55 protein-coding genes, 1 tRNA gene and 1 pseudogene (2 of these 57 running past the window's edge) are annotated in these 57,671 nt (G+C 32.3%); 14 read left to right on the forward strand and 43 right to left on the reverse strand.

Annotated elements, in window-relative coordinates:
• The 7 genes from J3R86_RS10960 to J3R86_RS10990 all read right to left on the reverse strand — a co-directional run.
• Positions 1-738 carry the 5' portion of an MBL fold metallo-hydrolase gene (locus J3R86_RS10960; RefSeq protein WP_207517317.1) on the reverse strand. It extends 48 nt beyond the left edge of the window, so only the first 738 of its 786 coding nucleotides appear in the window; the start codon lies at positions 736-738; its stop codon lies off the left edge, out of view.
• Positions 739-871: 133 nt separating this feature from the next.
• A complete protein-coding gene (locus J3R86_RS10965; RefSeq protein ID WP_207517319.1) occupies positions 872-1,690 on the reverse strand; it encodes an SDR family oxidoreductase in 819 nt (272 codons plus the stop codon).
• Between the two features lie 270 nt (positions 1,691-1,960).
• The gene (locus J3R86_RS10970; protein WP_002463308.1) at positions 1,961-2,386 is read right to left on the reverse strand and encodes a carboxymuconolactone decarboxylase family protein; all 426 of its coding nucleotides are present in this window, start codon (positions 2,384-2,386) and stop codon (positions 1,961-1,963) included.
• Positions 2,387-2,663: 277 nt separating this feature from the next.
• A complete protein-coding gene (locus J3R86_RS10975) occupies positions 2,664-3,350 on the reverse strand; it encodes a type 1 glutamine amidotransferase domain-containing protein (protein WP_207517320.1) in 687 nt (228 codons plus the stop codon).
• A gap of 24 nt (positions 3,351-3,374) precedes the next feature.
• Positions 3,375-4,292, reverse strand: a complete 918-nt coding sequence (locus tag J3R86_RS10980) for an NAD-dependent epimerase/dehydratase family protein (protein ID WP_207517321.1) — start codon at positions 4,290-4,292, stop codon at positions 3,375-3,377.
• 194 nt (positions 4,293-4,486) lie between these two features.
• Positions 4,487-5,437: an alpha/beta hydrolase gene (locus J3R86_RS10985; RefSeq protein ID WP_207517322.1), complete on the reverse strand. Its 951-nt coding sequence runs from the start codon at positions 5,435-5,437 to the stop codon at positions 4,487-4,489.
• 145 nt (positions 5,438-5,582) lie between these two features.
• Entirely contained in the window at positions 5,583-6,278 is a 696-nt protein-coding gene (locus tag J3R86_RS10990; RefSeq protein ID WP_207517323.1) for an SDR family oxidoreductase, read from the reverse strand.
• Between the two features lie 364 nt (positions 6,279-6,642).
• Between J3R86_RS10990 and J3R86_RS10995 the strand changes: the two genes are divergently transcribed.
• Positions 6,643-6,924, forward strand: coding sequence for a single-stranded DNA-binding protein (locus J3R86_RS10995; protein WP_002463316.1), 282 nt, complete (start codon positions 6,643-6,645; stop codon positions 6,922-6,924).
• Between the two features lie 225 nt (positions 6,925-7,149).
• On the opposite strand, the gene J3R86_RS11000 is transcribed toward J3R86_RS10995, so the two are convergent.
• The 14 genes and pseudogenes from J3R86_RS11000 to J3R86_RS11065 all read right to left on the reverse strand — a co-directional run bounded on the left by J3R86_RS11000 (position 7,150) and on the right by J3R86_RS11065 (position 23,775).
• Positions 7,150-7,341: a hypothetical protein gene (locus J3R86_RS11000; RefSeq protein WP_207517324.1), complete on the reverse strand. Its 192-nt coding sequence runs from the start codon at positions 7,339-7,341 to the stop codon at positions 7,150-7,152.
• A 675-nt stretch (positions 7,342-8,016) separates the two neighbouring features.
• Complete coding sequence (locus J3R86_RS11005; RefSeq protein WP_207517327.1) at positions 8,017-8,343, reverse strand: hypothetical protein; 327 nt, start codon at positions 8,341-8,343, stop codon at positions 8,017-8,019.
• A gap of 341 nt (positions 8,344-8,684) precedes the next feature.
• Positions 8,685-9,530 carry a M23 family metallopeptidase gene (locus J3R86_RS11010; RefSeq protein WP_207517328.1) on the reverse strand — a complete coding sequence of 282 codons (846 nt, stop codon included), beginning with the start codon at positions 9,528-9,530 and terminating at the stop codon, positions 8,685-8,687.
• A 22-nt stretch (positions 9,531-9,552) separates the two neighbouring features.
• Positions 9,553-12,417: a DEAD/DEAH box helicase gene (locus tag J3R86_RS11015; protein WP_207518554.1), complete on the reverse strand. Its 2,865-nt coding sequence runs from the start codon at positions 12,415-12,417 to the stop codon at positions 9,553-9,555.
• A gap of 4 nt (positions 12,418-12,421) precedes the next feature.
• Complete coding sequence (locus J3R86_RS11020) at positions 12,422-12,814, reverse strand: (deoxy)nucleoside triphosphate pyrophosphohydrolase (protein ID WP_002463326.1); 393 nt, start codon at positions 12,812-12,814, stop codon at positions 12,422-12,424.
• Positions 12,815-13,014: 200 nt separating this feature from the next.
• Positions 13,015-13,881, reverse strand: coding sequence for a UTP--glucose-1-phosphate uridylyltransferase GalU (gene galU / locus J3R86_RS11025; protein ID WP_207517330.1), 867 nt, complete (start codon positions 13,879-13,881; stop codon positions 13,015-13,017).
• Positions 13,882-14,077: 196 nt separating this feature from the next.
• Entirely contained in the window at positions 14,078-15,436 is a 1,359-nt protein-coding gene (locus J3R86_RS11030) for a gluconate:H+ symporter (protein WP_207517332.1), read from the reverse strand.
• A gap of 230 nt (positions 15,437-15,666) precedes the next feature.
• Positions 15,667-17,205, reverse strand: coding sequence for a gluconokinase (gene gntK, locus J3R86_RS11035; protein ID WP_207517333.1), 1,539 nt, complete (start codon positions 17,203-17,205; stop codon positions 15,667-15,669).
• A 19-nt stretch (positions 17,206-17,224) separates the two neighbouring features.
• The gene (locus tag J3R86_RS11040; RefSeq protein ID WP_207517334.1) at positions 17,225-17,905 is read right to left on the reverse strand and encodes a GntR family transcriptional regulator; all 681 of its coding nucleotides are present in this window, start codon (positions 17,903-17,905) and stop codon (positions 17,225-17,227) included.
• Positions 17,906-18,324: 419 nt separating this feature from the next.
• Positions 18,325-19,073: pseudogene (locus tag J3R86_RS11045) on the reverse strand (MerR family transcriptional regulator).
• A gap of 83 nt (positions 19,074-19,156) precedes the next feature.
• On the reverse strand, positions 19,157-19,849 hold the full coding sequence (locus tag J3R86_RS11050) for a GTP pyrophosphokinase (RefSeq protein WP_207517335.1): 693 nt from the start codon (positions 19,847-19,849) through the stop codon (positions 19,157-19,159).
• Between the two features lie 210 nt (positions 19,850-20,059).
• Positions 20,060-20,296 (reverse strand): DUF2188 domain-containing protein, encoded by a 237-nt coding sequence (locus J3R86_RS11055; RefSeq protein ID WP_207517336.1) that lies wholly within the window; start codon positions 20,294-20,296, stop codon positions 20,060-20,062.
• Between the two features lie 81 nt (positions 20,297-20,377).
• Positions 20,378-22,198, reverse strand: coding sequence for an FUSC family protein (locus J3R86_RS11060; protein ID WP_207518555.1), 1,821 nt, complete (start codon positions 22,196-22,198; stop codon positions 20,378-20,380).
• Positions 22,199-22,497: 299 nt separating this feature from the next.
• On the reverse strand, positions 22,498-23,775 hold the full coding sequence (locus J3R86_RS11065) for a pyruvate MFS transporter (RefSeq protein ID WP_207517337.1): 1,278 nt from the start codon (positions 23,773-23,775) through the stop codon (positions 22,498-22,500).
• A 514-nt stretch (positions 23,776-24,289) separates the two neighbouring features.
• Here J3R86_RS11065 and J3R86_RS11070 point away from each other — a divergent pair.
• The 4 genes from J3R86_RS11070 (at position 24,290) to istB (ending at position 29,348) form a co-directional block, all read left to right on the forward strand.
• On the forward strand, positions 24,290-24,901 hold the full coding sequence (locus tag J3R86_RS11070; RefSeq protein ID WP_207517338.1) for an undecaprenyl phosphate transporter UptA: 612 nt from the start codon (positions 24,290-24,292) through the stop codon (positions 24,899-24,901).
• 285 nt (positions 24,902-25,186) lie between these two features.
• Positions 25,187-27,151 carry a fructose-1,6-bisphosphatase gene (locus J3R86_RS11075; RefSeq protein WP_207517339.1) on the forward strand — a complete coding sequence of 655 codons (1,965 nt, stop codon included), beginning with the start codon at positions 25,187-25,189 and terminating at the stop codon, positions 27,149-27,151.
• A gap of 153 nt (positions 27,152-27,304) precedes the next feature.
• On the forward strand, positions 27,305-28,591 hold the full coding sequence (istA, locus tag J3R86_RS11080) for an IS21 family transposase (RefSeq protein ID WP_207516747.1): 1,287 nt from the start codon (positions 27,305-27,307) through the stop codon (positions 28,589-28,591).
• Positions 28,584-29,348: an IS21-like element helper ATPase IstB gene (gene istB / locus J3R86_RS11085; RefSeq protein WP_207516745.1), complete on the forward strand. Its 765-nt coding sequence runs from the start codon at positions 28,584-28,586 to the stop codon at positions 29,346-29,348. Before istA ends, istB begins: the two co-directional genes overlap by 8 nt.
• Positions 29,349-29,454: 106 nt before the next feature.
• Here the strand turns inward: istB and ltrA are convergent, their stop codons facing one another.
• Entirely contained in the window at positions 29,455-30,741 is a 1,287-nt protein-coding gene (ltrA, locus tag J3R86_RS11090) for a group II intron reverse transcriptase/maturase (RefSeq protein ID WP_207518488.1), read from the reverse strand.
• 752 nt (positions 30,742-31,493) lie between these two features.
• Here ltrA and J3R86_RS11095 point away from each other — a divergent pair.
• Together J3R86_RS11095 and J3R86_RS11100 are read left to right on the forward strand one after the other, a co-directional pair.
• Positions 31,494-33,227 carry an IS1182 family transposase gene (locus J3R86_RS11095; RefSeq protein WP_242685728.1) on the forward strand — a complete coding sequence of 578 codons (1,734 nt, stop codon included), beginning with the start codon at positions 31,494-31,496 and terminating at the stop codon, positions 33,225-33,227.
• A 336-nt stretch (positions 33,228-33,563) separates the two neighbouring features.
• Complete coding sequence (locus J3R86_RS11100; protein WP_207517340.1) at positions 33,564-34,658, forward strand: YkvI family membrane protein; 1,095 nt, start codon at positions 33,564-33,566, stop codon at positions 34,656-34,658.
• An 18-nt stretch (positions 34,659-34,676) separates the two neighbouring features.
• Here J3R86_RS11100 and mhqD read toward each other — a convergent pair whose 3' ends face one another.
• The 4 genes from mhqD to J3R86_RS11120 all read right to left on the reverse strand — a co-directional run bounded on the left by mhqD (position 34,677) and on the right by J3R86_RS11120 (position 37,896).
• Entirely contained in the window at positions 34,677-35,270 is a 594-nt protein-coding gene (gene mhqD / locus J3R86_RS11105; RefSeq protein WP_207517341.1) for a methylhydroquinone degradation carboxylesterase MhqD, read from the reverse strand.
• Between the two features lie 37 nt (positions 35,271-35,307).
• Positions 35,308-36,276 carry a ring-cleaving dioxygenase MhqE gene (gene mhqE, locus J3R86_RS11110; RefSeq protein ID WP_207517342.1) on the reverse strand — a complete coding sequence of 323 codons (969 nt, stop codon included), beginning with the start codon at positions 36,274-36,276 and terminating at the stop codon, positions 35,308-35,310.
• 72 nt (positions 36,277-36,348) lie between these two features.
• Positions 36,349-36,783, reverse strand: coding sequence for a MarR family transcriptional regulator MhqR (mhqR, locus tag J3R86_RS11115; protein ID WP_207517343.1), 435 nt, complete (start codon positions 36,781-36,783; stop codon positions 36,349-36,351).
• A gap of 189 nt (positions 36,784-36,972) precedes the next feature.
• A complete protein-coding gene (locus tag J3R86_RS11120; RefSeq protein WP_207517349.1) occupies positions 36,973-37,896 on the reverse strand; it encodes a metal ABC transporter solute-binding protein, Zn/Mn family in 924 nt (307 codons plus the stop codon).
• Positions 37,897-38,091: 195 nt separating this feature from the next.
• Between J3R86_RS11120 and J3R86_RS11125 the strand changes: the two genes are divergently transcribed.
• Together J3R86_RS11125 and J3R86_RS11130 are read left to right on the forward strand one after the other, a co-directional pair.
• Positions 38,092-38,373, forward strand: coding sequence for a GNAT family N-acetyltransferase (locus J3R86_RS11125; RefSeq protein WP_002463360.1), 282 nt, complete (start codon positions 38,092-38,094; stop codon positions 38,371-38,373).
• A gap of 254 nt (positions 38,374-38,627) precedes the next feature.
• The gene (locus tag J3R86_RS11130; protein ID WP_207517350.1) at positions 38,628-39,437 is read left to right on the forward strand and encodes a VOC family protein; all 810 of its coding nucleotides are present in this window, start codon (positions 38,628-38,630) and stop codon (positions 39,435-39,437) included.
• A 66-nt stretch (positions 39,438-39,503) separates the two neighbouring features.
• On the opposite strand, the gene J3R86_RS11135 is transcribed toward J3R86_RS11130, so the two are convergent.
• The 3 genes from J3R86_RS11135 to J3R86_RS11145 all read right to left on the reverse strand — a co-directional run bounded on the left by J3R86_RS11135 (position 39,504) and on the right by J3R86_RS11145 (position 40,922).
• Positions 39,504-40,166, reverse strand: a complete 663-nt coding sequence (locus J3R86_RS11135; protein WP_207517352.1) for an NAD(P)H-dependent oxidoreductase — start codon at positions 40,164-40,166, stop codon at positions 39,504-39,506.
• 175 nt (positions 40,167-40,341) lie between these two features.
• Positions 40,342-40,677, reverse strand: coding sequence for a type II toxin-antitoxin system PemK/MazF family toxin (locus tag J3R86_RS11140; RefSeq protein ID WP_207517353.1), 336 nt, complete (start codon positions 40,675-40,677; stop codon positions 40,342-40,344).
• Entirely contained in the window at positions 40,674-40,922 is a 249-nt protein-coding gene (locus J3R86_RS11145; RefSeq protein WP_207518556.1) for an AbrB/MazE/SpoVT family DNA-binding domain-containing protein, read from the reverse strand. The genes J3R86_RS11140 and J3R86_RS11145 overlap by 4 nt, the downstream gene beginning before the upstream one ends.
• 734 nt (positions 40,923-41,656) lie before the next feature.
• Here J3R86_RS11145 and J3R86_RS11150 point away from each other — a divergent pair.
• On the forward strand, positions 41,657-42,649 hold the full coding sequence (locus tag J3R86_RS11150) for a D-lactate dehydrogenase (protein WP_207517354.1): 993 nt from the start codon (positions 41,657-41,659) through the stop codon (positions 42,647-42,649).
• A 535-nt stretch (positions 42,650-43,184) separates the two neighbouring features.
• Here J3R86_RS11150 and J3R86_RS11155 read toward each other — a convergent pair.
• Positions 43,185-43,274, reverse strand: a tRNA-Arg gene (locus J3R86_RS11155).
• A 225-nt stretch (positions 43,275-43,499) separates the two neighbouring features.
• Here J3R86_RS11155 and J3R86_RS11160 point away from each other — a divergent pair.
• The gene (locus J3R86_RS11160) at positions 43,500-44,744 is read left to right on the forward strand and encodes an aminoacyltransferase (RefSeq protein WP_207517355.1); all 1,245 of its coding nucleotides are present in this window, start codon (positions 43,500-43,502) and stop codon (positions 44,742-44,744) included.
• A 145-nt stretch (positions 44,745-44,889) separates the two neighbouring features.
• Here J3R86_RS11160 and J3R86_RS11165 read toward each other — a convergent pair whose 3' ends face one another.
• Complete coding sequence (locus J3R86_RS11165; RefSeq protein WP_207517356.1) at positions 44,890-45,690, reverse strand: Cof-type HAD-IIB family hydrolase; 801 nt, start codon at positions 45,688-45,690, stop codon at positions 44,890-44,892.
• 378 nt (positions 45,691-46,068) lie between these two features.
• Positions 46,069-46,677, reverse strand: a complete 609-nt coding sequence (gene srtA, locus J3R86_RS11170) for a sortase (RefSeq protein WP_207517357.1) — start codon at positions 46,675-46,677, stop codon at positions 46,069-46,071.
• A gap of 205 nt (positions 46,678-46,882) precedes the next feature.
• Here srtA and J3R86_RS11175 point away from each other — a divergent pair, with 205 nt between their 5' ends.
• On the forward strand, positions 46,883-47,374 hold the full coding sequence (locus tag J3R86_RS11175; protein ID WP_207517358.1) for a GNAT family N-acetyltransferase: 492 nt from the start codon (positions 46,883-46,885) through the stop codon (positions 47,372-47,374).
• A 63-nt stretch (positions 47,375-47,437) separates the two neighbouring features.
• Here J3R86_RS11175 and J3R86_RS11180 read toward each other — a convergent pair whose 3' ends face one another.
• The 4 genes from J3R86_RS11180 to J3R86_RS11195 form a co-directional block, all read right to left on the reverse strand.
• On the reverse strand, positions 47,438-47,608 hold the full coding sequence (locus J3R86_RS11180; RefSeq protein ID WP_002463428.1) for a hypothetical protein: 171 nt from the start codon (positions 47,606-47,608) through the stop codon (positions 47,438-47,440).
• A 295-nt stretch (positions 47,609-47,903) separates the two neighbouring features.
• Positions 47,904-48,803: an L-serine ammonia-lyase, iron-sulfur-dependent, subunit alpha gene (gene sdaAA / locus J3R86_RS11185; protein ID WP_207517359.1), complete on the reverse strand. Its 900-nt coding sequence runs from the start codon at positions 48,801-48,803 to the stop codon at positions 47,904-47,906.
• Between the two features lie 13 nt (positions 48,804-48,816).
• A complete protein-coding gene (gene sdaAB, locus J3R86_RS11190; RefSeq protein ID WP_207517360.1) occupies positions 48,817-49,497 on the reverse strand; it encodes an L-serine ammonia-lyase, iron-sulfur-dependent subunit beta in 681 nt (226 codons plus the stop codon).
• A 2-nt stretch (positions 49,498-49,499) separates the two neighbouring features.
• Entirely contained in the window at positions 49,500-50,543 is a 1,044-nt protein-coding gene (locus J3R86_RS11195; RefSeq protein ID WP_207517361.1) for a PTS sugar transporter subunit IIC, read from the reverse strand.
• A 522-nt stretch (positions 50,544-51,065) separates the two neighbouring features.
• Between J3R86_RS11195 and J3R86_RS11200 the strand changes: the two genes are divergently transcribed.
• Positions 51,066-51,269 carry a hypothetical protein gene (locus J3R86_RS11200; RefSeq protein WP_207517362.1) on the forward strand — a complete coding sequence of 68 codons (204 nt, stop codon included), beginning with the start codon at positions 51,066-51,068 and terminating at the stop codon, positions 51,267-51,269.
• A gap of 253 nt (positions 51,270-51,522) precedes the next feature.
• Positions 51,523-52,446, forward strand: coding sequence for an EamA family transporter (locus tag J3R86_RS11205; protein WP_207517363.1), 924 nt, complete (start codon positions 51,523-51,525; stop codon positions 52,444-52,446).
• A 234-nt stretch (positions 52,447-52,680) separates the two neighbouring features.
• Here the strand turns inward: J3R86_RS11205 and J3R86_RS11210 are convergent, their stop codons facing one another.
• The 7 genes from J3R86_RS11210 to ptsG all read right to left on the reverse strand — a co-directional run.
• On the reverse strand, positions 52,681-53,652 hold the full coding sequence (locus tag J3R86_RS11210; protein WP_207517364.1) for an alpha/beta hydrolase fold domain-containing protein: 972 nt from the start codon (positions 53,650-53,652) through the stop codon (positions 52,681-52,683).
• Positions 53,653-53,811: 159 nt separating this feature from the next.
• A complete protein-coding gene (locus tag J3R86_RS11215) occupies positions 53,812-54,144 on the reverse strand; it encodes a thioredoxin family protein (protein WP_002461878.1) in 333 nt (110 codons plus the stop codon).
• Between the two features lie 30 nt (positions 54,145-54,174).
• Positions 54,175-54,579, reverse strand: coding sequence for an acyl-CoA thioesterase (locus J3R86_RS11220; RefSeq protein WP_207517365.1), 405 nt, complete (start codon positions 54,577-54,579; stop codon positions 54,175-54,177).
• Between the two features lie 93 nt (positions 54,580-54,672).
• Positions 54,673-55,431: a CPBP family intramembrane glutamic endopeptidase gene (locus tag J3R86_RS11225; protein ID WP_207517366.1), complete on the reverse strand. Its 759-nt coding sequence runs from the start codon at positions 55,429-55,431 to the stop codon at positions 54,673-54,675.
• A gap of 4 nt (positions 55,432-55,435) precedes the next feature.
• Positions 55,436-55,984 carry a DUF2812 domain-containing protein gene (locus J3R86_RS11230; protein WP_207517367.1) on the reverse strand — a complete coding sequence of 183 codons (549 nt, stop codon included), beginning with the start codon at positions 55,982-55,984 and terminating at the stop codon, positions 55,436-55,438.
• The gene (locus tag J3R86_RS11235) at positions 55,984-56,301 is read right to left on the reverse strand and encodes a PadR family transcriptional regulator (protein ID WP_207517368.1); all 318 of its coding nucleotides are present in this window, start codon (positions 56,299-56,301) and stop codon (positions 55,984-55,986) included. The genes J3R86_RS11230 and J3R86_RS11235 overlap by 1 nt, the downstream gene beginning before the upstream one ends.
• 177 nt (positions 56,302-56,478) lie before the next feature.
• Positions 56,479-57,671, reverse strand: the 3' portion of a protein-coding gene (ptsG, locus tag J3R86_RS11240) for a glucose-specific PTS transporter subunit IIBC (RefSeq protein ID WP_207517369.1). The gene runs 874 nt beyond the window's last position; 1,193 of the gene's 2,067 nt are visible here — the last part of the coding sequence; the start codon falls outside the window, past its right edge; its stop codon occupies positions 56,479-56,481.

Below are 57,671 nucleotides of genomic sequence, written 5' to 3' on the forward strand. Positions count from 1 at the left end.
TTCAGGAGCCACGACTCTATTAGATAAATCGTGATCATCCAAAAAAGCACGTAAATCCTTACGAGATAGCGCCCAATGATTGACTGCTTCCATATGCACAACAGCAATCTGAGCTAATGGCAATGTTTGTGCCACTTTTAGAATATCTTGTTCATCCATCACCAGTGGTCCACCTTCATAAAACTGATTAGCACCACCATTTAACACAACGACATCTGGTGTATATGTTTTAAGTGCTTGTTCCACACCATCAAACCATACCGTATCTGCTGCTATATATAACGTAGGTTCATCTTCATGTTTCAATACAACGCCATGGACATCACCAGTCATTTTCAACAAATCACCATGACCATGTTGCGCTTCTGTCTTATACATTTCAACATCACCTAAGTGTGTTACTTCATTAAAGACGGACACATTAGTGAAACCATATTCTTCGACTTCTTTAGCATCATGTTCGTTTTGTGTATAAATTTTAATATCTTTTGGTAATACTTCCGTTGCTTTATTATCAAAATGATCAACATGTAAATGCGTCAGTAACACAACATCTGTTTGTTCTAGTATATCTTCGATTGACATGGGTAATGCTACTAATGGATTAAACTCATCTTGTCGTGGTGAATTGGGAAATGGTGCGAGTGTCCCTTTATCACTCAACATCGGATCTACTAAAATATGTTGTCCTGCGTACTCAATGATAGCTGTTGAATTTCTTAAATGTCTAATATTCATGACAATACCCCCGTAAATTAGACTATCATTTATCATAGACTAATTGTTATTTATGCATAATACATATATAGTATACCTTTTTACTACTTATAAAAAACGCAATCTGTTTGAAAACATTATTTATTCAATCAATCTACTCAATCGTCTTCTTCCAACTATCATCACTTAACATTTCACCTGGCCATGTATAAGCCATGACACCACCATCAATTCTAATCGTTTCACCTGTGATAAATGAACTATCATCTGACGCTAAAAATGTAACGAGTTTGGCTACTTCTTCCGGTCTACCTAAACGACCAAGTGGTGTCATCCATTTTTGATTTTCTCTAAATATTCGACCTGCTTCGTCCTCAGCGGTACCTGTCAATTCATCTACTAATGGTGTTTCAATTGTTCCAGGTGCAATCGCATTCGCACGTATTCCATCTCTACCATATTCAATGGCAATAGATTTTGTGAAGTTAATGACTGCTCCTTTAGCTGCATTATAACCAGAGCGATTTAAATCTGCTGCTTGTCCTGAAAATGAAGCAGTATTAACAATAGCACCACCTTGTGTCATCATTAATGGCAATAATAATTTTGTCATTAAAAATGTTCCACGCATATCTACATTCATGATTTTGTCATATACATCAATGGGATATTCATGAATTCTACCTGCAGCATTATCAACACCTGCATTATTAAATAACACATCGATGTGACCATAACGACGCTCAACTTCATTAGCAAAGCTTTCAACTTGTTGATCATCTGAAACATCCACATTATACGCTGTTGCTTGTCCACCTTGTTCTCTAATGTCTGCAACTGTTTGTGATAATTGATCTGAAATATCTACAGCTAATACATGCGCACCATCAAGCGCTAACTGCATAGCAGATGCTCGTCCAATGCCAGTACTTGCACCAGTTACAATTGCAATCTTATTTTCTAAACGTTTCACACAACAACACTCCAATTTATTACTTATTTTAATACTTACTTGTCATGTTCCACTGTATTGATGTTCTTAAACGTCCTTGCTTAAAGTAACCCAATAATCCAAGCGACATATGGCTCACTTAAGCATCAATAATTTAAAAGGCACGACCCCATTGTCAATTTATGACAGTGAGTCGTGCCTTATTCAACTTCTCTATTTTATCTACTAATAGTAGTTAGGGAGCGAGCGGAACGGAAATTTATTTCGTAGCTCCAAAGTCATAGTCACATCTTAATAGAATTGTTCACCAATAATATTAAGTCTATTCCAACTACTGATTTGATTAATAATAAATACGAGTTCAATGATCTCTTTTTCACTATAAAATTCTTTTAATGATTCAAGAATATCAAACTTTTTAAATTCTTTTACAGTATTTAGCTTTTCAGCAAATTCTAAAGTGATACGTTCTTTATCTGTAAATAAATCTAAATGATTATAACTACGTACTTCATCTATTTTCATTTGAGTCACGCCAAGTTCTTTTAACTCTTTTTTATGCAAATTAATGCAATAGTTACAGCCATTAATTTTTGAAATTAGCAATTTAATTAATGCTGCTAATTCATCACTAACTGTACATTGGTGAATATGTTCTTCACCTTGGTTCATGATTGACATGATTTCTGTATTACCTTCTGTATAATGATATGTCATTTTAATCACTCCTTGTTTCTTTCTACAAGCCTAAAACATCGTAATAGTTACTATAAATCTATGAACGTGTTTATTAATTAATAAAACTGTAAAAACTTTTTTAAAAAGTAATTATTACGATGACTAACTCTACCCCTTTTTCTATCATTTTAGTCACTTTTTTATAAAATTTATTTAAAAAACGAACTTGGCATGTAAGCGGTATACAACTTATATTATAAGGGATTATCGACGATGAAGATAACTGACTACTATAGCTGGCTTGTATGTCAGTGATTTATTTGTTTAATAATTGTTCTACTGCTTCAGCTACTTGTTTAGGTGATTGTGGATTTTGTCCGGTAACTAGTCTGTTATCTACTTTGACGTATGGTCTAAATGGCACCAGTGCCTTACTATAACGTGCATGATGGTTTTTTAATTCGCTTTCCAATTTAAACGGCACAATATTGTTACGATTGGCTAATACTTCTTCAGTATTTGAAAATCCAGTTACATGTTTACCATCAATAAAATATTTACCACTATCCATTGTGACATTTAATAATGCTGATACCCCGTGACAAACAGCTGATACAATGCCACCGTGTTTATAAATGGTTTTAATTGCATGTTGAATCGCGATATTTTCTGGGAAATCAAACATCACACCGTGACCACCAGTAAAGTATATAACATCATATTGTTCAGGCACTGCTTCACTTAATGGTCTAGAATGAGCTAGCATCTTCATAAACTGCTCATCTTGATAATATTGTTTAGTCACTTTATCTAACATCAAGCGACCTAAGCTTACTGGATCAATAGGTGTATGACCACCTTGAATACTAAAGACATCAATATGATGATCACTATTGTTAAAATGATCATAAAAATGTACTAATTCACCTAACCATAAACCTGTTGGCTTAGTTGTACCTTCAAAATGGTCATAACTTGTATTAACAATCATTATTTTTGCCATTGTCATTGCTCCTTGTAATCAATTTTAATCATTCAACACTTTACTTATACCCTCTTCAAACGTTGTCACTTTAAAATCAGGGAATCTTTGTTTAAATTTATTAGATTTAAATATATTGTCATATCGATATCTTGGTAATAATTCCATCAGTTCTTTAACTGGGTGACTAAATCGGCTAGCTATTTTAAAGACCCACATAGGTAGCACCGTATAGTTAATTGTTTTTCCTAAACTATTTTCCGCTATCGTAATGATTGTTTCATACGTCACACTTCTATCTGTAGGTAAATGCCACGTCTGACCATAGGCGTCTGGGGTATTCGCTAATAAGACAATTGCTCTACTAGCATCTGGTGTCCATATCAATGTACGTAAGACCTTATCACTGACAGGAATGAAAGCACGTTTGCCTGCTTTAATACGATTAAAAACTAATGAATTCGTAAAACTTTGTGTCTTATCTGGACCGTAAAATTCAGGTGCACGAGCAATTAATGCTTCTATTTTGTGTTTTGCCATTGCTTCTTTAACCATGTCTGCCATTTGCGCCCGTACAACAGACTTACGTCCAACTGGATGGAATCGGCTATGTTCTACCTGAGCGTCAGCATTTTTATCATACATATATGTATTATCAAAAAATGCTAATTTACTATTCGTAGCTTCACAAGCCTTAATCACATTGTCTAACATGATTGGAAAGCGTGCCTCCCACATGGCTGAATCAGCTGGCATACCTACTGCAAAATAAACGATGTCACTACCAGTGATTGCTCGTAGTGTATCATCGTAGCTCATCAAATCAGCAGCTACTAATTCATCTGTATCATGAATTTTCTTCGGCTTTCTACCAACTAAACGAATATCCTTTGTATAATGACGATAAATCTCATCAGCAATTTCATGACCTATTTGTCCATTACTTCCTAATACAGTTTGCATTATATGTTCCTCCTTATATTGATATATGACTTCAAAGCGAACTTATGATTAAAAGATAATGATTTATAAAACAAATCGCTCAGTCAACCATAATTATTAATTGAAATATTATTGATAGTGTACTTAAAATGACAATCTATTGTTGGTAAAAAGTGAACCAACACGCTGATGTTGATTCATTTTTAGTACCATTTTCAGTTTCTTTTTTTATTAATCCAATCTACAGATACATCCATGGCTGCTCTCGTAGCATTCGTTTGATCTAAAGCATTGACCATAACAAAATCATGAATAGTACCTTGGAAACGTACTTGAGTAACATCCACACCAGCTTGTCTTAGTTTGTTAGCATACGCTTCACCTTCGTCACGAAGTACATCAGCTTGTGCATTCAAAATCATTGCACTTGGTAGGTCTTTTAAGTCATCAATTGATGCACGCAATGGTGATGCTGTAATTTCAGCTCTTTCATTGTCATCTGTTGTATATTGATCCCAGAACCATTGCATACCTTCTTTAGTTAAATAGTAATTTTCTTCAAAATCATTGTAAGATTCTGTATCAAAGTTAGCATCTGTCACAGGATAGTATAACAACTGTTGATTAATCTTTAATCCGTTGCGTTGTTTTGACATGATTGTCATAACAGTAGACATATTACCACCTACAGAATCACCAGCAACTGTCAGTTGATTAAGATTAAAATTCTTTTCTTCAGCAACACTTGGCAATTGTTGTAGTACACTATAATTCTGTTCAATAGCTGTAGGATATTTTGCCTCTGGAGATAAGGTGTATTCTGTAAATACTACTATCGAATTTGTTCTTATAGCTAATTCCCTTACTAATTTATCATGTGTTTTCAAACTGCCAAATACCCAGCCAGCACCATGAATATAATAAATTACAGGTAGTTTATCTTGATTACCTTTTGGACGGATAAAATGTACAGTAACATCTCCCCATTCTCCAGTAGAGAAATTCTCACTTTCTATATCAACATCATATTTATCAACATCTGAAGATTGGACTTCTTCAAGTAATTGGCGACCGTCCTTAGGTTCTAGCTCATATATTCTTGGATGAGGCTTGTTCGCTTCACTAAACTCTTGTGCTTCTTGTTCTAATACAACTTTATTATGCATAAAATGACCCCTTAATATTTTGTTTGTGAAAATCGATGATTTAAAATCCATTTAATAATTGAAAATGATGATGCATAATTTGTTTGTTGTGGCATGTTTGAGTATGCATTCTTGTGACCACCATTAATTTTGACATAGAACTACCTTACACTGGTCTTACTGTTATTTCATTAACATTAACATGTTTAGGTTGAGTTAAGGCATAAAGTACTGCTTCTGCAATATCTTGTGGTTCTAATTTCTTACGATCTGTTGGGTTGTATGCAGCAGTGATTGCTGTATCAACCATACCTGGTGAAATACTTGTTGCTTTAACGCCTGTTTTGGCTAATTCTTTTTCTAAGCCTTGCGTAATCGTATGAATAGCTGCTTTTGTCGCACTGTAAATCGCACTTGATTTCGTCACTTCAAACCCTGAAATAGAGGCAATATTAATAATATGACCACTAGATTGTTCAAGCATATGAGGTAACGCCGCTTGAGTCGCATATAGCGTTCCTTTAATGTTAACGTCAATCATACTGTCCCACTGTTCAACTTGATAGTCTGTAATTTTAGAAGATAGCATTTGCCCTGCACTATTAACAACAATATCCAAGCCACCAAACGTCTCTTTAGCAATTTGAATTAATTCATCTACACTATCTTTATTCGTAACATCTGTCGGTACAATTTTCACTTTATCTTGTGATAATTGATGAGCAACACTTTGTAATTTATCCTCATTACGTCCTGCAATAACTACTTTAACGCCTTCTTCATGAAGCATTGTCGCAATTGCTTCTCCGATACCACTACCTGCGCCTGTAATGACTGCTACTTTATCTGTTAACATCGCCATATTTATCTTCTCCTTTATTTAAAAAGTATAAAAGTTTCTATACTTTAACTTGAACAATTAAGTTCTTTATTATGTGTTAGAGTAACATAATTATTTTGTTGGTTATACTAAACAGACTTTGACAAGAGAGGAATCTAGCATTGTCAGATAGAAACTAGCTATTATAATGATGCTGTAAAAATGAAAAATGGTGTGATTTTAATATATGTAAGCCATTATTTCCTGTCATTTACTTTAGATAAATTAATTTTATTTTTAAAAATATTTAAAAAGTGTAACTTCATCATTGTAAAAAATGAAAGTTAGTTATAAAGTTAAATATACGTATCCTATTTGGGCATATGATAAAAGGAGGGTATCAACATTGACTTATCACGATCGCGTTTTAGCTCTAAGAGCTGAAAGTAAACGTACAGCATTTGAATTTCGTTTCGAAGATTTGTTCACTAACGAAGAATGGTTAAATATGTCAATTGCTGACAGACAAAAAGCTGAAAAAGCATTCCGTCACGAAGTTGCTAAAATGGACGATGTAAGAATGCCATTTTCTAGCGCACATGATGCACAAGTTAAATTATATAATGTCGTTTACGCATATAATGGTATTAAACGTAACTTTAAACAAGTTGAAAATGAAGGCTTCTAAGTCATATTCAATAAATATAACTTAAGTCATCATATGCATGGACATACTAAAACCCACATCCTATACCAGATGTGGGCTTTATTTCGTTCCAGATTTGTGGGGAGTTAGGGTTTACTTAATTAAAGGGGTCTGCCCTCAATTGCTCACCAACGAGGGCAAGTTACATCACAATAACTTTACTTCTACAATTTGTCGTGATTAGGGGTCAAATCAATGACAAATTTCCTAGCTCGCAACTAGGGACTTACGTTCCATTGCATAATGATATAAACGCTCTGCATCTATATACGGCATAGAATCAATAGTTAGATATCCTGCTTTGATATCTCCAATTAACCCTTGACTTATACCAGTGTGAACGTAAATATCATAGCAACTTACATCTGAGAAAATTAAATCTTCAATTTCTTTTCTCATATCAATCACTCCAATATTTATATAATGTCTTTATATAAACTCTCTCATCTCTCTACATTTCTTATATTACATGATTTATAAAATAAATAAAGGTTTTTGTGATGTTTTTCACAAATTTATCACTATTTTTGAAATTTATAACATTAATGAATTATGTGTAAGTTTAATTCGAATCGTAATATGGTAAAATGATACTGTTCTTTAGACATTAAAAGCGTCCTATATGACACAAAGTGCTTCACACACTAAGTACATATAGGACGCTATTTATATTAATCAATACTACGGTTCTCTCCCAATTTGGACTGATATATAATTATTTTTTTATCCTCGCTTTCCTAGGGTGCTGTCTCAGCCTGTAGTCTTCGACTAGCACTGCTCCCTCAGGAGTCTCGGCTTCAAAATAATTTATATTTTAAATTATTCACTTTTTATTTATCAGTCCTGAAAAATAGATAATCAATACTACTTGAATGCCAGTTATGCACACGTTCATTCAATCAAGTGAGTGGGACAGACATAAATTTTATATAAAATTTATGTTGTAATCCCAGCTCGGCAAGACTGACTAGGTTTGTACAACGTTGATTTATCAACTTTTTGAAAATCAGACAGTTAGTGCCAAATGCTTAGTTTTAAATGTAAAATACTTTTTATATCAGCCTTGTTAAACTATTATTGTTTTTCGAACTCAGTATTGGCTTTCTCAACTTTGTCACCAATTTTCACTTTATTAATAATTAACTTTTTACCATCAAGTTTGTACTTCATTTTCACTTCTTCGTCACTCGATTCTTCATCTTTAAAAGTCATGATATTCTTATTTTTATCGACAGTACCCTTGATAGTGCCATTCATATAGTTATTTGTCATCTTTACCTTATCATCTTTTACAATTATTGTTGAATCACCTTCCTTGTCTTTATACGTACCTTCTAGTTTATTGCCACACGCAGCTAATACAAAAAGCAAACATAAACTTAACGCTAATAATTTCTTCATATTATTACTCCCCTAACATTTATAAATTAATTTTTAGTTAGACTGAGGTTATTAAGTAGGTAGTGTTAAGAATTAATGATTAATATTAAGAAACGATACACACTACATCTTTAAACAACAAAAGCCCACTATTAATTTCATTATAAATAAACAAGAGGTCATAAAATGTCCTCGAGGGAAATAATGTTAATTTTAAAGATTGATCAACAATCTAAGTATTATAGTTAACAAAAAAACATCTCAGACATGATATCAATTTCACGACCGAGATGTTGATTGTTTAGAAATAATTACGAACTATCTATACTATTATTGCTATGTTCAAAATTTGAATATACTTTTTATCTTTCTATATTTTGTCCTTGTATAGGATTTTCTAGATTAACAAACTTAATTTTTAATGATGCACAATCATTAAAAATGGTTGATGCATCCATGACTTGAAAATGAATATGAGGTTCTGAAGAGTTACCAGAATTGCCACATTTTCCAAGAATAGTTGATTCATTTATTTTTTCACCTGGTGAAACTAAAATTGACTGCTGTTTGAAGTGAGCAATTAAACTATACTCATTTTCATCATGTCTAATTATTACGTAATTCCCAAAAGGATGATCAGTATCAGTTTCACCTATTTTATTATCTTTCATAGTATTTCTTGTATCAACAACTATTCCTTTTTGAGGAGCTAATATATTTTCTCCATAAGCATAATAATCTTCGTTAGTTTCACCTTTGTTAAAGTAACTCTTATCTTTTTTTGTAATGACTAGATCAAAGGCATATCGTTGGCTTAATACATCATTATGATAATTCAATAATTTATTATTTCCACCCCATACGATCGTCCATATTTTGTCTATAGGCATATAATAACTTAACTTAGTAGACTTATCTCTATTTTGGGGCGTAAACTGACCTAAGTATAATCCTACTATTTTATTATCTTTATTAATTGTTAATGATATTCCTTGTGAATCATTATTACTTTTAAAGACAAAATATTTTATATCATTATTTACAAAAGAAGAAAATAATTTATGTTCTTTAGATTTATAACTGTATATCACTTTTTTAAGTTCTTTCCTACTTATAGCTTCACGAAATTCTTTCGAAAAATTTTTATATAAATATTTATACTTGTTTTCTTCAATACACTGAACAAATATATTTTCAATATTTGTCAATATTATCTTCCCCAATGCATGATTAATTTGTAATATATCTATAAATGTCATCTCTGACTGCTATTTCCATTGCTAAATTCATAGTAACTACATTACTTCCATTTGGCATAACATCTTGTTTTTCCGAACCTTTAATATATTCCGCTTTACCTAAATAATAAAAGTATTTACCGTCATCATCTTTCTTTTGAACAAACACATGCATTTCAATATCATTTTCTTTATGTGTCAAAATATTTTTCACTTCAGAAGAGGCTAACGTTCTATTTGATTTTGTATACCATTTCAACTCATCTTGACTCAAGAATTCATCTTCATATTTTGTGCTATCACTAATATCTTCATGCTTATCATAAGTTATAAAGATTGGCAATTGATTCCCTTTTATCATATAACCCATGATTACTGACGAACCATCTTTTTCCCAATTAAACAACTTACTAAAATCTTCTCGCGAATACTTATTATATAAAATCATACTATTTTTACCATGCTGATATTTATCATTATTGTAAAATGCTAATTGTATTAAATCATCAATAAGTATTTTAAATTCTCTTTTTCTCATAGATTGTTTGAATGAATCTTTCAAAGCTACTTCACTACTTGAAACTTGAATTAATGGTTCACCATATCTTTTATCGATTGCTGAATCGTAAAAACTATAGTCTAAAATCCTCAACGATGTTCGTATATCTTCAATTGTTATATCATCATTTTCCCGTAGCATTTTTTTATCTAATTCATCAATATTCATTGTTTCATTAGTCAATATTTCTTTGAGTACTAAAATATCTACTCTTTTTAAACCTGGCGAAATTTGCCTTGAAAAGAATGTTAAATTTTTAAACTCATTTTCATTAAATACTACATCACTCTTTTTTTGCTTAAGCAAAAACTCATAATAATTTTTATACTTTGAAAATATTACACTTGGATCTATCGAGTTTTGCCTTACAAAATCCATTAACAATGGCATACGTCCTAGTCTTCTTTCTACTTCTTCATATGCTTGTAAAATTAATTTAGGTTGATTTAATCTCACTGCTTCAAGAGATTCATAGATTTGTTTTTTAGCAACCTCTTCAAAATTAATAGTAGATACGCCATTTAATGTATTATTATTGGTTAAGAATTTTTTATATTTATCTTTATTTTGTGATTGATCACCTGACAAAGCAATTGGAATTAAGTAATTAGTTTTATAATTCCCTATAAAATCAATCACAGTTACGTATTCTTTATTAGGACTTTTTCTTAGTCCTCTACCTAATTGTTGGACAAAGATGATACTTGATTCAGTTGGTCTTAGCATTACTACTTGATTTACTTCTGGAATATCTATTCCTTCATTAAATAAATCTACAGTAATAATATAACTAATATCACCTTTTTTCAGTTTCTCTATAACTTGTTGTCGATAATTTATACCATCATCACCAGTTAAAGCTATCGACAGTACTTTTTTCTCACATAACTTTTCTGCTAATTCATATGCTTCTTTTTTACTACTTACAAATATTAATCCGTGAAGTTTCTCCCCTGAATAACCATAATAATTTGTCTTTTCTAAAATATAATTAACTCTTTCGTATGACGTTAAATATTTTAATTGTGATACATCTTCTTGTTCTACACCTTTATGTATATAGTCTGTTACACCGAAATAATGAAAAGGACATAATATATCACTTTCTAGTGCTTCTTGTAATCTTATTTCATATGCAATATTATAATCAAATTGAGCAAATACATTAAGATCATCAGTTCGCTCTGGAGTAGCTGTCATACCTAGCATAAACTTTGGTTCAAAGTAATTGAAAACACGTTGATATGAAGCAGCAGCTGACCGATGTGCTTCATCAAAAACAATATAATCGAAAGTATCTTTAGGAAATTGTTCATAGTTATTATCTCTAGAAAGTGTTTGTATAGTAGCGAAAAGATATTTAGCTTCTACATCTTTGTGTTTCCCAGTTAACAAACCAAAAGCATTTTCATTTTCAAATGGAAACACTTTTTTAAATTCTTCTTTTGCTCTATTTAATATTCCTTCATTATGCACTATAAACAGGAATTTTTTAGGGTTAAATTGTCTAACATCAAGTGCACATAGAATTGTTTTTCCAGTTCCTGTTGCAGATATAATCAAACTTTTCCGTTCATTCTTTGCTCTAATTTCTTGTAACGATTTCAAAGCGTGTCTTTGCATAAGATTTGGTTCAATTTCTACTGTATTATTAACTTTTCTTGTTAAGGCTATTCTATCGTCTTCTAGTTCTGTTAATTTTTTTATTGATTTAAACTCAAATGTCTCTTTGTAATCTTCAATCCATTCTTCAGTTAAAAGCATACTATTATTCCAAAGCATATCAAATTGAGATTTGACGTTATTAACCAAATCTCCATTTTTCATAGTGGATAACAAAATATTATGTTCATAATTAACTTTTAATGCATTAGAAGTTAAATTAGAACTTCCGATAATCATAGAAGTATAATTATCATGTTCAAACAAATATCCTTTAGCATGGAAACCTGCAATATCAGTAAGTCGTACTTCTACATTGTTCAGCTTCAATAATTCTCCATACATTTTAGGACTATTAAACCCTAAATAATTAGATGTTAATATTTTTCCATTAATCCCTTTTTGGCTAAGATCCAGTAAATGAGACTTTAAACTAGCTAGTCCACTCTCAGTTATAAAAGCTACTGAAATAAAGAATGAATTACATTTCTTAAGTTCATCAATGATAGTTGATAAAACATTCTCATTTTTATTATTGATCAATAGTTTTGGTACATAATTCCCTTTATGTGAAGCAGATTTATCTATAAATCCTTTATATAAAGATTGATTAAAATCTTCTAATAGCCTATTCATCATATCATTCCTCAGACATTATTTTTTTTACAGCTGGTATATCTGCAGGAGCCCACGTTAATTCATTAAGTTGTTGAAGGGGTAACCACATTATTTGCTTGTGTTCAGTTAAAGTAGGAAGTTCTTTATTTAACTCACACTTATAAGTTGAAAGTTTCACAATACCAAAATCATATTCATACTCTGTTGTCGTGACTTTATCCTTTACAATTAAATCACATTTCATTTCTTCTTTAATTTCCCTAATTAATGCTTCTTCTTCTGTTTCATCTTTTTCAATTTTTCCACCTGGAAATTCCCACATTAATGGTAAACTCATCTTTTCACTTCTTTGAGCACAAAGGATTTTATTATCAGAGTATATAATTGCTCCCACTACATTTATTATTTTTTTCATGATATCCACCTTTTCGCAATTAATTATCATCACTATTTTAGCAAATTTATACATATCTTATATACCAAAAGTAAAATATTACTTGTCTTCCGCCAAAAAGACACCTGAATACTGATCATTCAGATGTCTTACTCTTTGTTTAAGTGTGCTGTACATTATGCTGTCATTTCCCATAGCATCACTTGGCTATCTAATTTTTCCTACAGTCCTAATTCTTTGATAAATTGTTTTAATTCTTCTTTCATGCTCTCATCTTTGAGTGCGTATTCTATTGTGGTTTTGACGAAGCCTATTTTTTCTCCGACGTCGTAGCGTTTACCTTCGAAATCGAAGGCATAGACTTGGCTGTCATTATTCATACGTTCGATGGCATCTGTTAACTGGATTTCGTTACCTGCACCAACTTGTTGTGTTTTTAAATAGTCAAAAATGGTTGGTGTTAACACATAGCGTCCCATGATGGCTAAGTTTGATGGCGCTGTCCCTTGTGCAGGCTTTTCAACAAATTGCTTCACTTCATAGCGTCGTCCTTGCTGTGATAAAGGATCAATAATACCGTAACGATGTGTTTGGTCTTGTGGTACTTCTTGCACGCCAATCACGGAATGTCCTGTTTGTTCATAAACATCCATTAATTGTTTAATTGCTGGTGTTTCTGACTCAACAATATCGTCACCAAGCAGCACTGCAAATGGCTCATCACCTATAAATTGTTGTGCAGCTCGAATGGCATCTCCTAAGCCTTTTTGTTCACGTTGTCTCACATAAAATATATTAGCCAAATTAGTCGGATATTGTACTGCATCTAACATTTCTGTTTTACTTTTTTCCGTTAAAATCATTTCCAACTCTTTTTGACTGTCAAAATGGTCTTCGATAGCTCTTTTATGGCGACCAGTAACAATAATAATATCTTCGATGCCTGCTTTAGCCGCTTCTTCTACTATGTATTGTATGGTTGGTTTATCTAATATCGGTAACATTTCTTTAGGCATCGCTTTTGTTGCTGGTAAAAATCGTGTACCTAGTCCTGCAGCAGGTATAATCGCCTTTTTGATTTGCTTCAAATCTATTCTCTCCTTTGTAAGTCCGTTACTAGTTGATATTATCGTCATTTTATCACTATTTAAAACGCATTCATAGTGTCATATCATTCAGCCTACTCATGTTAGTATCAAACTGTTTATGTTACTACAAAATTAACAGCACATATCATCGTGTCACTATTGGACATGTTAATATGTGCTGTCACTTTCCATCTTTTTAAACGAATAAACTAATAAAGAGAATAAAGATAATACCTGATACAGAAATGATCGTTTCTAATAACGACCATGTTAGGAATGTTTCTTTAACAGTTAAACCGAAATATTCTTTAAACATCCAGAAGCCGGCATCATTAACATGGGACAGAATCACACTACCTGCACCTATCGCTAAGACCACTAAAGCTACATTAGCATCTGAGGCTTGTAATAATGGCATAACAATTCCAGTAGTAGAAATTGCGGCAACTGTAGCAGATCCTAACGCAATACGTAATACCGCTGCAACGATCCATGCTAATAAAATAGGTGACATATGTGTCCCTTCAAACATTTTCGCAATTGTATCACCAACGCCACCATCGATGAGGACTTGTTTAAATGTACCACCACCACCAATGATTAATAGCATCATACCAATGGGATAAATAGCATTCGTTACAGATTCCATAATGTCATCCATTTTACGTTGTCTCAAAATGCCCATTGAATAAATAGCAAAGATTACTGCAATAAGCATTGCTGTTCCTGCAGTACCAACCATATAAATAATAGACTCTATCATATTAGTTGGTTGTTCGTGTCCAGTTACTAACTGTGTAATTGTTGAAATTAACATTAAGATGACCGGCAATGTTGCTGTTAATAAACTAAGTCCGAAGCTCGGCATTTCAGCGTCGCTAAATGATTTTTGTGCACCTAAAGCTGAAATATCGCCTTCTCTTGCATACGCTGTTGGCGTTAATTTCTGTGCCATTCTATTAAAGATTGGGCCAGCAATAATGGTTACAGGAATAGCAATAATAATACCGTATAATAAGACATCCCCCACATTAGCCTTTAATTCTTTAGCAATGACCACTGGACCAGGATGTGGTGGTAAGAAACCGTGTGTCACAGATAACGCTGTAACCATTGGTAATCCTAATTTTAAAATAGAGACATTAGCACGTTTAGCTACCGTAAAGACTAAAGGTATCAATAAGACTAAACCAACTTCAAAAAATAATGCGATACCAACAATAAATGCAGCAACTAACATCGCCCATTGTACATGTTTTTGACCAAATTTATTAATGAGTGTGTCAGCGATCCGAGTGGCGCCTCCACCATCTGCCAGTAATTTACCCAAAATTGCACCTAATCCAAAAATTAATGCAATATGTCCGAGTGTACTACCCATACCTTTTTCCACTGTTTCCATAATTTTCGTTAGTGGCATACCAAGTAATAACGCAGTAATAATTGATGTAATAATTAATGACACAAAGGTATTTAATTTAAAGCCGATAATTAATCCAAGTAATATTATGATACCTAATACAACACTAATAATAGGCCATATTTCTGACAACATGACATCTCCTTCTTTCTTTACATAAAATAATTGATAACACTGGCATTGTATTACCAGTCATTCATGACGTAATGCTGAAGTAAAAATAGACAGTAACTGATTATTTTAAAATTTGTCTTATCAAACACATCATCCACTCTAGCTAGTAGTAACTATATTGTTGTTAATCACGCTAGCTACTCCTCAAAATGAAAAGTCAAAGTGTTAAATGCTTGATCATTGATATCAAACTAAGACATATACTTACGTTGAAAATCTGCAATTTGACTATAGTTATCTTTTAAAGAGCGACTTAAATCAATAAATATTGATACGAGTTGTTGATATATTTCAACATTGTCAGCCTGTGGTAAATGATTATGTGTGGCACCTACCATCTTTTCTACAATTGACAAATCTTCAATGTCACCAATAGCTTTCAGTCCTAGTACACAGGCACCTAGACAAGAACTTTCATAACTTTCTGGCACCATGAGTTCTGTATCAAAAATATCTGCCATCATTTGACGCCACACTTCACTTTTAGCAAATCCACCCGTAGCTTTAATCATTGTCGGCGATTCGTTCATCACTTCGACAAGTGCTAAGTAAACTGTATAAAGGTTATATAATACGCCTTCTAAAGCTGCACGTATCATATGTTCCTTTTTATGAGAAAGCGTTAAACCAAAGAACGAACCACGCGCATCTGCATTCCATAATGGCGCTCTTTCTCCTGCTAAATATGGATGGAAAATAAGTCCATCTGCCCCTGGATTGACACGACTAGCTATTTGGGTCAAGACATCATAAGGGTCAACGCCTAGTCGTTTAGCTGTCTCGACTTCGCTAGCAAGTAATTCATCTCGTAACCAACGTAGAACGACACCTCCATTATTAACCGGACCTCCAATGACATAATGATCTTCTGTTAAGACATAACAAAAGATACGTCCTTTATAGTCTGTACGTGGTTTATCAATAACCGTACGTATCGCACCAGATGTGCCAATCGTTACAGCGACTTCACCTTTGTTATAACTATTAACACCTAGATTAGATAGCACACCATCACTCGCACCAATAACAAATGGTGTATCTTCGTTGAGTCCCATCAAAGTGGCATAACGTTTTTTCATTCCTGTTAAAATGTGTGTTGTTGGTACAACTTTCGGCAATTGTTGTCTAGAAATGCCTAAAATTGCTAAAACATCGTCATCCCAGTCTAAGCGTTCTAAATTAAACATGCCTGTAGCTGATGCCATTGAATAATCAATCACATATTCATCAAACAACTGGTAAAAAATATATGTTTTAATATCTGCAAACATAGCCGTTTGCTCATAAATGTCTTGCAATTCATGTTTCATCCAAAATATTTTTGCTAACGGTGACATAGGATGAATGGGTGTACCAGTACGTTGATAAATTTCAAAGCCTTGGTGCTGTTCGTTTAACAATGTTGCATATTGAGACGCACGGTTGTCTGCCCAAGTAATATTATTTGTTAAACGTTTATGTTCGTCATTCATAGCAATCAAACTATGCATTTGGGCACTGAACGATACAAGCTTAATATCTTCAGGTGCAATATCCGCTTCTCTGACGACATATTTAATAGTCATCAATACTGCATCAAAGAGTTCATCAGGATTCTCTTCTGACACATCGACATTTGGAGTATGTAAATCATAACCAATGTTGTGCTTCATAATAAATTGGCCATGTTCATCATAAAGTACAGATTTGGTACTTGTTGTGCCTATATCGACACCTATCATGTATTTCATCGTACATCCTTCTTTCCTGTTAATTTAACCAAAAACCATCAATGTCTTTACCTACGTCATCAAAGTTTAAATGAAACGCTTCTTTTAAAATTTGAGCATCATATTGTTCCACAGCATCTATAAATACTTGATGATTATAATGGATGCGCTCAAAGTCTTGTGGATTATGTGCCATTCTTTGTCTCATCGATATTAAAATGAGCGACTCCATCACTGGTTTCAAATGATGCCAGAAAGATTTTAAATATTGATGATGGGAAGCTTTAATAAGTACTTCGTGAAACTCAAAATCATGTTTCGTGAATGATTCTACATCTTCAAATTGTACTGCCACTTTCATCATTTCAAGTTGCTTCTTCATTTCTTTGACAATTGCTGTGCGATCTTGATCTTTAAGACGAGAGAAGGCAAAAGACTCAAGCATTAGACGTAAGTCATAAAGCTCTTTTTTCTCTTGCTCAGCAAAAGGTAAGACTTGGGCTCCCATTCTTTCCAATTGAATTAATTGATCACGTTGTAATAGTTTAAATGCATCACGAACTGGAGAACGACTTACATTAAATTGTTTAGCAATTTGATTTTCCGTTAACAATGATTGTGGTTGAATATTGCCATTGACAATACCCAGTCTCAAATTAGCTGCGATGCCTTCTCCAGTTGTTAAACCTTCTAACCATTTTTCAGGGTAGCCATAAGTCATTATCTTCACTCCATTTCATTTCGCTATACTTGTATACAAGTATAGTAATATAATTATTTTCGTTTTGCAAGCGCTTACTTAATGTCGTAAGTTTAGACAATCTTCAATGATATAACGATAGTCGTTTTTAACTTTACTACTATATTTGTGAATTGACGCTCTAACGAGTGAATTCGTTTACAGTTTATGAGGATGATCCAGAGGATTTAAAAATATCTAAAAAGAGAAACGATAGAAACAATGATAGACAATGATTACTAAAGAATTTCACATCCTTATAGATCATTGCCCATCTTTAAAGATTATTAATTAAACATATCATTATTAAAGGTAGCAACTACCTATCATAGTCGCTACCTTTATTCATTAGAACCTAACTTACGCTCCATTGATTAGAAAAGACGATGTGTGCGCATCACCTATTCAGTCGATTGAGTCATCGATGTTTCATTTGTTGGCACTTTGCTTGATACTTCTATACAATAATGTCTTTCATGACAATTAGGGCAGTCAAACTGTCTCGTCTTAGTGGTATGAGGTGCTTTAATTACTTGCCAAACATTAGGCTTGAATATATGTTGGCAATTAGGGCACATGTACTTTACATTACGATAATAGTAATACGTTACTGCCAAACTATATGGTACTGCTACTGCTAACGTACCCACAAAAAGCCATTTATTCTTCATAACAATTGCACTGAATATACCACTATAATGCCTACGATGCCAGCACTTATCCAAATATGTCGTCTCATTTTCTGTACGTCATCGTTTAGTTTCATTGTTTGTTCTATGTCCACTAAATGTGATATTGGAGAAGTTGACTGATGGCTAACATATTGCTTTAGTTGTTGAATCGTTTGCATTTTTTCTTGTTGTTGCTGTATTTGTTGCGATAATTGCTGTTCTTTCAAAGCCAACATCGTCTTGAGTGTCGTTAGTGTACTTTCTTCTGACATCAACATTTTAATATCATTTAACGAACATCCTACATCTTTTAAAAATAATATTAATTGCAATTGTTGTACTTGTTCTTCTGTGTAGTAGCGTCTATTCCCTTCTGTTATACCAGCTGGTTTTAACAGTTCTTTGCGATCATAATACTGGATAGTTCTTACTGTAACATGGCATAAATCAGCTAACTCTCCTGTAGTATATGTCGACATAGCTATCACCTCCTACACTCAAAGTACTTTATGACGCAACGTCACGAGCAAATATTTTTCAGTCATTTATTCATATTTTATCGCTAGTCACTAATTTCTGAATGAATTTGTTGCATTTTATTTTCTACATCGGTAATTTCTGATGCACATTGTTTCAATAAATCTTTATAGTTTTCCGTTTCTGCATCGTTTTTATAGCGTATTTTATGTTCTAAACTTGCCCACATATCCATACCAATCGTTCTTATTTGTATTTCTACTGGGACGATTTCTACACGTTCTGCTAAAAATACTGGAATACTAACAACAATATGCAAACTACGATATCCATTGTCTTTCGGATGCTTAATGTAGTCTTTACGCTTCATCAACTTAACATCTTCTTGTTTTAATAACATTTCTTCAACAACATAAATATCTTCTAAATAATTACAGACCACACGTATACCGGCAATATCCATAATATTTTCTTTAGCACTAGCTGCACTAATTTCTAATCCTTTACGCTTTAATTTTTCTATTAAACTACGCATTTCTTTGACTCTACGTTCCATGTGATGGATTGGATTGTGTTTATACATATGATTAAAATTATCATCTAAAATACTTAATTTTGTACTTATTTCTTGTAGGGCTGATGAATAAATATGATCCAATTCTACAAACCCTAGTAATGTATCAAATGCTTCATCACCATCTTGAAACATATTCAAACTATTCTTAAAATCATTGCGTAAATCTTCTAAATATAATGATGGTTTGCGTTCAACATACATGTCAATTACCTCCGATATTTTATCAACTACATTGTACCTAACATTTAACCAAGTTGATAATGATACCCTATACAACTTTAGAAGTAATATAAAAAAACAAGACAGTGAAAATGTGATATAAAGTCATCATTCTCACTGCCCTGTTCATATTCAAGCGTTCGTCTATTATTAATTTTTTTATCATTGTGTGAGTAGATGAACAATCGTCGCCTAACCCAAATTAAAGCTTATTACATAGTCACGTTGCATAATATCTGTATGTTCATAGGCATCTAATTGTTCTTGTGTTAGCATACGGTACCACTGTTTCGCTTGTTTTGTAGCAATAGGTATCACGTCTTTTTCTGTATACCCTTGTGCTAACATGCTGTTTGCTATCGTTATCGCTTTTTGTCGTTGTATCGGTTCAAAATCTTCCCATTGTTTTGGGTAATTATTTAGATTCATTGTCTTCTTTTAACCTTCTCTTCCATATTTTTTAGACTGACGTCATTGTTCTTTCAGACAAACGTTAGTCTTCCTTGTTTTTTAATTTAAATCATTAACCGTACTACTATTAAGTTGGATATGCATTAAAGCTGCTTGAATATAATTATATTGTGGTAAGTCCCGTAATGTAGTTATTGATAAATCTGTACCTAGTTCAAAATATTTGGCAATATTTTCGAAAGCAACTAAATACTCTCCCATTTGCTGATCATCAATCGTATATCTATGACGATTATTCATTGCTCTATTTAACATAAAACTAATTTCTTCTAATGCATAAATACTCGGATAATATGCTTGTGTCTTTTGCTTATCACTAAATAATTCGCCGTTAGCTGCACTATACACTTGAGTCATATTATTCATTCTCACTGATAAATGTAATGATTCTGTTTTTTGATAACGTTCATTTTGATAGCCATTACTTGAGAATAAATATTGGAACATTATGGCCTCTTTACGAACCACCTCTGCAATAACAGTTGGTAATAAAGAAGATGCCGTACGTTGTCCTAAGATAAACAATCCAATTATTGCGATAATAACACCCATAATGACGTCGATTAATCGTGGAAATGCAATATTTATTGTTAAATTTTGAGAAGCTAAACCATTTAATAAAATGACTTGAATGGTAATAAATATTACCGCAAAAGCATAGTTTGCTCCAACGAACATTTCAGTTAACATAGCTGCTATCCCCATAGCGATAACCGCAATCGGTGTAGGTAACGTCACTAATAAGATAACTGATAATGCTAGAACACCTAATACTGTTCCTAGACCACGTGCTATACCTCTTTCTAAAGAATGGATTGTAGAAGTTCCAAGAAGTGTTGTATGTGCTGATAGTGGAATCCAATACGCTTTGTCAAAATCAAACATGAGTGCAATAAAAATCGCTGCCATCATAATAGCTGAATAACGCAACGTATTTCTAAATACTAATGAATCTAATGTTAAATTTTGATATATACGTTTCGTATATAAAGGGGTGCGTATTTCTGCTTCGTGTTCTATACGATGTGAATCTGCATGAATCATTTCATCGATTTTTAAGATATGATGTAGTAATCCATCAAATTGAGGTATAACATCGATTTCTTTACCCCAAACATTTTCACTTAAATCCTCTTTTTTCACTTTTTTTATAATATAATCCATCATTTCTATAATATCTTGAGGTAAGGGTCTAATATTTTTGGCATTTAACTCTAGTAATTCTGAATAAATACCTTGTGCTGATGTATGTAGTAATAATAATTTTTGAAAATTAGTACTTAATTTACCATTTTTTGAGTTAGAAGTAATTAATAATTTGTCTGATGCTTTAAATACATTCACAGCAGATTTAGTTACTTCTTCAAATTCACTTTGGTTATTATAACTATGTAATAGTCGACTTAATAAATCGAAATCATCATTAATTGCTTGTTGTTCAGTCTTATCTTTAGTAACTATGATCGTTAAGATGACGGCAATTGTCGCTAAAACACCACCAACTAAAATTCCAAAGGCACGAAACAATGCATCTTCTGGTGCGATAGGAAGATTGATTGGCAAACTAAACGTTACAATAAAAAATGTCGAAGACGGTCCTGCTATTTTTAATGCTGTAAAAATATAAAACGGTATGACAGTTACAATTAATAATAAAATACCAAATAATAATGGCTCATTAGCTGTCAAAGTACCTAATATCATACAAAATGCAAAGGCAATATTACATAATATTACTGTACGCAACATTGACTTAGGTGAGCCTTTGAAAACATAAATATGCGCTAACGTTCCGGTGGCTACTAATAAACCAAATTGGAAATTTCCGAGTAAATATCCAAGAAGTGCTGGAATCACCATTAGTAAGCCTTGTCTAATGCCTCTATAAACATCTATATTTTTAGTGTTAAATTTAATCAACGCTTTCAAAAAAGATGTCATTGCAGCTTCTCCTTTCCTAGTTTAATTGTTAAAAAAATGTAAATCTAACTATTATTTTAATTTGTCACTATTCTTTTTAAAGAAACAACGTTTCTCATTATACCACTTTATGTGTATTAATCTATCTTTAAAAAACTTTAAATTGTAATTTTTTTAATAAAAATAGACAAGCCTTACGTAAAATTGGTAAGACTTGTCTATTTAATACATTTCATGAGTTACTTTTGCGCAATTTTATCGTCGCTAACGACCAGTGCTTTATCCGGTTTGATGAAGAACCACATTACAATAGCAATGACTGCTGGGACAATTAATAATTGGAACGTCATAGTCCAACCTAATTTATCTACAAAGAAACCAGCTAGTAATGGACTAAGCAAAGCACCAACATTACCCCATAAGTTCATCCACCCTGATACTGTACCAGAGAAGTTACGTCCTAAGTCAGTAGCTGCAGCCCAACTCATACCCATAGAAACACCTACACCACCAAGACATAACGATAACCAGAAGATACTTACATATAGATTTTCAGTATGAACTGCAAAAACCACAGAAACTGAAAACACTATGAATCCAACAATGGCAATGACACCACGTGCCACAAATTTTGAACTACCTAATCTTAATACACTGTCAGAAATTGCTCCTGCAGATAAAATTAAGAAGAACATGATTAACCATGGTAACGAACTAATTGCCATACTCTTGAAGTTGACGTGAAATTGTTCAGCTAAGTATGTCGGTAACCAAATTAAGAATAATGAAATAACGAATTGTACTACAAAATATTGAATCGCTATCGCATAAAAACTAAAGTGACTTAAGAAATTTTTCCATGGTGGTAAAGATTTTTCAGTTGCCACAATGTCACGATTTTCCATAATGAAACGTTTTTCTGCTTCGTTAACCATTTTGTGTTGTTCTGGTAAGTCTTTAGCAATGATTGCCCATAAAATAGCTATTAAAATACCTACTATACCGAATATGTAAAATACTGCTTGCCAGTTAAATGTATTTACAATGGCAATTGTTACGATAGGTGCAAGCACAGGACCGAAATATGATCCGGCAAGTAATGCACTTGATGCACGACCTTTTTCATTTTTAGCAAACCAAAATGAATTGAACACAGCGTTAGATGGATACATAGGTGCTTCTCCAACACCAAATAAGAATCTAACCAAATAAATTAAACCATGATGCTTAATCATACCCGTTAGAATTGTAAATGCACTCCACCATACTAATGCAATGGTAATCATTTTGCGTGGTCCAAATTTTTCAGCTAACATACCTGAAGGAACTTGCATTAATGCATAACCTAATGAGAAGAATGATGCTAATAGACCAAATTGGGTCTTAGTCATACCCAAATCATCCATCATTTGTTGAGCGATATATGAAATATTGGCTCTATCCATATACGCAATTACCCCAATAATAAAGAATGCTAGCGCGAACATCCACCTAACGTTTGTACGTTTTTCTTTCATAATTTTTTCCTACTTCCCTTATTTTTTTCACTTTAATCTGGAATGGTAAATGACTGAACATGCCCCGTGTCTCATGTTCTCCCTTTATTACTATTACCAATGAATCAAAGTTATTTTTTATAATCTTACCAAACCGAGTAAGCGTTTACAATACGTTATATAAATATTTTATAAAATTCCGTAAAATTTTTGTCTAAAAAACACTAAAAAGCTACTTTTTGACACATAGTTTCCTATGATATCAACTTCTAATAAAGCTTAATGCCTTTATCTGGGAATATTTTATAAACCCGACAGTGACTGCCAAATGCTTAAATTTAAGTCTAAAAGGTTTTTGTCATAGCCTTACTTTTTTATGCTTATAATTAAGTACTCATTTAACTTAACTTTCTCTTTTTACAAGCATTTATCTATATTTTTGCTTATAATATAGTCTAAGACGTTTTGAGGTAATGATTGCAATTATTACACTGCTTTTGAGCTGTTTGAATTTTAAAGGAGATATTAATTATAAATGGAACAAATTATTACTGAATTTATTAGTCGTTTTGGCTATGCTGCTATTTTTATTTTAATCTTATTAGAAAATGTATTACCTGTTGTCCCTTCTGAAATTATATTAACTTTTGCAGGACTAATGTCGGTTAAATCTCATCTATCTCTTGTCACATTGTTTATAATCGCAACGATAGCATCATTTATCGGCTTGCTTATCCTCTATTATATTTGTCGCCTTATTTCTGAAGAACGTTTATATCGTTTTATTGATAGACACGGTAAATGGATTAAATTGAAAAGTGATGATTTGAGACGTGCCAATAATTGGTTTAAAAAGTATGGCATGTGGGCAGTATTCATTTGTCGTTTTATTCCAGTATTACGTGTGTTGATTACTATTCCAGCAGGTGTTAATCGTATGAACGTTGTTATGTTTGCGGTTATTTCCTTAATTGGTACTACAATTTGGAACTTTGGTTTAATCTTGCTAGGACGTGCATTAAGTGATAGCTTTGGCACTTTAATGACTGGATTACATACATATTCTCGCATTATGTATGTTGTTATTATCATTGCTGTCATATACTTAATCTTCCGCTACTTTACTAAACGTAAAAAAGTCAAATAATATTGAAGTATAGATTCCCTACTTTTTAGACTGTTTATTTAAATGTATATTTAAACCCTCAACAATATCAGTCTGATTTGTTAGAGAAACGCAGTAAACATCTCGATTGTTGCCGAGGTGTTTTTATTTTGTCAAATTGTCGTATCATCTTATTCTTATTACCTTATGATCATTATTATGATGATTTTAAGCATTCTTATTGAAAATTGTATCCGCTTTCTTGATAATTGAGTCAAAGCCCATTAATAAACTATCTTTCAATACATAACAGGAGTGACTTATTTTATGACTCATATAACTGAAAAAGAATTAAAGAACAAGTATCTCGATTTATTATCGCAACGTTTTGATTCTCCAGAAAAGTTAGCCACTGAAATTATTAATTTAGAATCTATTCTAGAATTACCTAAAGGTACAGAACACTTTGTTAGTGATTTACATGGTGAATATGAATCATTCCAACATGTCTTACGTAATGGTTCTGGTAATGTCCGTGCTAAAATTGAAGACATTTTCAAAGATAAGCTAACTCCAAAAGAATTAAACGATTTAACAGCTTTAGTTTATTATCCTGAAGATAAATTAAAGTTAGTTAAAAGTGACTTTCAAACTGCTGGTCATCTTCATGTGTGGTATATCACAACTATCGAACATCTTATTGAATTGATTACATACTGTTCTTCCAAATATACGCGTTCAAAACTACGTCGTGCGTTACCAAAACAATTTGTTTACCTTATTGAAGAACTTCTCTATAAAAACAACGAATTTCACAATAAAAAGTCTTACTATGAAACATTAGTCAATCAGGTGATTGAATTAAAACAAGCTGATGATCTAATTATTGGTTTAGCCTATACCATTCAACGTTTAGTCGTGGATCATCTACATGTCGTTGGGGATATTTACGATCGTGGTCCCGAACCTGACAAAATTATGGATACGTTAATTGATTATCATTCTTTAGATATTCAATGGGGTAATCATGATGTACTCTGGATTGGTGCTTATGCTGGTTCAAAAGTATGTTTAGCTAATTTATTACGTATATGTGCACGCTATGACAATTTAGATATTATCGAAGATGCTTATGGTATTAACTTACGACCATTATTAACACTAGCTGAAAAATACTACGACAGTGATAATCCTGCTTTTAAACCGAAAAAACGTCCAGATAAACACGAACGTCTAACACAACGTGAAGAAAGTCAAATCACTAAAATACATCAAGCTATAGCGATGATTCAATTCAAATTAGAAATGCCGATTATTAAACGTCGTCCTACATTCGAAATGGACGAACGTCTCGTGTTAGAAAAAGTGAATTATGACACTAACGACATTACAATTTATGGCCATACATATCCATTAAAAGATACATGTTTCCAAACAGTGGATCCTAATGATCCTGCTAAACTACTACCAGAAGAAGAGGAAGTCGTAAATAAACTTTTATTATCATTCCAACAATCTGAAAAATTACGTCGCCATATGTCCTTTTTAATGCGTAAAGGAACACTATATCTTCCATATAATGGTAATTTATTAATTCATGGTTGTATTCCAGTTGATGATAATGGTGAAATGGAATCTTTTGAAATTGATGGACAATCATACAGTGGTCGTGAATTAATTGATGTGTTTGAATATCATGTTAGGAAATCTTTTGATCATAAGGAAGAAACTGATGATTTATCAACAGATTTAGTGTGGTATTTATGGACTGGGAAATATTCATCACTATTTGGCAAACGTGCGATGACAACATTCGAACGTTACTTTATTGAAGACAAAACGTCTCATAAAGAAGAGAAAAATCCATACTATCACTTACGAGAAGATGTCACTATGATTCGTAAAATGTTGAGCGACTTTGGTTTAAATCCAGATGAGGGTCGAATTATTAACGGCCATACACCAGTTAAAGAGATTAATGGTGAAGATCCTATTAAAGCTGAAGGAAAGATGTTAGTTATTGATGGTGGCTTTTCAAAAGCGTATCAATCAACGACAGGTATCGCTGGTTATACATTATTATATAATTCATTTGGTATGCAGCTGGTAGCTCATCAAGAATTCAATGCCAAAGAAAAAATATTAGCTGATGGCATTGATGAATTATCAATCAAACGCGTCGTCGACAAAGAATTACAACGTAAAAAAATTAGAGATACCAACAAAGGTAAAGAACTACAAGATCAAATCGATATATTAAAAATGTTAATGCATGATCGCTATTTAGATTAATGTTTAGAGGCTGGGACATAAATCCCAAAATCGAGTAGGAGGATAACCATTATTTGATTATCTGGAAATGATAATTTAATAATGTACACTTTTGACTGTTTAAGTATGTACAATCTGTAAAATTTAGAGATAATTTTATTGAGGTGAATAACAATGAAATTATCTTTAGATATAAATACAGATTATGAAGTTACAACTCTTTCAGATTTACCAAAATTAAAAATTGTTATGGAGAGCTTAAACATGAAAATTAATAAAAGTGAAATCGCAAGACAAATGAATGTAGATCGAAGAACAATAGATAAATATTTAAATGGCTTTAAACCTTCGGTTAATCGAAAAAAACAATCTAAAATTGATCCCTATTATGATTTAATAAAAGAATTGTTGTCTGAAGAATGTGAACAGAAATTCTTTTATAAACGCGTGTTATGGCAATACCTTAAAGATAATCATGGTCTAAATTGTGCGTATTCCACATTTAGAACATATATAAGAAAACATGATTTATTCAATAATTATTTTAAAAAAGGACGACAAAAGTCAACGCCTGTTGGAACAACTAGATTTGAAACAAAACCAGGTTGCCAAGCTCAATTTGATTGGAAGGAAGATATAAGATTTAAAACGAAGGATCATCAAGAGGTATCTTTAAATATTGGTGTTTTACTCCTGTCATATTCACGCTTCAAAATTATGCAAGTTACGATGAGTAAATCATTAGATGTATTACTTAATTTAATGGTTCAAGCTTTTGAATCTATTGAAGGTGTTCCAGAGGAACTTGTTACAGATAATATGAAAACAGTGATGAGTCAACCTAGGACTGAAACGTTTAGTGGACAAGTTAATCCTAAATTCAAACAATTCGCTGATGATTTTAATTTTAAAGTGAAGCCGTGTATAGCTGGTCGTCCTAGAACGAAAGGTAAAGTTGAATCCATTATGAAAATATTAGATGAAATTCATGCCTATCAAGGACAATTATACTTACATGAAATTCCACAATTTATTGACGAATTAAATGATCGTTTGAATTACTCAGTGCATAATGGGACAGGAAAAATACCAATTATTGAAGTAAAAAAAGAAAAGAGCTTCTTACAGCCATTACCCAATGTCCATGTAAGAAACTCATATAAAGTAGAACATAAATATTTGAAAGTCAATCGTTCGAATATGATTACATATCGCTCCAATCAGTACTCAGTTCCTGCTGAATACTATGGAAAAACGGTTGAAGTTCAAGTTTATGATCAACGTTTGTTTGTTTATTATAACACCAAATTAATCGTTGAGCATCCTATTACCCATCATAAATTAAATTATCAGCAACAACACTATTTAGAAACGCTAGCTGTCTCCTATGGAGACCATGATGATATTAATCAGCTGGCCTTAGATAATTTAAAAACGATAGGAGAGATGTATGATGAATAATATTACTAACTACCAACGTTTAAAAGATAATCTGTCATATCTAAAAATGAATCAAATGATTACTCATTTAGATGAAGTGATAGATTTTAGTATCACTAACGATTTATCATTTATTGATACTTTAATTAAATTGAGTGATTATGAAATCGCAGTTAAAGAAAAGAATATGATTGAATCAATGGTTAAGGTAGCAGCATTCCCTTTTAAAAAGGAACTGTGCGACTTTGACTTTTCATTCCAACCTAACGTCAATAAACAAGAAATCGTAGATTTTACTCATTTACGATTTATAGAAAACCATCAGAATATTGTCTTTTTAGGTCCAAGTGGTGTAGGTAAAACCCATTTAGCTACATCAATTGGTATGTCAGCAGCGAAAAAAAGAGTAAGTACGTATTTCATTAAATGTCATGATTTAATACAAAATTTGAAAAAATCTCAATTAGAGAATCGGTTAGAAAATAGACTCAAGCACTATAGTAAATATAAATTACTAATTATTGATGAAATAGGCTATTTACCTATTGATAGTGAAGATGCCAAACTCTTTTTCCAACTGATTGATTTAAGATATGAGAAGAAAAGTACCATTTTTACTACAAATATTAATTTCAATTTATGGAATGAAATATTTGAAGACCCTAAAATAGCTAATGCCATTTTAGATCGCATATTACATCACTCAAATGTCATAAAAATAACTGGGAAGTCTTATCGGTTAAAAGACCATTTTGTGAAAGTTGAAAAGACAGAATGACATTTTTGTACATTCTTAAACAATCATTTTTGTACATTCTTTTATTGACATTTACAGATTATCCGTCCTCTCACACCACCGAGCGTACGGTTCCGTACTCGGCGGTTCAATATCTTGCGTAAGCCGTCTCTGCGAGTTGGGTTAATGGTTCTAACCCCCACTTGTAGAGACGTTTTGTTGTAAGTGCACGATGAACTTCATGCGTTGATGATAAGCGCCAGTATTTCTTTCTTGAATTGGCAATTTTCATTGCACTCTTATGGTCAAGTCCATACTTACGTAACATCTTATATTTGGTTTTTATTCTTTTCCATCTTTTGAGGATTAGTTGTCTAATGCGTCGGTTTAACCATGATTGTAACTTCGTTACAAAACCTGTAATAAATCCTTTACCAAAGTAATTTATCCACCCTCGTGTTACTTGATTAATTTCTGATATAATCTCTTTAAAGGTACCTGGTCTATTTCGTTTCGTTAGACGTCTTAAGGTGCGTTTTAAATTTCTTCTTGCTTCCATAGTCGGTCTGAAACGATAAGTGCCATTTACTTTGGTCATTAGACAACTCAAGAACTTTAAACGTGTGATAGAACCTACCTTGCTCTTTTCACTATTTACAATAAGTTTAAGGTCTTTTTCGATAAACTTTGTCACACTTTCCATGACACGTTGACCCGCTCGTTTTGTACGTACAAAGATGACGAAGTCATCTGCATAACGAACAAAGCGATGACCACGTTTCTCCAATTCATTATCTAATTCGTGAAGATAAATATTACAAAGTAACGGGGAAATAACACCACCTTGCGGTGCACCTATTTCTCTACTTCGATAATTACCATTGAGGTCGATTGCACCAACCTGTAGGCTTCTACGAATAAATTTAGAAATGGCTTTATCTTGAACATGTCGTTCAAATAGATACATTAATTTATCATGGTTCAACATATCAAAGCACTGTTTTAAATCACAATCAACTGCAACTAAGTAACCTTCTTCATAGTATGTTGCACATTCTTTAAGTGCAGTTCCTGTACTACGATTCGGTCTAAAGCCATGACTGTGTTTTGAGAAAGTACGGTCGATACTAGGTTCAATGACTTGTTTAATGGCTTGTTGGATAACTCTGTCTCTTGCGACAGGGATTCCAAGCACGCGCTTTTTCCCATTTGATTTAGGTATTTCAACCTTTCTTACTGCTTGTGGCTTATACGTGCCATCAAGCAGTTTTTGTTTAATTTGTGGAAAGTATTTTGCGAAATGTGATGTTAATTCACTTACTCGCATGCCATCGATGCCAGGTGCACCGTTGTTTTTCTTCACTTTCTTAATTGCTTTTTGTATATTATTCTCTCTTACAACAAGCTCCATCATAGATGGAGACTCACGATACATTTCTTTCATTTCACCTAAGATTTACTGTACGCACTCATATATCCTTTTTCGTTCCACTACTTATCTTTCTATGAGTTGCCAATCATTAATTGTATTCTGTACGTTGTAAATCTCTAACCTCCATTCTTTACTTTGTATGAATATTGTTCAGTCCTTCAGTATTTCTACCTACTATGACCTCTGCTGACTTCTCATCATTCGTTATTACTACGATTTTTTTTATCGCTGATGAGACCTCCCCGGGTAAGAGTAACCACTTTCCACTCATTCCACTGCATCATTTACTATATAGAACTCGGGTAGTATCGGACTTTATCTTGTATTGCAGATTCATCCATTCCACATAGCCTTGTATGATATTTCTGTTCGTCAGTGCGAGTGTTTGCGTCCGACTTCCTTCAGATTCCATTTCACAATGGACACCCTTGTCTTTCGCTAACAGTTCCTACTACCAAGCCTGTAACGGACTTTCACCGTCTAGTAATTACCCATGCCGGGCGCACAATAATAGCACAAAGATGATTTTATTGTTAAATCGTCTTTGTGCTTCTTTATGTTCAATACTCCGTATTGTAGTTTCGCGTTCCTAGGGTGCTGTCTCAGCCTGTAGTCTTCGACTAGCACTGCTCCCTCAGGAGTCTTCACTACAATACTTCGTTTTTTATGTAATTTTACATGTAAATACTTCAAAAAAATAAGACACTTTCGTATAATTTAATAAATACCAATAAACCAAATTAACGAGGTGTCTTATGTATAAAGATTATAACATGACTCAACTTACACTACCAATGGAAACTTCAGTAAAAATTCCTCAAAATGATATTTCAAGATACGTTAATGACATAGTTGAAAGCATACCAGATAGAGAATTCGACGAATTCAAACATTATCGTGGTGCGACTTCATATCATCCAAAAATGATGTTAAAAATTATTCTATATGCCTACACACAATCTGTATATTCTGGAAGAAAAATAGAAAGATTACTCAATGATAGTCTTCGTATGATGTGGTTGTCTCAAAATCAAACACCTTCATATAAAACAATTAATCGATTCAGAGTCAATCCTAAAACAGATGCCTTAATTGAATCTTTATTTATCCAATTTCATAGTCAGTGTCTAAAGCAAAATCTTATTGATGACCAAGCTATTTTTATCGATGGAACCAAAGTCGAAGCTGATGCCAATAGATATACGTTCGTATGGAAGAAAAGTATTTTAAATTATGAAACAGATATAAACGAAAATTCAAAAACAATCTATCAAGAATTAGTAAAGGATAAAATTATACCAGAGATTATAGAAGATAAAGATACTGATTTATCAAAAGAAGATATTGATTTAATCGGTAGTCACTTGGATAAAGAAATCGAAGATTTAAATCAACAAATTGATAATGAAACACAACCAGAACTAAGAAAGCAAACTCGTCAAAAAAGAACTAAAATAAAAAAAGTTAAAAAGAAATTTGATGATTATTCTGACCGAAAGTCGAAGTACGAAGAACAAAAAGCAATTCTTCAAGACCGTAATAGTTATTCTAAAACAGACCATGACGCTACTTTTATGAGAATGAAAGAAGATCATATGAAAAATGGACAACTTAAACCAGGATACAATTTACAAATAGCGACAAATTCGCAATTTGTTTTATCATATAATGTCTACCAAAATCCAACAGATACTAGAACTTTAATACCATTTTTAACTTTAATTAAAGAAACCTACGGTTATTTACCTGAGTATATTGTCGCTGATGCTGGTTATGGTAGTGAACAAAATTACATGGCTATTATCGATGATTTTAATAGAACACCATTGATTACATATGGAATGTTTATTAAAGATAAAACTAAAAAATTTAAAAGTGACATTTTTAATACTCAGAACTGGGATTATGATGAAATCAACGATGAATTTATTTGTCCAAATCAAAAACGATTAGGATTTAAACGATATGCTTATCGTAATGATAAATATGGATTCAAAAGAGATTTTAAATTATATGAATGTGATGATTGTACAGATTGTCCACTCAAACATCAATGTATGAAATCAAAGTCAAAAACAAATAAAAAAATAATGAAGAATTATAATTGGGAGTATTTTAAATCTCAAGTAAATCAAAAGCTTTCTGAGCCAGAAACGAAAAAAATCTATAGTCAAAGAAAAATTGACGTAGAACCTGTTTTTGGATTCACGAAGGCTATTTTGGGGTTCACTCGAATGTCAGTTCGAGGACTCGATAAGGTTAAACGTGAACTTGGATTTGTATTAATGGCAGTTAACATAAGGAAGCTAGCAGCTCAAGGAGCTGTTTATTTCAAAATTAATAATGAAAAAGACAATTTCTATCAATTTTCAATAGAAATTGTCTTTTTTACTTTCACCAAGAACTTAATGTCCCAGGCTCTTAGGGAGTGGGATAGAAATAATTGTTTCATAACAAATTATTTCGTAATCCCACCCCGGCAAGACTGACTAGGTTTGTAAAACGTTGATTTATCAACATTTTACAAACCAGACAGTTACTGCCAAATGCTTGAATTTAAGTGTGACATGTTTTTGTCCCAGACTCTATACAGTTGTATGACAATAACAACTGTATTTTTCTATTTTAATAATTAGAAGCTCTAGCGCTATTGCTACTTTTGGCAACAATTATATTCCTTTTTCTACACGCTCGATTACTACAAGAGTTATAGACTTATCTCCTAAAAAAGCCAAAACTTTATTTTTTCTATTATTTGCTTTAAAATGTGTTGTTGAGTTTTTATATTATTTTATACTTTTATTTACTGAAGGGTTATGTATATCATGAGTTCTATCAAGGAGACAATTATTGTTGCTTTTGCATTTGTAGGTGTCGTAGTAGGTGCTGGTTTTGCTACTGGACAAGAGATTTTCCAATTCTTCACTAGCCATGGTTCATACAGTATCATCGGTATTATCGTTACTGGTATCATCGTTACTTTTGGTGGCATTATTGTCATGCAAACGGGATATCAACTTCAATCTACTAATCATACAAATTCTATTCATTATTTTTTACATCCATTCATCGCTAAATTATTTGATATTATTTTAACGGTATTTCTACTGTCATTAGCCATCATTATGACAGCTGGTGGTGCTGCAACGATACATCAAAGTTTCAATTTACCCTATTGGCTTAGTTCGCTAATCATTGTCATCAGTATAGCTGCTACTTTATTTTTAAAATTTGATCGTTTAATAGCAGTACTTGGGGGTGTCACACCGTTTTTAGTAGCAATTGTCACAATTATAGCTATCTATTACTTCACCAATGGCTCAATGGATATTCAGTCTGCTAACCAATATGCATCAGAACATCAATCTGCAACCTTTCACTGGTGGTTTGATGCTATCAATTATGCTAGTTTACAAATCGCTGCTGCCTTTAGTTTCCTTTCAGTCATGGGTGGAAGACTTAAACATCGTCAATCTGCTTTTTATGGTGGTTTACTAGGTGGATTATTAATCACTTTTCTACTATTAATGATTAATTTAGGATTACTGACGCAATTTAACCAAATTAAGCATATACCTTTACCAGCTTTATTATTAGCTAATCATATTTCACCATCGATTGGCTTAATTATGTCAGTGATCATGATACTCGTTATCTATAACACTGTAGTAGGATTAATGTATGCGTTTGCTACACGCTTTAGTCACCCATTTTCAACACGTTATTTTATGTTGATTATTGCAATGGCCGTATTAACTTATATTTGTACTTTTATAGGCTTTATTTCTTTAATTGGTAAATTATTCCCATTAATGGGCATCTTTGGATTTATTTTACTCATTCCAATTTTTTATAAAGGTGTTATTAATCACCTTTCCAACTCAAAAAAAGCTGATCGTCCGTCTGACAAAAGACGTTAACGACCAGCTTTTTTCTTATTAATTGTCTAATACTTGTTGCCCTGCTATTAAACCTTGTTGTGTAATTTCATGACTATTAACCCATACTTCAGTCACATTAGCACCTCGTGATTGAAATAAATCAATCACATGTTGACTACCTTCAAGTGTAACCATTGGATCATTTTCACCCATTGATAGCAATACCGACACATCACTCATATCTTTATTGTCAGCAATATCTAATGGGTATAATGGTGCATATAATAATGCCTTTTTAAAAGGTGCATCTGGGCGTAACATTAAATTAATAGCAATGTTAGAGCCGTTTGAGAATCCGACTAGTACGGCCTTTTCAAGATCAAAATCATACGTTTCAGCCGCTTCTTTAATAAAATTCAGCAATTCTTGGCCTCGGTATTCAAGATCCTCTAAATCATAAATACCATCACCTAATCTCTTAAAATAACGATTCATGCCATTTTCAGAAATTTGTCCTCGAATACCTAACAAATTGTAATTAGGATTCAACGCTTCACCTAAAGGTAATAAATCATGTTCATCGCCACCCGTACCGTGTAATAAAATTAGCGTTGGTGACTCGTGTTTACCTGGTTTAAATATATGTTTCATATCATTATCCTCCAATCCTTTTAGTCATTTCTCATACTTAATCATGCTGTCTTGTTGTATCGAATGCTCTGATTTCTGATTCAATATAATCTCTTTTACTTTCTAAAAATGGTGGTAATGATAAACTTTCACCTAATGTTTCATAAGGTTCATCGCCCATAAATCCAGGGCCATCAGTTGATACTTCTATTAAAATATGACCTACTCGTGCATATAATGCTTCAAAGAAGAAACGATCTACTAGACCAGAATTAGATAAGCCAATTTCTTCATATTTATCAGCCCATGCTTGAATTGCATCATGATCACTTACTCTAAATGATACGTGATGAACTTCACCATAACCTTGTCGTGCTACAGGGCTTTCAGTATCTTTTCTTAATATGACTTGTCCGCCATTACCACCTTCGCCAACTTCCAGTAATGCAACATCTTCTTCACTCACAATAGTAGTCATACCATAAACAGTTTCTAAAATATTTTTAAAGTCTTCGAAGTAGCTTACTGTAATTTCGATAGGACCTAAACCATAAATAGCTTTATCTTGTGGTACTGGACCATTTTTCCAAGGAATACCAGGCGCTACACCTTTATTATTTTCATCTGAAATAAGTTGATACACTTGTCCATCAGATTCCTCAAATGGCAATACTTTTTTACCAAATAATTCTTGAATACCATCATGTTTTACACCATAGTCATTAAAACGTTGTGCATAATATTCTAGCGCTGCATCATTAGGCACACGGAATGATGGTCTAGAAATTGAATTTGTACCTGAATGACCTTGTGGAATATCAGGGAAATCGAAGAATGTCATATCTGTACCAGCAGAACCAACATCATCTGCAAAGAAAGTATGATACGTATAAATATCATCTTGGTTTACTGTTTTTTTAACTAATCTCATACCTAATACATCTGTGAAAAATTTATAGTTACGTTCCGCATCATCTGTAATAGCAGTAACGTGGTGAATTCCTAATAATTGAGTATTGTTTGTCATAATAAATGCCTTCTCTCTTTTGTAATTTATTTCTAATTCGAGATAATTCTCGCTAATTTTTTAGTGCACGATTTACACTTTGGTAGATTGTGCACTTAATTTCTTAAAAGCCTGTTGTAAGATCATTAATTCGTCGTCTGTTAATACTCCAAATGCTTCAGTTAACGTTGCAGCGTGTTGTGGAAAAATAGTAGCCATTTGTTGTTGTCCATAGTCAGTCAAACAAGCCATATAAACCCTTTTATCTGTAGTATCTTTCTGACGCGTGATCCATCCTTTATTTTCAAGTTGTGCCACAACATACGAAATACTACTGCTTGCGATTAATACTCGGTCTCGAATACGTTGAATAGGTTGCGGCCCTTTATTATAGAGTAATTCTAGAACTGCAAACTCAGTAATATTCAAACCATATCGCTTAGCATCTTCTTTAGTGATTTGTTCTAGCTTATCTAATGCTCTATTCATACCTACAAAGGTGTTAAGTGATTGCTTAGTTCGCTCCATTTCACCACCGCCTTTCTTATTTATTTCGATTTCGAGATAAATTATATACCTAGTATTTTATATTGTCAACACCTTAGCTTATGCTGTCGTCAAAGCTACCACATCAACGATTGTACTGAAACAATAAAAACAGAGGCATCAGATACCCCTGTTTAGTTTAATTCATACTGTGCTATGTCAGTATGTTGTTTAATCATTCAATGCTTGTTGTAATGAACGAATATTTTTCTTCATTAATGATTGATATGTTATATCTTGATTTTGTTCTTCTTTAGTTAAGGTTGCCATATTATGGAAACTTAAAGGTTCTGTATTCGTCTCTTTCTTTATAACATCAGTAACTTTTGATGAAATATTCTGCTCATATAATACATACGGCATCTTAGCATCTTTAATATCGTGAACGATGCTCAATACTTTTTTCTGACTAGGTTCTTCATCATTCATGCCGTTGACACCCTCTTGTTCAAAGTCATAACGTTTAGCTAAGTATCCAAGAGAATCATGAGAAATAATTACTTTATGACGTTTAGCATGTTTAGTTGCTTTTACTAATTGTTCGTTAATATGTTCTAGGTCTTTATCCACTTTTTTATAATTATCTTCATAATATGAACGATGCTTAGGATCTTGTGCTATTAATTTATTTTTAATTTCTTTGGCAAAAGTGCGTTCTACTACTGGATCTAGCCAAATATGAGGATCATACTCTGAATGTTCATCTTCATCAGCTTTTAATAATTGAGAAGACTTCAATGACTCAGCTAAAGGTAATTTCATCTCTTTATTATTAATAGACTTAGCAATTTTACCAGCAACTGGATCCATTTTGTTACTAGAATAAATAAATAAATCTCCCTTAGCAATTTGTAACATATCTTTTTGCGTTGGTTCATAAGAATGAATGTCTGCACCCGCAGGATATATTGATTTTACTTCAGCATATTTACCACCAATTTGAGACGTGATACTTTGAAATGCAAATGTCGTAGTAAAGATTTTCATTTTATTTTTTTCACTAATATTATCTTTGTTATGTTCGTTATTATTACCACAAGCAGCTATACTTATCGACATGATCAACAATGCTGCAATTAATACTATTTTTTTCAATCAGATGTCCTCCAAAGCGTAATTATTCCGTATTCAACTATATGTTAATTGACTTTAAAATGCAATATAAATAATTAGAATCGTCATATTTACATAACACTGATTCAAAACAATTTTTAACATCATTAAACACATGCAAGGTTTGGTTCATAAAAACAAGGGAATATATAATATATATAAGGAGTTGATACAATTATGAGTATTGAAATTAAACAAGGTCATAATAAATTTTACGTTGGTGACAATGAAGACCAACCGCAAGCAGAAATCACATTTAAATATGTAGATAATAATGAAATTGATATTAATCATACTGGTGTATCAGATGAATTAGGCGGCCAAGGTGTAGGTACGAAGTTAGTTAAAGCTGTAGTACAACATGCACGTGACAATAATCTTAAAATTATTGCAACTTGCCCATTTGCTAAAAATGTTTTAGAAAAAGATGATACTTTCCAAGATGTTTATTTAGGATAATAAGCATTTACCAAAGTGTCTGTGACAAACAACATTGATAGTTAATATAGTGTGGTTGTAAGTAACTGACTGAATGATGAAAATGATGATAAATCAGATACTGCTGGAGTGGGACTACGAGATAAATTTCCGAAAATTTATTTCATAGACCCACTCCTTTTTTATTTTTTACTATACTTTTATATTTCAAAGTAGTATACTTTTTATATTAAATAATATAAATATACTAGAGAAAGAAATTGAGGCGACTTATTATGGCTTTTCATGATATAACAGCAACACAAGTAACAAATATTAATTTAAATGTTAAAGACTTAAATCTGATGACAGACTATTATACAACTATTTTAGGATTCTCAATAAAAGAACAGGATGACAATAAAGTCATATTAGCTGTTGGCAGTGGTGGTCACACAATCACTTTACAATTATTAGTAGACGGACGTGAGCCTTCTCCTCGCGAAGCCGGCCTCTTCCATATCGCATATTTACTACCAACCACTGAAGACTTAGCTAACTTTTTATATTTTGTAGCTCAAAAAGGTATGGGAATGGGTGCTGGAGATCATCTTGTCAGCGAAGCTTTATATTTTAATGATCCAGAAGGTAACGGTATTGAAGTTTATCATGATAGACCTGCTGATGAATGGCAATGGGAAGATGATAAAGTTAAAATGGATACGTTAGAAGTTGATGGCGAAGCACTGATTCAACAACGTACATTAGATGGTTGGCAAGGTATGCCCGATGGCGCTATGATAGGTCATTTACACCTTAAAACACATGATTTAGATGATGCGCGTCATACTTACATTGATCAATTAGGATTAGAACATATTTCCGTGTTACCGCGTGCTTTATTTATGTCTACGAATCATTATCATCACCATATGGCTGCCAATATGTGGCAATCTAATCAAAAACGTCTAGATAATCAGTCAAGTTATGGTTTAACTCATATTGATATTTATAAACCTAATGTTGATGAATACAACTTCAATGCACCTGAAGGATTTACGATTACGGTTCATTCAAATACAGATCTAGTTCCAGTTAAATCATAGTAACAAGGCCACCGTGCATTACTCATAATATCGAGTATGCAGAGTGGCCATTTTTTCATTATTATGTTATTCAATCCACTCAATAACGTCTTCTTGTGCTTGACGTGTTTTTTCTTTAGGGGGATCATCTTGTCTATAACCAAATGCTACCATAACAGAAAGACCGAATTGTTCTGTATCTACTATACCTTTGTTAGCAAGTATATCAGTCACTTTATCTAAATCAAATCCTTCCATTGGACATGAATCAATACCTAATAATGCAGCTGTTGTCATCATATTTCCTAAAGCAATATACGTCTGTTTACTTGCCCAATCATATAATGTGCGTTCGTTATCATTGATATGAAACCCTGTTTGGAAATCATCATATTTTTGTTCCACAGCTGGAATTGTCGACGCTTCATATTGTTTAATATCTCTAATCATATGTTGTACATGTTTAGATTTAGAAGTCACATTTTTACGCGCTAAAATTAACACAAAATGGCTCGCAGTCGCCAATTGCTTAGCTGCTCCCCAACTATACGCTTTTAACTCATCTCGTAACACTTGATCTTGAATAACTAAAAACTTCCATGGCTCTAAACCAAGTGAACTTGGCGATAATCTTGCCGCTTCTAAAATAGTATCGAAATCTTCTGTAGCTATTTTTTTATTTGAATCAAATTGTTTTGTTGCATGTCTAAAATTAAATGCATCAATAATCGTTTGATTAATATTATTCATTGAACATACCCTCCAACATGTCATTTGTATTCAAATTATAAGTTAGAATTGACAAAGTCGAAAGTAATTGGTTTTGTGTTTGATATTGTATATTAAATAACCTATTCATACGTTTTAACCGTCATTTTAAATTTTATACAATAACAACAACTATTTTAATTGTGAGAGATTTTTATTATTGTGGTTTTAGAAAAGTATTGATGGCTAGTAAGACGTCGTTTTTCAAGCTGTCTTGTAACTCGTCTCTATAATTATACTCGTGTGCATTTAGATTTAACGCGCGTATTTGTACAGTATCAATCACACCTGTAACTAATCGCTTTTTAGATTTAACTTCTATATCGGTTGGAAATTTCGGTTCACGACTTGTGATTGGCAAGATCCACACAAAATTTGTGCCTTTAATTGTCATATCGTTGTTGATGACTAAACATGGTTGTATCTTTTGCTTTTCGCGACCTTTTGTTGGGTCTAGGTCGATGTATAAAATGTCGAATTGCTTAACACTCATATTTCTCTACCGATACTTTCGCCAAAATCAATTTCAGATTTGATATACTTACCACCGTTTTTAAAGAAATTGGTAATTTTATCTTCAATTGTTTCTTCTTTCTTCTTGATGAATATACCATCATTCATCTGTTGTACTTCAACTTTATCTCCTATTTCAAAATGAATTAGTTGGAGTGTTTGTTTGCTTAAACTAAGCGCTTTACTATTGCCTGATTTAAAGACACGTTCATTGGTTTTATTTATATCATTTGTTTTAGCCATGTGTATCATCTCCTATCTTCTCGTATTATATCGCTCGTACTTACTCACGTAAATACATTATATATAAGGTTCCAATAGTTTATTTAATACCTTAATAATTACATATTGGAGATAATTTGATTATGAATAATTATATGATTCGATAACACAATATGATTAACAAATGTAAACAACACAAAGAATTGGAAAATAAGTGGGTCCAGCAGTAGTTTTAGAATTTGTGGAATAATTAAAGGATACGTACGCATTCAAAATAATACTTGAAGTTTTAAACATACCCAAACCGACATATTATAGATGAAAAATGAATCAAAATAAACTCTATTGCTAAAAAAGCCATTGATTTATGTTAAAACAACAACTATATCTACATTTATCGTAAAGTTACAGCGTTAATTAATCACTAATCATCTACACCTATTCATCATAAAAGCGTTCAGGGAATTATGCATGGAACAATGTGCTCAATTGCTTTAATAACATTGTAATTTATCCTGTAGAAAAATACATAGATTATCATAAATTGAGAATTCAACAAATACTAGGCTACTTTTTCCTATAGATTTTAGAAAATTAGCAGCCTGGAATATAGTGTTTTTATTAATTTCTCAATTTAATGATTTATTTTAATTGTGATTATTTTCACAATTAACTTTTTATGTTACAGTATAGATATAACGAAGTTTAAATTTTCTAATAAAAAGGGGTTTTTAATAATGACAAGAATTATGTTCTTTGGTACACGCGATTATGAGAAAGATATGGCACTTAATTGGGCTAAAAAACACAATATCGACGTAACGACTTCTACAGAACTTTTATCTAGTGATACGGTTGACCAACTTAAAGATTATGACGGTGTAACAACAATGCAATTTGGTAAACTTGAAGAAGATGTTTATCCTAAATTAGAAGAATATGGTATTAAACAAATTGCACAACGTACTGCTGGATTCGATATGTATGACTTAGATCTTGCCAAAAAACACGATATTATTATTTCAAATATTCCAAGTTATTCACCAGAAACAATTGCTGAATACTCTGTATCTATCGCTTTACAATTAGTACGTAAATTCCCACAAATTGAGCGTCGTGTACAAGAAAATAACTTTACTTGGGAAGCTGACATTGTGTCTAAACCTGTTAAAAATATGACAGTTGCTATCATTGGTACTGGTCTTATCGGTGCTGCTACTGCTAAGATTTATGCTGGTTTTGGTGCTACAATTACCGCTTATGATGCTTATCCTAATAAAGATTTAGACTTTTTAACTTATAAAGACAGCGTTGAAGAAGCAATTAAAGACGCTGATATCATTTCACTACACGTCCCAGCTAATAAAGATAGCCATCATTTATTTGATAAAGCTATGTTTGATAAAGTAAAACCAGGTGCTATCTTAATCAATGCTGCTCGTGGTGCTGTTATTAATACACCAGATTTAATTGACACAGTAAATAATGGTACATTAGCAGGCGCAGCTATTGATACTTATGAAAATGAAGCACCATACTTCACACATGATTGGACTCAAAAAGAAATTGATGATCCAACATTAGTAGAATTAATTGAAAACGATAAAATTTTAGTCACACCACATATCGCTTTCTTCTCAGATGAAGCTGTCCAAAACTTAGTTGAAGGTGGTTTAAACGCAGCATTATCAGTCATTGAAACTGGTACTTGCGATAGTCGTCTAAACTAACTCATATAAATATAAGTACTTTAACAAAGTGGACTGATATTTTCTACTTACATTCCATCAATACAACAAATAGATAACCTAAATATATGACGAGCCACCCATGTTAATCTGGGTGGCTCGTTTTTTATATTCTATTGGGAGTGGGACAGAAATAAATTTTATATAAAATTTATTTCGTATATGCCCGTCTTGCACATTTAAAGCTACTTAGATTTTAATCTTTAGTAGCTTTTATGCAATTGTTGCGTTAGCAACCAATTGTAATCCCTATATTTCTCTATGACGGGTCCCTCCCACGCCGGCAATACTAACTAGGTTTTTAAAATGTTAATAAATCAAAATTTTAAAAATCAGATAGTTACTGCTAAATGCTTGAATTTAAATGGTAATTATTATACTTCAATGTTGAATTACAAATTATACCTTTTCAATCATAAATTTTAAAAATTCACATAATTCTAACTATGATATTTTAAAAATAAACATAAAAAAAGATAGCTACGTATGATGATCATACGCAACTATCTATAAGTAACGGAGGGAGAAGGATTTGAACCAACGCGAGCAATAAAGCTCCTAATCAACCGAAGTTGATTTCCCTTAAGCCAGACTTGGGTATCCCTCCACAATTCAACTGTTTCTTATTATACACAGTTTCAAAATAATTGTAAAGTATAAAATATTAATAAATCCATTTTTTTTAAATTTTGTTTACTGACCACTTAATTATATATTACACAAAATAAACACAAATAATTCATATACTATAACTATTATATCGTGTTACTATTTATGTATAAATTTAAGAATGTAGCGCGATACTTATATTATCAAACAAAGGGGTTCACATATGTATTTTACACTATTAACTGAGCAGGAATATGACAATTTCATTAATCATCACCCAGCTCATTTCACGCAATCTATTGAACAATATCGTTATAGAAAGCAACACAATAATGATGTTCATCTTGTAGGGGTTAAAGACAATAACGAAGTACTGGCTGCTTGCTTATTATCAGAAGCACGTGCTTTAAAGTTTTTTAAATATTTTTATTCTCATAAAGGACCTGTATTAGATTTCAGTAATGCATCACTTGTTGATTGCTTTTTCAAAGGATTAACTAAATATTTAAAGAAACAGCGTACACTTTTTGTCTCTGTCGATCCTTATATTTTAGAAAGTATTAGGGATGCTGATGGTCACATCATTGAAAACTTTGATAATACTAACCTCATCAATCAATTAAGTAAGATTGGCTACCAACACCAAGGTTATCCAATAGGTTATCATCAAAAGAGTCAAATACGCTGGCTATCCGTACTTGATATAAAAGGTAAAAGTAAAGAAGCAATTTTAGAAGATATGAGTTATCAAACACGTCGTAATATTAAAAAGACCATAGAAATGGGCGTTCAAACAACTGTACTTGATATTTCAGAAACTGAGCGTTTTTACAAATTATTTAAAATGGCCGAAGAACGTCATAATTTTAAATATCGTGAAAATCCTAATCAATTTTTTATTGAAGCACAGCGTATGTATCCAAACAATTCAATGATTAAATTAGCATACATCGATTTAAACAAATATTTAAAGCAATTGAATGATAAATATGAAACTTTAACATCACAACTACAAATTTTAAGTGAAAAATTATTAGAAAACCCAAATTCTAAAAAAACCAAAACACAAGTCAATCAACTGAATGACCAACTGACAAGCCAAAATAAAAAAATAGCCCAAACACAACAATTAATGACAACTGAAGGACATATATTAGATTTAGCAGCTGCTTTATATATCTTCAATAAAGATGAAGTCTATTACTTATCAAGCGGTTCCAACCCTAAATTCAATCAATTTATGGGAGCCTATGCTTTACAATGGGATATGATCCAATTTGCTAAAGATCATGACATCCCTCGTTATAATTTCTACGGAGTAACTGGTGATTTTAGTGACAGCGCTGAAGACCTGGGCGTACAACAATTTAAAAAAGGATTTAACGCCCATGTCGAAGAATACATTGGAGATTTTGTTAAGCCTATTCGTCCACTATTTTATAAATTATATTTAACAATGAACAAATAACCTTATCTCTTTAATACTGTGAAATTAATATAAATAAAAATACACCCAAAAGTTTAGTTCATACTAAAGTGACAATTAGTACGTTGAATGCCAATATTCAACCTCTAAGTCTCGTTCAGCTATACTATCTTTTGGGTGTTTATTATTATTGCTTAAGTACTTGCTGTTCAATCACTGTTAAGACGCCTTGTTCATCATTACTTGGCGCTACATGTGCTGCAATATCAAATAGTGTTGGATCTTGACTATTTTCCATTACGTAACTATGTTCAGCAAATTCTAACATGTCTTTATCGTTATTCGCATCACCAAAAGCCATTAAATTAGATGCAGACATATGCCAACTATCTAGCAATCTCTTTAATGCTTGACCTTTCGTCATATTTGGCATAATAATATCTACACTATCATGACCACTTGACACTAACTTGATGTCACCATTAAATTGTTGACTGACCTCGTCATCAACGTTTGGGTGTGTTTGACGATTAATATTAAATGCTATTTTGACATAATCATCTTCAGGCAACGCTTGTAATGATTCAATTTCCTCTAATTGATGATAATAAAATTGTGTATCTTCTTTAAATGCCGTCGCTGTATCTTTTAATATATAAGCACTTTTCACTCCACAAATGACTAAATTGTCGATGCCTTGCTCAACATTTAAATAATCGACTACTTGCTGAAATACATCTCTATCAAAGCTTTTATAGTTATATATCTCATTTCCTTTATAAATGACTGCCCCATTCTCAGAAATAAAATACATATCACGGTCACCAAAAATTGATTTTAATTTAGCATATTGATTACCGCTTGCTGCAATAAATAATATATCTCTTTCTTGAAGTTCATGGTAAATCTTGTCGAAACGTTTCTGATCGTATTGCTTGCTGGAATCTAAAAATGTGCCATCCATGTCTACTGCAATTGCCTTAATCATGACAATGCCTCCTCATATTGATCCTTTATTTATATTATATCGGGAAGATATGAGTTGATGAAGTTACCTAAACCATACTGAAACTATATTCATATTATGAAATTACTTTCATGAGTTAAAAATAATCTCCTTTTAGTTTGTCATGTTGTCATTAGAATTTTTCTATGTTGGGTCCCTACCTCAGGAGTCTCGGCTTCAAAATAATTTGAGTTTTAAATTATTATTTTTTTATTTATCAGTCCAAAAAAATAGAGAACCTAAAAAAGCCACCTAAGTTGAGATTTAATCATCAAAACTTAAGTGGCTTTATTATTAATTTTCTTCGTAAGAAACTAGCGTCACGTCATAATGCTTTATTTACTGTTATCTTGTAAGTATTTATTTTATTTCTTTAGCGACAAATATTTTACGTGTTTCCCAAACACCCGTTTTCTCATTGTAATTATCACATGTAATTAATGTTAGTTGATTTTTCTCACCTTTATGTTCATCCAATACTTTAACATCTGTTGGATCAACATCTCTAATACTTGTCATCTTATATTTACGCATTTCATTACCAACTTTAAAGTAAACTTTACTACCTTTTTTAGCTGCTTTTAAATTTGTAAACTGATAGTGTGGACGATCAAGGAATGTATGTCCTGCAATAGAAATATTTTGATCACTAAGTGACTCGTCACCCTCTGCAAAGCTTACACCACGATTTAATTGTTCAGGTGTTGCTGGTCCAGGATAAACTGGCTCTTTAATGTCTGCATCAGGCACTTCAATATAACCTGCAATTTGTGATTTATCTTTTGATATCTGTGGTTGCTCTTTTTTATTTTGTTCTTGTGATACCTTTTTATCATAGTTTTCAATTTTCTTGTCATTATCTTTATCATGTAAGTAATTATCAATATGTGGCTTAGCAAATAAATATACCGCTATCAAGATAAGTACAACGCCAACAATTGTAATTAATCGATTTGTCCATTTTTTCATAATATGGGTACTCCTTTTATATCTGTCGCTGTGAATTTATATATTTTAATCAGTATAGCACTAAATATGCAACTTATCATAATATTAATCTTCGCATTACATATTTTATTACACGCAATCTAACTATCTCTTTCTTCTTACATTGCGCATTTAATTATTTAGTAGTATAACTAGTTTAATTACATTAATAACTGGAGGTATTACCATGATTCGACAAGCATGTAATGATGACTTACCATACATATTAAATATATATAATGATGCTATTATTAATACAACAGCTGTTTATACATATGATGCACAAACACTTGAAGAACGTCAAACCTGGTTTAACAATAAAACACAGGCTAAAGAGCCTGTGTTCGTTTACCTACACAATAATCAAGTTGTCGGATTTGCTACTTATGGTCCTTTTAGAAATTGGCCAGCATATCAATATACAGTTGAACATTCTATTTATGTCGATCCCACAGCTAAAGGTCAAGGTATTGCAACTAAACTATTACAACACTTGATTCAATATGCTACTGATGCAGGTTATCGTATGATGATTGCAGGTATTGATGCATCGAATGAAGCAAGTATTAATTTGCATCATAAATTCAACTTTAATTATGCAGGTACTTTATCACATGTTGGTTATAAATTTGATCGTTGGTTAGACTTAGCATTTTATCAATTAGATTTAGCCAAATAACATCACGTTATCACACTTCAACAATCGTTATGATATATGTATTTACATATATTTGCGATGTTGCTACTCTTTATTGTCAATAACAAAACGAACATAATAGTACATAAAGACAATAATCATACTTAAAGATAGTGATTTAAATAATAGATTGACCCATGTCCCCTCAGTTGTGCACCAATAAGTAATCGTTGTGTTAATGATGAATGCTATAAAAATGATTGATAATTTTAGCATTTCATCAGCCCCTTTTAAATTATTTTAATTTTATAAGGGTAAATTTGCAATCGATAATTAATTTTATATGTCATTTTCATATATTTTTATATCTTTATACAATAATGCTCTGAATTTTAGCCATACATATCATCTTTCTATACTATAAAAATGGTTCTCTCCCATATTGGACTGATACATCATTATTCACTCTTTAATCATCAGCCCTAAAAATAGTGAATCTAAAAATACGGGATTGTCACTGTTTTACGTTACGTGACAATCCCGTATTTTACTACTATATCAATCATATAGCTTAATTATTTTTAACGAATTCTTCAGCATCACCAAAAATTTTACGTTTAATCGCTTCACCTGTTGGTGTACCGGCTAATCCACCAAGTCCTGTTTCACGTAATGAAGCTGGTAAATTTCTACCTACTCTATCCATTGCGCCAATCACTTCATCGACTGGTATTCTACTTTCAATACCTGCCAACGCTAAGTCAGCTGATATTAATGCATTTCCTGAACCAATCGCATTTCTCATCACGCAAGGTATTTCAACTAAACCTGCTACAGGATCACAAACTAATCCTAATAAGTTACTGATTGCTAATGCCATTGCATGTCCAGATGCTTCTGGTGTACCTCCAAAAATTGATACAGCTGCCGCTGCTGCCATTGCTGATGCTGAACCAACTTCTGCTTGGCAACCACCTGTAGCACCAGCAACACTCGCGTTATTTGCTACAACTCTACCAAATAATGATGCTGTAAATAAGAAATCAATCATTTGATCTTCTGTTAAGTTATGTGTTTTTTCTAATTTGAATAATGCACCAGGTATTGTTCCTGATGATCCTGCTGTTGGTGTTGCACATATAATTCCCATAGCTGCATTGACTTCGTTAGTCGCTACAGCACCTTTTACTGCCTCGATCATTTCATAACCAGATAAAGCATGATGCGTTTCATTATAGTCACGTAATTTAGCTGCATCGTGACCAGTATATCCTGTAACACTTTCAACACCATCACCTGTTGTCCCTTTTTCAACAGCATCACGCATAACTTCTAAGTTTTGATGCATTTGCTCACGTACTTCTTCACGCGATCTACCACTTAATTCCATCTCTTCTTGGATCATCATATCCGCAAATGAAATGTTATGCTCTACAGAGTAATCTATTGTCTCTCTGATTGAATCAAACATCTTTTTTCCCCCTTTAATTTATATAGGAAACGGTTAAGTTACTGTATTTGTCTTGTAATTGATCTAATGTTGATTCTGAGATTGCTTTATTTAAAGGTAATACAACTAAACTGTTATCTTCACTTGTTTTAACTAATTCTTCTCTATAATCAATTTTAAGATCATTAATGTGATTAATTAAGTGATTTGTTTGTGATTTAGTGATGGCACCATCAAACACTAAAATAGGCAAGCCATTATTTAAATCGACACTTAAACCATTGATATGGATACCTTTAATTTTGATTGTACCGCCACCAATAGAAATACCAATGACTTCAATATATCGTCCATCTTCACGCGTTGACTTTAAATAAGCACAGTTTGGATGTTGACCAATACTGTCTCCTTCTTCTTCAATAATATCTATATCAATGCCATCATCTGCCGCAATGTCTAGTGCTGACTTAATTCGATTATCAAATGTTGAGTAACCCATAGCACCACCTACAATTGCTACATCAGTACCATGCCCTTGATGTGTTTTGGCAAATGACTCATAATAATGTATTTCTAATTTTTTAGGTATGTCACCTAATATTTCACGTGCAGCATTACCTATCTTAACGGCTCCTGCTGTATGTGAACTTGAAGGTCCCATCATAACAGGACCGATAATATCGAACGCACTTTGGTAATCATAACTTTTAGCCAAAATTAAACACTCCCTTTAACATGATTCTTTTTACTTGGTGTCTTAACGTTGATATTCATCAAGTTAAATTTATTTATCATTGTACCAATCATATATGCTAATAAAATACTAACAATAATGACGATAATTATAGTAATAATTGATCTTACTGCATCGTTAAATCCGAACAACACAATCGCACCTGCTATAGGCGTTGCCATACCTTTGACACCTATAACTAAACCACTGAAAGTGACGATACACGCATTTACTACACCGACAATAGCGTTTGTACCATAAAGTTGTAATGGATAACGCGCAATTAAATCAATTTGCGTTAATGGTTCAATTCCAACAGCAAATGCTTTGGAAGGTCCTCCTATGTGTAACTTGCGGAATAAGACAAAGTTTACGAATGAACTTCCCGTACAAGTTAAGGCACCTATTGCCATTGGAACACCTGTAAGTCCAAGTAAACTTGTCAGTACCATTGAACTTAATGGTGTCATTCCCGTTACTGGTATAACGAGTCCTAAGATAACTGCCAATGCATATGGATTGTTGTCACCAACTGCTGTAACAGCACTACCAATTTGTTTCAACGTTGCCATCACACCAGGTGTAATAACTGAAGCAAGTAAGAAGGCAATTGCAGGTGCAAATAAAATAACTACAATTAAGTCCAATCCTTCTGGTACTTTCTTTTCAATCCATTTAATCACAAAAGCAACCGCGTATGCTGCAATGAATGCTGGTAATAATTTAAAATCATGTAATACTAGCCCAACGATGACAGCAAATACAGGTGCCACACCTAAATTGAGACAAGTCAAAATACCTACAGCAATACCACTTAAACTACCTGCTAAATCTCCAATATCTTGCAGGAATTTAATATCAAATACGCCACCTATAGCGTAACTAAGAAATGCTTGTGGTAAAAATGTCGCACAAGCTGCACCGGATAATGCTTGAAGTCCTTGCTTGCCGTATGGTGCGTACTTTAAGAATAATGTCATGATGACCAATACCATGACTAAGGTTCCAACACCTAACAGAATATCCATTTCCCAAAAACCTCTTTCCATCTATTAATTTTCTTCTAGTCCATAAACATCGTACACTCTAAAGAAAACGTTTTCAACATTTAAATGTTATCAAATTAATTAATAGTGATAATTGTTTCATTTTTGTGAAAGTTTTTAAAAATCTTTTATTTGGTTTTGCACTTAAATTGTTAAATATTTATATAAATAACCTTTTACTCCAAAAAATAAATTATTTCTTTTTTGTGATTAATCTCATCCATAAATGTATTGCACTACTTTTTAAACGACTGATTTATGAGTGGAAATTAATCATATTTTAAACGACTTATCTATTTTAACGCGTACAATTTGTTTTTGTAACAATTTAGCCATATTTAAAAATAACTTATTACACTGATATTTGCAATTTTTTCTTATTTTGCAATATTTGGCATTACTTTTATAACTTTTACACTTTGTAATGTCATCTTTACACTCAATTAACAACTGGTCGTTACACTAAAAGTAATTCATATTACAAATGATTCGGAGGCGTTACTTATGCGTATGCACCATTCATCTAAAATTGCAATTGGTATTTATTTAGCAACTATTTTCATTAGCTTTTCTGTCTATTTATCAATTATTTTAATCACAAGTATGTCCGGTCATGACGTTTCTCAAATCGTTCTAGATAGTAAACAACAACATCATACATCTATGCATCAAGATCATTTAAGTTTGCCTAAAATTTCTTTTGACTAACTGCTTTTGATGCCATGCCATATTCCGTTGTTATTTCATTATTCATCGTCAAGACATCGTCCTATCCACTATGGTGTCTTTCCATCTATGCATCTTTAAAATTTGTGCAAAATGACTGACTTTCTCTCTCTAAATCATCCTTTTTTATATTTCTTTTCCTAACTAAAATAGATATGATATTACTAAAACGATTATTAATAATTAATATGCACTAACAATAGTAAACATCATTAATAGATTTGAGGTGATATCTATGTATAATCAATCATCATTACGTCTAAAAGGCATCATTTTAGCCATTATTGGTGCTTGTTTGTGGGGATTAGGAGGCACTGTATCCGATTATTTATTTAAATATCAAAATATCAATATAGATTGGTATGTCACTGCAAGGTTAATGGTCAGTGGTGTGTTTTTATTGGCTATTGCTAAAATATTAAATCCTAAGCAATCAATATTCGTTGTCTTTCAACAACCTCGTATGTTATTTAAATTGCTAGTCTATAGTTTATTGGGAATGTTAATCGTACAATATGCCTATATGGCGTCTATCAATACTGGCAATGCAGCAATTGCTACTCTATTACAATACATTGCTCCTGTTTATATCATTATTTGGTTTGTCTTGAGAGGTCATGCTAAATTAACGTTGTTTGATATTTTAGCTGTCATCATGACTTTAGTTGGGACATTTTTATTATTAACTAATGGCTCATTATCTAATCTCGTCGTTAATCCTGCAAGTTTATTTTGGGGTATATTAGCTGGGGTTGCATTAGCATTTTATACCATTTATCCAACGGAATTGTTGAGTCGTTTTGGTTCAATTTTAATTGTTGGTTGGGCGATGCTTATTTCCGGGGTTATGATGAATTTAAGACATCCAATTTGGCAAGTTCATGTAGCACACTGGAACATTGCAACGATACTATTTCTATTATTTGGTATCTTAGGTGGAACGGCACTTGCTTTTTATTTGTTTATTGATAGCCTACAATATCTTTCTGCCAAAGAGACAACATTGTTTGGCACAATAGAACCTGTAGTTGCCATTATTGCTAGTAGCGTCTGGCTACATATTGCATTTAAGCCATTTCAAGTTATTGGTATTGTTTTAATTATGGTTCTCATTTTATTACTATCTTTAAAAAGACAACCTAAACCAGATAGCGATTAACTATCTAGGGTTAAGAATGCTAACTAACGGTAGTCAAAGCAATATTAATATCACTATTTTCTACTGCCCCAAACTAAATAAAACTCTGATGAGGTCATAGTATACGTGAACAATACATTCACTTGTTATGACAGTATTCATCAGAGTTTTTTGTCATTATTGAGGTTTCCTCGAAATTGGACTGATACATAATTATTCACTTGTTAATTATCAGTTCTAAAAAATAGAGCGCTATTATTTATTTAAAATTGTCTTTAATTGGTAAATAAAACGTTGTCTTTCCGGAATGTTAAATACCGGATAAATGTGAAATTGGTAATGTCCAGGAATGAAATCATGGTCGATGCCTTTAGCGCTCAATAATTGAGATAAATTAACAGCATCAGGGAATAAAATTTCTTTAGTACCGGCTGTTAAAGTAATGCGACCTAAACCATCTACATCTCCATTTATAGGTGAAATACGATAATCTTCTAGCGCTGTATCGCCAGCCCATTGTCGTACTAAGTATTGTGTACCTTCAACACCAAGCATCGGATCTTTTTTCAAGTATTTAGGAATTTCTGGATGACGCATTGTTGCATCTAACACTGGTGAAATAAGAATGATGTGGCCAGGTTGTGGTAATTGCTGTTGTTTTAATAATTGAGCAAATGATAATGCAATTTGACCACCTGCTGAATCTCCCATCACTATTAATTGTTCAGGATTATCAACCTCTTTTAACGCTTGTTGATAAAGGTTTGTTATTAATTCATTTGTTGCTTTGTAGTCGTGGTGAGGTATTTTAGGATAAATGGGCATGATTACTTTAGCTCTCAATATTTGAGCCATTTCATCTACAAATTCAAAATGTTCAACTAATGGATCTTGGAACCATGCACCACCATGTAAATATAACACTGTTTGTTGTTGCTTATGATGTTGATCATTAAGTATATATACTGTAGAGCCAAACATTTTTTCTTTAGTAACTGGTGACGTAAAATGATAATCTGTACCTTTGTATTCACCTTTCGTTAATGGTGCCATATCAGCTAAAGCTTGTTGGGCTTTTTGCTGCGAAGCAAAAGTCTTTTTCATTCCAGCCAAACGAATTATTTGCTCTAGGACAAAACTTTTAACACTTCTTTTTTCTCGGATTTTAATATGTGCATATGCTGCAACTAAAAACGCTAAACTAAAGGCTGTTTTTTTTCTCTTCATAGCAATGGTCTCCTTTTGTCAATATCTTGTTTTATTCTACTTTATCATGTTAATTATTATTTATTCCAATGATTGTTGCTAGATTCAATTATATTTCTATGCAAAAAAGCTGACACGACAATCAATTACGTCGTATCAGCCTTTCCATTATATGTTTGTTTATTGTTCAGTCAAACTGTCATTCATTTGTTTTAAGTAGTGTTCAAATCGTTGCATATCAATAAAGCGTCCTTGACGATGCATTTCTTTGCCATCCATAAAAATCAAATCTACCGGTACAGTGAAAATATTAAGCTCCCCTGCAATGTCTTCAACATGACTTTGATTGATGACACCTAAAGGTACATTAGGATAATTCGACATTAAATCTTGAATTTGAGGTAATACAGCATGACAGACACTACAATTATCGCGCATAACATGTACAACAGTTAATGGATACTGTTGTATAAATACTTTAAATTCATCAACACTATTAAGTTGGTTAACCATACTGAACACCTCTTTATGTTATTATCCTGTTTACTTCAAAATATCTTGAAACACTTGTGGCATTTTCATAATTTTTTGACGTTCTAAATCAAGAAATCCACCTGTTTGATAGCCAATACAATGTACTGTTCCTTCAGAAACAATTTCAAATTTGAAAATCCATTTCATTTTACTAGCTTGAATTAAGTAACATCGACCTATCGGTTTATCATGAATCGTAATCGGCGTCTTATATTCCACTTCTGTCTTCATTAAAATTGGTGACATGTGTTGTGACATCATTTCTGAATAATTCATATGTTGATTAATGAAGACTGTTCTTAAATCTTCAAACCATCGAATATAGACGATATTACTTACAATTCCCATGGCATCAATATCATAGCCATTCACTTCAATATCTTTTTGTGCTACTAATTTTCCTTCTTCAGCCATTGTGCTAATTCCCCTTATTTCTATTACAATTCGTTAATATATTTTTATTACTTTTCCGATTAAAATACAAGCAATTCAACCTACTTATGTCTACTATTTCATTAATATACCAATATAAATAATGATAATCGGTAATGTTACAGTAAAATTGTTTATCATATGCACCATCATACTATCTCTAATGTTACCTCGTCGTTTATATGCTAAATAAAAGACAATTCCCATACAGAAATAAAGTGAAAATTCAAAAATTGTTCTAGGATTGTGGAACATAGCAAAAATTGCAGATGATACTATGAATGGTAACCAAAATATGCCTGGTTTAAATACTGCTTCTGTTAATATACCTCTATAAACTAATTCTTCTAGGTATGGTGTTATAACTGAAATACATAAGACAACCACAATAACAATACTAATATGTGGTAAATGTACCTGATCACCTAATATACTAGTATTTTCTGCTATCATTTCGCCATTTCTTGTGTTCTCTTGATGATTAAACGTTTTGATTAACAAAGAATTTAATATTGAAGAAATAAATGCTAAGAATACAAATCCAATATTAATTAATACGTCTTTACCTTTAAATTTATGTTGGATTTTGCGATAACCTTTAATTCGGTAGTATTTGCGTAATAGCCAACATAGACCTATACCAGTAATCATAATTCCGATACTCACTAATATATTAATAACATCATTATACTTATACGATACTGAAAGATAGATCATTGCAATCAATAATGGAATTTGAATGACTATTGCTAATAAAATCACAATGACTAATTGAAGTATTCTTTGCCACAATGATTTATCATATTTATTATCTTGTTGCTTATTAATCGTCATACAATCACTCCTCGAAATATGTTTTATTTTGTAAATTCCTTCTATGTTTTAAAGCTTTAAATAATATTATTCCTAGACCAATGATTTCTATAACAATTAATGATAAAGCTATAATCATTGATATTGATACCGTTAGCGTACTAGTCGCACTTTGAAATAGCGCTATTGTCGTTAATATAATGATATTAATTAATAATATTAAAATAACACTTGTCATTAACCAAACAATATTCTGCCAAATACTCAATTTAGAGTTAATATCTGAGTGAAGTTCAAATGGTTCTTCTTCTGGCCCTCTCTCTTTAGCAAAATATCCCCAACCAAACATTTTACCAATGTAATGTATATTCATATCTACTAAAAATTGAATGTAGCCTTGTCTTTTTCTTGGTAAATAATCTAAACGAATATCATATTGTCTATCTGTACGTTCAAAGTAATAAGTTAACGGTCTTACTTTAACTAATGCATATCCAGCATCAGCCATTTCATTAAGCCAACACTCTTCTTTTTCAAACTCTAATACAGTAAATAACTTATGAACTTTTTTCATTAGATTTCCTCCATCAGAATCATTTCACCATTAGTAACTAACTCTTTAAGTCTTGCCATCTCATTTTTTAATGCTTCCATTCCTTGAGCCGTTATTAAGTACTCTTTTTTACTTTTAATATGTTCCTCTTTAACTAATTTAATCCACTGTTTATTTAACAATGTATTTAATGCGCCATATAATGTTCCCGGTGCAAGTTTAACTCTATCATTAGATAATTCTGCAACATATTGAATGATGCCATAACCATGTAATGGTTGTTGTAATGATAATAAAATATAAAACACAGCTTCTGTCAGTACTTGATTGCCTTTCATTGTATGCACCCCACTTTTATATCGTTCGCCGATATATATCGTCTACCGATATAATATAGTATTTTCCTAATGATGTCCAATGTCTGTCGTTATAAATTTGTTTCTATCATTTATCGTAGGATATGATAGTATACAAAAAAGCACACCTCATCAGAGATGTGCTTTGTTAGTTATCTATTATTTAACTGTCATAATTAGTTTTCCTGGATCTACATCTTGGATATCTTGAATATCTAATGTTCTATCCTCTAGATTTGTCACAATAATTGGTGTAACAATACTTGGTGCATGTTCTTTAAGGTAAGCCAAATTCACTTTCATTAATGGTTGACCTTGAGTAACTTTTTCGTCAACATTAATTAAGCTTTCAAATCCTTCACCATTTAATTTGACAGTATCGATACCAATATGAATTAACACTTCCACACCAGTTTCTGATTCTAAACCTATCGCATGTTTTGTAGGGAATATCGTCTTCACTGTACCATCAAATGGCGCTACAATTTGATCATTTTCAGGAATAAAGCCAACACCGTCTCCCATCATTTTCCCAGCGAAAACTTGATCTGGCACTTCTTCTAAAGGAATGATTTGTACAGTTCCTGGCGCAAAAATATCAGTTGTGACAACTTCTGCCATGTGTACTGGTTCGTCTGAAACTTCTTCCGTAACAGTTGTTTCACTTGGTTTAGTAATTTCACCATTCATAATTTTGGCCATATCATGTTTAATTTGGTCAGATTTGGGACCAAAGATAGCTTGCATATTGTTACCTACTTCTAGTACACCGGAAGCACCTAAAGCTTTTAATCCCGCTACATCAACGACAGATTTGTCTTTAACTTCCACACGTAAACGTGTTATACACGCATCTAAATGTTTAATATTTTCTTTACCACCCATAGCATCTAAAACATCGAATGGTAGTTTTGCCACACTTGAATTACGAATTTCTGTTTCCTCATCTTCACGACCAGGTGTTTTCAATTTGAATTTACGGATAGCAAAGTCAAATAAGAAGTAGTAAACCACTGCATAAACAATACCAACTGGAATAACTAATAGTGCGTGTGTGCGATCCCAATTTAATAAACCATATAAAACATAATCAATAAATCCACCAGAGAATGTCATACCTATTTTAACGCCTAGTAAATGCATCACTAAGAATGAAGTACCAGCTAATACCACATGTATAGCGTATAGCATTGGTGCTACAAATAAGAATGAAAATTCTAATGGTTCAGTAATACCAGTTAAGAATGCAGTTAATCCTGCTGATAACATTAAACCGCCAACAATTTTCTTACGTTCTGGGCGAGCATTTTTATAAATCGCAAATGCTGCAGCTGGTAAACCGAACATCATAA

This window comes from Staphylococcus simiae (assembly GCF_017357005.1).
GTDB lineage: Bacteria > Bacillota > Bacilli > Staphylococcales > Staphylococcaceae > Staphylococcus > Staphylococcus simiae_A.

Bases quoted from the DNA above. Each gene is read 5' to 3' on its own strand.
- J3R86_RS11230 (WP_207517367.1), bottom strand. From the start codon at position 55,984: ATGAAAAAAGTTCATAAGTTATTTACTGTATTAGAGTTTGAAAAAGAA.
- J3R86_RS11135 (WP_207517352.1), bottom strand. From the start codon at position 40,166: ATGAATAATATTAATCAAACGATTATTGATGCATTTAATTTTAGACAT.
- sdaAA (WP_207517359.1), bottom strand. From the start codon at position 48,803: ATGTTTGATTCAATCAGAGAGACAATAGATTACTCTGTAGAGCATAAC.
- J3R86_RS11050 (WP_207517335.1), bottom strand. From the start codon at position 19,849: ATGTATGTTGAACGCAAACCATCATTATATTTAGAAGATTTACGCAAT.
- J3R86_RS11125 (WP_002463360.1), top strand. From the start codon at position 38,092: ATGAGTATTGAAATTAAACAAGGTCATAATAAATTTTACGTTGGTGAC.
- mhqR (WP_207517343.1), bottom strand. From the start codon at position 36,783: ATGGAGCGAACTAAGCAATCACTTAACACCTTTGTAGGTATGAATAGA.
- gntK (WP_207517333.1), bottom strand. From the start codon at position 17,205: ATGAAATACATGATAGGTGTCGATATAGGCACAACAAGTACCAAATCT.
- J3R86_RS11215 (WP_002461878.1), bottom strand. From the start codon at position 54,144: ATGGTTAACCAACTTAATAGTGTTGATGAATTTAAAGTATTTATACAA.
- srtA (WP_207517357.1), bottom strand. From the start codon at position 46,677: ATGAAAAAATGGACAAATCGATTAATTACAATTGTTGGCGTTGTACTT.
- J3R86_RS11205 (WP_207517363.1), top strand. From the start codon at position 51,523: ATGTATAATCAATCATCATTACGTCTAAAAGGCATCATTTTAGCCATT.
- J3R86_RS11195 (WP_207517361.1), bottom strand. From the start codon at position 50,543: ATGGATATTCTGTTAGGTGTTGGAACCTTAGTCATGGTATTGGTCATC.
- J3R86_RS11220 (WP_207517365.1), bottom strand. From the start codon at position 54,579: ATGGCTGAAGAAGGAAAATTAGTAGCACAAAAAGATATTGAAGTGAAT.
- J3R86_RS10975 (WP_207517320.1), bottom strand. From the start codon at position 3,350: ATGGCAAAAATAATGATTGTTAATACAAGTTATGACCATTTTGAAGGT.
- J3R86_RS11225 (WP_207517366.1), bottom strand. From the start codon at position 55,431: ATGACGATTAATAAGCAACAAGATAATAAATATGATAAATCATTGTGG.
- J3R86_RS11210 (WP_207517364.1), bottom strand. From the start codon at position 53,652: ATGAAGAGAAAAAAAACAGCCTTTAGTTTAGCGTTTTTAGTTGCAGCA.
- mhqD (WP_207517341.1), bottom strand. From the start codon at position 35,270: ATGAAACATATATTTAAACCAGGTAAACACGAGTCACCAACGCTAATT.
- ltrA (WP_207518488.1), bottom strand. From the start codon at position 30,741: ATGTATCGTGAGTCTCCATCTATGATGGAGCTTGTTGTAAGAGAGAAT.
- J3R86_RS11150 (WP_207517354.1), top strand. From the start codon at position 41,657: ATGACAAGAATTATGTTCTTTGGTACACGCGATTATGAGAAAGATATG.
- J3R86_RS11055 (WP_207517336.1), bottom strand. From the start codon at position 20,296: ATGAATCTAAATAATTACCCAAAACAATGGGAAGATTTTGAACCGATA.
- J3R86_RS11065 (WP_207517337.1), bottom strand. From the start codon at position 23,775: ATGAAAGAAAAACGTACAAACGTTAGGTGGATGTTCGCGCTAGCATTC.
- J3R86_RS10985 (WP_207517322.1), bottom strand. From the start codon at position 5,437: ATGCATAATAAAGTTGTATTAGAACAAGAAGCACAAGAGTTTAGTGAA.
- istB (WP_207516745.1), top strand. From the start codon at position 28,584: ATGAATAATATTACTAACTACCAACGTTTAAAAGATAATCTGTCATAT.
- istA (WP_207516747.1), top strand. From the start codon at position 27,305: ATGAAATTATCTTTAGATATAAATACAGATTATGAAGTTACAACTCTT.
- J3R86_RS10980 (WP_207517321.1), bottom strand. From the start codon at position 4,292: ATGCAAACTGTATTAGGAAGTAATGGACAAATAGGTCATGAAATTGCT.
- J3R86_RS11030 (WP_207517332.1), bottom strand. From the start codon at position 15,436: ATGTTGTCAGAAATATGGCCTATTATTAGTGTTGTATTAGGTATCATA.
- J3R86_RS11060 (WP_207518555.1), bottom strand. From the start codon at position 22,198: ATGGTGATTCCAGCACTTCTTGGATATTTACTCGGAAATTTCCAATTT.
- J3R86_RS11140 (WP_207517353.1), bottom strand. From the start codon at position 40,677: ATGAGTGTTAAGCAATTCGACATTTTATACATCGACCTAGACCCAACA.
- J3R86_RS11095 (WP_242685728.1), top strand. From the start codon at position 31,494: ATGTATAAAGATTATAACATGACTCAACTTACACTACCAATGGAAACT.
- J3R86_RS11005 (WP_207517327.1), bottom strand. From the start codon at position 8,343: ATGAAGAAATTATTAGCGTTAAGTTTATGTTTGCTTTTTGTATTAGCT.
- J3R86_RS10990 (WP_207517323.1), bottom strand. From the start codon at position 6,278: ATGGCGATGTTAACAGATAAAGTAGCAGTCATTACAGGCGCAGGTAGT.
- J3R86_RS11075 (WP_207517339.1), top strand. From the start codon at position 25,187: ATGACTCATATAACTGAAAAAGAATTAAAGAACAAGTATCTCGATTTA.
- J3R86_RS11235 (WP_207517368.1), bottom strand. From the start codon at position 56,301: ATGAAAGGCAATCAAGTACTGACAGAAGCTGTGTTTTATATTTTATTA.
- J3R86_RS11160 (WP_207517355.1), top strand. From the start codon at position 43,500: ATGTATTTTACACTATTAACTGAGCAGGAATATGACAATTTCATTAAT.
- J3R86_RS11020 (WP_002463326.1), bottom strand. From the start codon at position 12,814: ATGAAAAAAATAATAAATGTAGTGGGAGCAATTATATACTCTGATAAT.
- J3R86_RS11165 (WP_207517356.1), bottom strand. From the start codon at position 45,690: ATGATTAAGGCAATTGCAGTAGACATGGATGGCACATTTTTAGATTCC.
- J3R86_RS11180 (WP_002463428.1), bottom strand. From the start codon at position 47,608: ATGCTAAAATTATCAATCATTTTTATAGCATTCATCATTAACACAACG.
- J3R86_RS11100 (WP_207517340.1), top strand. From the start codon at position 33,564: ATGAGTTCTATCAAGGAGACAATTATTGTTGCTTTTGCATTTGTAGGT.
- J3R86_RS11200 (WP_207517362.1), top strand. From the start codon at position 51,066: ATGCGTATGCACCATTCATCTAAAATTGCAATTGGTATTTATTTAGCA.
- J3R86_RS11040 (WP_207517334.1), bottom strand. From the start codon at position 17,905: ATGACTTATGGCTACCCTGAAAAATGGTTAGAAGGTTTAACAACTGGA.
- J3R86_RS11015 (WP_207518554.1), bottom strand. From the start codon at position 12,417: ATGAATAGGCTATTAGAAGATTTTAATCAATCTTTATATAAAGGATTT.
- J3R86_RS10970 (WP_002463308.1), bottom strand. From the start codon at position 2,386: ATGACATATCATTATACAGAAGGTAATACAGAAATCATGTCAATCATG.
- mhqE (WP_207517342.1), bottom strand. From the start codon at position 36,276: ATGACAAACAATACTCAATTATTAGGAATTCACCACGTTACTGCTATT.
- J3R86_RS11130 (WP_207517350.1), top strand. From the start codon at position 38,628: ATGGCTTTTCATGATATAACAGCAACACAAGTAACAAATATTAATTTA.
- J3R86_RS11000 (WP_207517324.1), bottom strand. From the start codon at position 7,341: ATGAGAAAAGAAATTGAAGATTTAATTTTCTCAGATGTAAGTTGCTAT.
- J3R86_RS11175 (WP_207517358.1), top strand. From the start codon at position 46,883: ATGATTCGACAAGCATGTAATGATGACTTACCATACATATTAAATATA.
- J3R86_RS11070 (WP_207517338.1), top strand. From the start codon at position 24,290: ATGGAACAAATTATTACTGAATTTATTAGTCGTTTTGGCTATGCTGCT.